Origin of the sequence: Pseudonocardia abyssalis, assembly GCF_019263705.2 — a bacterium.
GTDB lineage: Bacteria > Actinomycetota > Actinomycetes > Mycobacteriales > Pseudonocardiaceae > Pseudonocardia > Pseudonocardia abyssalis.
This window is the reverse complement of the sequence record NZ_JADQDK010000001.1, coordinates 736,737-794,407: the sequence shown is the minus strand read 5'-3', so window position 1 is coordinate 794,407 and position 57,671 is coordinate 736,737. Positions and strand designations below refer to the sequence as shown.

The following is a 57,671-nucleotide window of genomic DNA, read 5'->3' as shown; positions in this document are numbered from 1 at the left end:
CGGTGCGCGGCCGCGGCCACGGCGTCGGCCGCCGCGGCGTCACCGACCAGCACCGCGGCCGCCGCGGCGGTCAGCGCGTCGTCGGCGTCCGGGACGAGCTCCCCGGGCCGGTGCTCGTCCCACCAGGCGACGACGGCCGTGCGGAACACCGTCGAGGCCCCCAGCTCGGCCAGCAGCGCAGGCGCCCCGAGCTTCGCGCGCTTCGCGGGGGTGAACCGGGCCAGACGGCGCAGCGGGACGGGCACCTCCGTGGCCGGCAGCCCGCCGACCGCGGTGGACGCGACGTCGGCGAGCCGGCTCCGCACGGCGTCGGGCAGGCGCGACCAGTCCACGGGGGCTCCCCCGTCGGCTGCTGGCGTCCCGGACATCGCACCAGGTTATCCGCGCCGGGGCCGCCGCACCGCCACCGCAGCGCCGGGACGCCCGGATCGGGACCGGCGGATTCTGTCGGGGGGCCCGGCTAGCGTCCCGCGCCGTGACCGCTCCCCCCGTGTCGCCCGTGCTGCAGCTGTCCTTCGACGAGCTGGGCACCCCCCTGCGCGAGGTCACGTTCGTGGTGCTCGACCTGGAGACCACCGGCGGGTCGGCCAAGCAGCACGCGATCACCGAGATCGGGGCGGTCAAGGTCCGCGGCGGCGAACGGATCGGCGAGCTGTCCACGCTGGTCGACGCGGGGGTCGGCATCCCGCCCGGGATCGTCGCGCTCACCGGGATCACCACGGCGATGATCCAGGACGCACCGTCGGTCGACGCCGTGCTGCCCGCGCTGCTGGAGTTCCTGCGCGGCGCGGTGCTGGTGGCGCACAACGCGCCGTTCGACACCGGCTTCCTGCGCGCCGCCTGCGAGCGCCACGGGCACGCCTGGCCGCGTCCCCCGGTGCTGTGCACCGCGCGCCTGGCCCGCGCGGTGCTCACCCGCGACGAGGCACCGAGCGTGCGGCTGGGGGCGCTGGCGCAGATGTTCGGCACCGTCACCACGCCCAACCACCGCGCCCCCGACGACGCGGCCGCCACCGTCGAGGTGCTCCACCACCTGATGGAGCGCATCGGCAACCTCGGCGTGCAGAGCCTGGAGGAGCTGCTCGCGCTGGCGAAGGACTCCGCGCCGCACCGGCCCACCACCGGGCAGCGGCGCAAGCGCACGCTCGCGCGCGGGGTGCCGTCGGCGCCGGGGGTGTACCTGTTCCGCGGTCCGCGCGACGAGGTGCTCTACGTCGGCACGAGCGGCGACCTGGCCCGCCGCGTCCGCAGCTACTTCACCGCCGGGGAGCGCAGGCGCCGGGTGCGCGACATGGTGGCGCTCGCCGAGCGCGTCGACACGGTCGTCTGCGCCCACGCGCTGGAGGCGTCGGTGCGCGAGCTGCGCCTGATCGCCGCGCACCGGCCGCGCTACAACCGCCGCTCGCGCAACCCGCAGCGCGGCTGGTGGGTGGCCGCCACGGTGGAGCCGTTCCCGCGACTGTCGGTCGCCACCTCGCCGCGCGACGGCGCGCTGGGCCCGTTCACCTCGCGGGGTGCGGCCACCGCCGCGGTGGAGACGCTCCTCGACGCCGTCCCGCTGCGGTCGTGCACGCCGCGGATCGCGTTGCGCCCCACCGGCACGCCGTGCGCCCTGCACGAGATGGGCCGCTGCGCAGCGCCGTGCGCCGGGCTGCAGAGCGCGGCTGAGTACGCCCCCGCCGTCGACGCACTGGCCGATCTGGTCGGCGGCCGCGACGACGCCCCGCTGCGTCGCCTCGCCGACGCCGTCGAGGAGTTGTCGGTCCGCGAGCGGTACGAGGACGCCGCCGTGCGCCGCGACCGGCTCGCCGCGCTGATCCTCGCGCTGGCCCGCACCCAGCGGCTCGCCGCGCTCGCGCAGGTGTCCGAGCTGGTCGGGGCCCGGCCCGACGGGCACGGCGGCTGGGAGGTCGCGGTGCTGCGCCACGGGCGGCTCGCCGCGGCAGGGGTCGCGCCGCGCGGGACGCCCCCGATGCCCGTGATCGACGCCCTGCGCCTGGGCGCCCAGACCATCCTGACCGGCCCCGGGCCGCTGCACGGCGCCCCGCACGAGGAGGTGCGGCTGCTGCACCGCTGGCTCGCCACCGGCGGCACCCGCCTGGTGCACAGCGAGCCCACCTGGTCCGAGCCCGCCCGCGGGGCCCCGTCGTGGACGGCGTGGGCCGAGCGCGCCCGCCCGCTGGAGGTGCCCGACTGACGGCGACTACCGTCCGGGGCACGCCATCGCCGGCCCCCCGACCGCCGACCCCCAGGAGCCCGCCCGTGATCACCGCGATCGTCATGGTGCACACCGCCGCCGACCGCATCCCGGAGACGGCCCAGGCCATCGCCGACCTCGACGGCGTCAGCGAGGTCTACTCCTGCGCGGGCGACGTCGACCTGATCGCGGTCGTGAAGGTCGCCCAGCACGACCAGCTCGCCGACGTCATCGCCGGTCGGCTCAGCAAGATCGACGGGGTGCGGCGCACCGACACCCACATCGCCTTCCGCTCCTACTCCCGCGCCGACACCGAGTCCACGTTCTCCGCCGGCCTGGACTGAGCCTCCCTCGCCCCCGGGCCGACCATGATCACCGTCCCGGAACCGGAGGCGGGCCGGAGCCCGCCGTTCGTTCCGAGACCTCGATCATGGGGCCGGGCGGGCTCAGCGCAGGGACGTCGAGACCCGGGCCCACTCGGCGAGCAGCCGCTCCCCCGCCCCCGAGTCGATCGCCCGCGCCACCCGCGGCAGGGCCGCGCGCAGGTCGTCGACGAGCGACGGGCCGGGGCCGTCGTAGGCCACCAGCGCCGCGGCCGAGTTGAGCAGGACCGCGTCGCGCACCGGACCGGTCCTCCCGGCGAGCAGCTCGCGGAACACCCCGGCGTTGACCGACGCGTCGCCGCCGCGGAGGTCGTCGTGGGTGGCGCGGGCGATGCCGAGGTCGGCGGGGTCGAGGGTCTGCACGCGCACCGAGCCGCCTGCGACGACCCGCACCGTCGAGGTGGTGGCGGTCGTGAGCTCGTCGAGGCCGTCGTCGCCCCGCACGACGAGCGCGGACACCCCGCGCGCGGCGAGGACGTCGGCGATCACCGGGGGCATCGTCGGGAACGCGCACCCGATCAGCGACGCCGCGGGCTGGGCCGGGTTCGTCAGCGGACCGAGCACGTTCATGGCGGTGGGCACGCCGAGCTCGCGGCGGGTGACGGCGGTGTGGCGCATCGCGGGGTGGAACACCGGCGCGAAACAGAACCCGATCCCCACCTGCGCGACGCACTCGGCGACGGCCGCGGCGGGGAGGTCGATCGCGACGCCGAGCGCCTCCAGGACGTCGGCGGTACCGCTGGCCGAGGACGCCGCCCGCCCCCCGTGCTTGACGACGGGGGCACCGGCCGCGGCCACCACCACCGCCGACATCGACGAGATGTTGACCGTGTGCGCCTGGTCACCTCCGGTGCCCACGACGTCGACCGCCCGGACGGGCACGGTGAACCGTCTCGCGTGCGCGAGCATCGTCTCGGCGAGCCCGCCGATCTCGGCCGCGGTCTCGCCCTTCGCGCGCAGCGCGACCAGGAAGCCGGCGAGCTGCGCGGGCGTGGCCTCGGCGGACAGCACGCGGTCCATCACCCACGCGGTGTCGGCCGAGTCGAGGTCCTCACCGCGGATCAACCGGCCCAGCAGGGCGGGCCAGGTCAGCTCAGCCACGGTGCGCGACGGGCAGCTCACCGGCACGGGCCCGACGCAGCACGTCGGCGACCGTCTCGGCGGCGGTGATCGGGTCGAGCGGGTGCACGAGCACCGCGTCGGCCTGCGACCAGGTGGCCAGCCAACGGTCGTCGCGGCGGCGGACCGTGACGATGATCGGCGGGCAGTCGGTGATCTCGTTCTTGAGCTGCCGCGAGACGCCCATGCCGCCGGTCGGCTGGGCCTCCCCGTCGAGGATCGCGAGGTCGATCGAACCGGCGTCGGCGGCGACGAGCACCTCCGAGATGCCGCTCGCCTCCAGGAACGTGACGCGACCGAGATCGGGTGCCGGGCGCCTTCCGACGGCGTTGACGATGGCCTCCCGGACCTCGGGCCGGTGGCTGAGCACCAGCACGGTCAGGGCCTCACGGGCGACGGGGCTGTTCACGCGCGGAACTCTAGACCGCCCCGCGCGGGCAGCGTTCGAGAACCCGTTGGGTCCCCGACAGGCTGTAGAAGTTGGTCTGGGGTCATAATGCCCGAGTGACGACAGCGGCTCCCAACATCAGCGCGCGGATCCACTCGCTGAACCGGCCCAACCTGGTCAGCGTCGGCACGATCGTCTGGCTGTCCAGCGAGCTGATGTTCTTCGCCGGGCTCTTCGCGATCTACTTCACCGCGCGCGCACAGCACGAGGGCGAATGGCCCCCTGCCCCGACCGAACTCAACGTGCCCTACGCGCTGGCGGTGACGATCGTCCTGGTGGCGTCGTCGTTCACCTGCCAGTTCGGGGTCTTCGCCGCCGAGCGGGGTGACGTCTTCGGCCTGCGGCGCTGGTACCTCCTCACCCTGGCGATGGGCGCGTTCTTCGTGCTCGGCCAGGCGTACGAGTACAGCGTTCTGGTGCTCGAGCACGACACCACGCTCGCCTCCAGCGCGTACGGCACCGTCTTCTACATGGCGACGGGGTTCCACGCCCTGCACGTCATCGGCGGCCTGGTCGCCTTCGTGTACCTGCTCATCCGCACGAAGCTGAGCAAGTTCACGCCGCAGCAGGCCACCGCGGCGATCGTCGTGTCGTACTACTGGCACTTCGTCGACGTCGTGTGGGTGGGTCTGTTCGCCGTCATCTACTTCATCCGCTGAGCTCATGCCTGAGACCGAACTACCCGAAGGCGCGCAGATGACCACCACACCGAACACCCGCGGGGCACGCAGCCGGTTCCGCCGCCGCCTCGCGGGCGCGATGGCGCTGGGCATCGGGCTCCTGTCCGCCGGCGCGCTCTACACCGTCGGCGCTCCGGCACCGCAGGTCGCCCACGCCCAGGAGGCCGACGCGGCACTGCTGGCCCAGGGCGAGGAGCTCTACAACAACGCCTGCATCACCTGCCACGGGTCGAACCTGCAGGGCGTCACCGACCGCGGGCCCAGCCTGATCGGTGTCGGCGACGCGGCGTCCTACTTCCAGGTCTCCACCGGGCGCATGCCGCTGGCGCGCCAGGAGGCCCAGGCCATCCGCAAGCCCCCGCGCCCGGAGTTCGACCCGGAGACCGAGCAGGGGCAGGCCAACCTCGACGCCCTCGGCGCGTTCATCCAGGCCAACGGTGGCGGTCCGGTCCGTCCCGAGGCCACCGGCGAGGCGTTGCGCGGCGAGAACTCGGCCCGCGGTGGCGAGCTGTTCCGCCTCAACTGCGCGTCGTGCCACAACTTCACCGGTCGCGGCGGGGCGCTGTCGTCCGGCAAGTTCGCCCCGACGCTCGACCCGGCCACCGAGACCGTCATCTACACGGCGATGCTGTCCGGCCCGCAGAACATGCCCAAGTTCTCCGACCGGCAGCTCACGCCGGAGGAGAAGGCCGACATCATCGCCTACATCAAGTCCGTGTCCGGTGACGTCGCCGACCCCGGCGGCAACGGGCTCGGCGGCATCGGGCCCGTGTCGGAGGGCCTCGTCGCGTTCATCGTCGGCCTCGCGGGGCTGATCGGATTCGCTCTGTGGCTGGGAGCCAAGTCATGACCCTCTCCGAACAGGACCACTCGGGCGGAGTCCGCCGCCCCACGTCGGCCGAGCTCGACGAGATGACGCCGGACCAGCTCGCCACGCTCGCGGCGAACCTCGACGACGTCGAGATCGTCCACAACGCGCGCAAGTTCCCGATCCCGGGCACGCGCGCGGAGAAGCGGGCCGAGCGGGCGGTCGCACTCTGGTTCGGCATCTCGGCACTGTCGGGGCTCGCGTTCCTCGGGGCGTTCATCTTCTGGCCCTTCGAGTACGTGCCGCCGTCGGACCCCGGCTACGACATCTACGTGCTCTACACCCCGGTCATCGGCGGCACCTTCGGCCTCGCCGTGCTGGCGCTGGGCATCGGCGTGATCTCCTACGTGAAGAAGTTCTTCCCCGACGAGGTGTCGGTGCAGCAACGCCACGACGGCATCTCCGACGAGGTCGACCGCCGTACCGTCGTCGCCCAGCTGGCCAAGGCCGGCCAGGACACCGGCATCGGCCGCCGCAAGCTGATCACCCGCGCGGCGGGCGGCGCGGCGGGCGTGTTCGGCCTCGGGTTGGGCATCGCCGCGGTCGCGCCACTGGTCCGCAACCCGTGGGCGGGCGGCGACGAGGCGGCCCTGTGGACCACCGGCTGGCGCGGCGTCGACGGCGAGACCGTCTACCTGCGTCGCGACACCGGCATCCCGGACGAAATCTCCCTGGTCCGCCCGGAGGACCAGGAGCCCGGCTCGATGGAGACGGTGTTCCCGTTCCGCGAGTCGGAGCGCGGCGACGAGGAGGCCCTGCTGCACGCACTGCGCCGCTCGGACAACCCGGTCATGCTCATCCGCCTGCGTCCCGGCACCGAGACGATCAAGCGCGAGGGCCAGGAGGACTGGAACTACGGCGACTTCTACGCCTTCTCCAAGCTCTGCACGCACCTGGGCTGCCCGACCTCGCTGTACGAGACGCAGAGCCAGCGCATCCTGTGCCCGTGCCACCAGAGCCAGTTCCTGGCCACCGAGTACGCGAAGCCGGTGTTCGGTCCGGCCAGCAGGTCACTTCCGCAGTTGAAGATCACAGTGAACGACGAGGGATACTTCGTCGCCACCCGTGACATGGAGCCCGTCGGACCGGCATTCTGGGAGCGGAGATCATGAGCTCGATCACGACGCCGACAACGTCCGGCGGGGGCGCGAACGCCCTGGTCGCCGGGGCCCTGGACGGGACCGACCAGCGCTACCACCCCGCAGCCGGCATGCGGAAGCAGTTCAACAAGGTCTTCCCGACGCACTGGTCGTTCATGCTCGGCGAGGTCGCCCTCTACAGCTTCATCGTGCTGCTGCTCTCGGGCACGTACCTGGCGCTGTTCTACGACCCGTCGATGGCCGAGGTCACCTACAACGGGGTCTTCGACAACCTCCGCGGCGTCCACATGACGCGGGCGTACGAGAGCACCCTGCACATCTCCTTCGAGGTGCGCGGCGGACTGTTCGTCCGGCAGATCCACCACTGGGCGGCGCTGCTGTTCATGGCGGCGATGGTCGCCCACATGTTCCGCACCTACTTCACCGGTGCGTTCCGCAAGCCGCGCGAGGCCAACTGGGTCATCGGCATCCTGCTGATCTTCATCGGCACGTTCGAGGGCTTCACCGGCTACTCGCTGCCCGACGACCTGCTCTCGGGCACCGGCCTCCGCATCGCCTCGGGCATCACGCTCTCGGTGCCGGTCATGGGCACCTGGGTGCACTGGGCGCTGTTCGGCGGAGAGTTCCCGGGCACCGAGATCATCCCGCGGCTCTACATCATCCACGTGCTCCTGCTGCCGGGCGTCCTGCTCGCGCTGATCGCGGTGCACGTCGGCCTGGTCTGGTACCAGAAGCACACCCAGTTCCCCGGGCCCGGCCGCACCGAGAAGAACGTCGTCGGCGTCCGGATCCTCCCGGCCTTCGCGGCCAAGGGCGGAGCGTTCTTCGCGGTGTTCGTCGGTGTCGTCGGCCTGATGGGCGGGCTGTTGCAGATCAACCCGATCTGGAACCTGGGCCCGTACAACCCGTCGCAGATCTCCGCCGGCTCCCAGCCCGACTTCTACATGGGCTGGTCCGACGGGATGGCCCGGCTCTGGCCCGCCTGGGAGATCTACCTGGGCAACTACACGGTCCCCGCGGTGTTCTTCCCGACCGCGGTGTTCCTCCCGATGATCTTCGTGGTCGCCGGGGCGTACCCGTGGATCGAGGCGCGGTTCACCAAGGACACGGCCCTGCACAACCTGCTGCAGCGCCCGCGCGACGTTCCCGTCCGCACCTCGCTCGGCGCGATGGCGATCACGTTCTACATGGTCCTGCTGATCAGCTCGGCCAACGACTGGTTCGCGTTCTTCTTCGACGTGTCGCTCAACGCCACGACGTGGATGGGCCGGATCGGCCTGCTGATCCTGCCGCCCATCGCGTACTGGGTCACCTACCGCATCTGCCTCGGCCTGCAGAAGGGCGACCGCGCGGTCCTCGACCACGGCATCGAGACCGGCATCATCAAGCGGTTGCCCCACGGTGAGTTCATCGAGGTGCACCAGCCCCTCGCCGGGGTCGACGCCCACGGGCACCCGATCCCGCTCGCCTACCAGGGCGCGCCGGTGCCCAAGCGGATGAACCAGCTCGGCATGGGCGGCAAGCCCGTCGCCGGCTCGATGCTCACGCCCGACCCGCGCGAGGAGACGCTCGCGCTGGAGAAGGCGCGTGCCGAGGAGGCCGCGGCCGAGGCGGCCGTGCACGGCGGTCACTCCGGTGACGACGAGCGCGCCGCCCGCACGGGCCACAAGGAGCTCGCGGGCAGCCCCGACGGAGGCCGCCCGAAGGACCCCGAGGACTGACCCGCCGCTCGCACGAACGGAAGGCCCCGCCGGATCTCCGGCGGGGCCTTCCGCGTTCTCACGCCCGGCGCAGCGACCACGCCGCCGACGCCAGCACCACGACGAACAGCACCAGGTAGGCGTCCGGCGTCAGGGAGATCGCACCGGTGGCCGGGATCGGCCCGACCGAGGGCCCGGGCAGCCGCGTGATCACGGCGAGCGTCGCGAGCAGCACCCCGCCCAGTGCGACGGCGGCGGCCCGCTCCCCCGCCACCACGCGCCGCGCCAGCAGCACGACGAGCGGCACCACCCACACCCAGTGGTGCGACCAGGCGAACGGGGCGGCCGCCGCGGACCCCAGCCCGACGAGCGTGCCCGCGGCCAGGTCGACGCCCCGGCGGTGGAGGGCGACCGCGACGGCGAGCGTGAGCATCGCCAGCAGCGCGGCGGGCACCAGGTCGGGCAGGCCGGCCCGGGCCAGGAAGCCGGCGAGGGAGTGGTTGCTGGGCCCGGAGACATCGGAGATCCGCCCCGCGGAGGCGAACGTGCCGCGCAGCCAGTACTCCACCGAGTCGGCGGGGGCCACGAGGAAACCCAGCGCCCCGGCCGCGACGAACGTGCCGATCGCGGTCGCCGCCGCCCGGGTCCGGCCGGTGAGCAGCAGGTACACGACGAACAGGAGCGGCGTGAGCTTCAGCGCGGCGGCCAGCCCGATCCCGACGCCCCGCCAGCGGCTCTCCCGGCACCCGGACAGGTCGCACACCACGAGCGCGAGCAGCACCAGGTTGAGCTGGCCGAGGTAGAAGGTGGTGCGGACCGGGTCGAGCCAGGTCGCCAGGGCCACCACCGCCACGAGCAGCGGCCCGCCCGCGCCGCAGCGCCGCACCACGACGGCGAGCAGCACCAGCCCCAGCACCGTCCACCCGACCGAGAGGACGGGCACCGGCGGCCAGGCCAGCGGCACGAACACGAGCGCGGCGAACGGCGGATAGACGAAGGGCAGGTCGAGCAGGACGCCCCCGCCGTAGAGCGGGCGCCCGGCCGCGACCAGTTCCCCGCCCGCGCGGTAGACCTGCAGGTCGATGAGCAGGGTGTGGGCCTGCGGCCAGATCGCGAGCACCACGGCGTGACCGAGCACGGCCGCTCCCACGACCGCCGCGGCCGGCCGGGTGTTCATGATCCCCACCGTAGGGGGAGGGCGGGTGGCCGCGGCCACACGGACGCGCTAGTGTCCTCCACATGCGTAACGCACTCCTCGCCCTCGACGCGGCCGTACCGCCGCGCGTCGGCTGAGCCAGGTCGCCGGCGCGCAGCTCCTCCCCTCGTTTCCGAGGCCTGGCTCGGGTCCCCCGATCGTCTCGGACCCTGGAGCTCACCATGACCGTTCTGGACCACGCCCCCCGCACCACCTGGACCCCGCGCATCCCGCGCCGCCACGAGATCGTCACGACCGGCGGCATCGAGGGCATCCTGCGCGTCGGTGACGCGCTGCGCGCCGGCGGCTACCCGGTCCGCGACTTCGCCGCCGACGTCCGCGACGGCGTCCCGTACAGCTCCGTCACCTGCACGGTCTCGCTGACCCGGGCCGAGGAGGCGTCGTTCGCCGACCGCCTCTGCACGCTGCGCGGCGTCGTCTCCGTGGAGCCCTGCTAGTCGCTCACGTTCGCCCTCAGGCGGTCGAGCAGCCCCGCCAGCGCGGCGGCGTCGGCCTCGTCGAGGCCGGTGCGCAGGCGCAGGAACGCGGCCTCCCCCTCCCCCGTCAGCTCCCGATGTGCACGCGGCGGTTGCCGGGGTCGCGGCGGCGGGTGAGCAGGCCGTCGCGCTCCGTCGCGTTGAGGTGATGGGTGAGCGTGGTGCCCGCGATGCCGACGGCCGCCGCGATCTCCCGCTGGTTCGCGACGGCGCACGTCTTGAGCGTCAACAGGATCTGCCAGGTGTGCGGGGCGAACGCGCGGGCCACCACCTTGGCCGTCGACGAGAGGTGCAGGCCGATCGGGGTGACGCGGGGAACGGGCACCGTCGGAGCCTGTTCCTGACGATGCTGGTGCACGTCGTGGCGATCGCCGCGACCGGCGGCCCGCCGACCGGCCCGGTGTCGCTGCGCACGCCCGCGACCTTCGCCGAGACGGGCGCGCTGGTCTGCTGGTCGCTCGCGCTGGTGCTGCCCGTGCTGCGGATGCGGCGGGAGCACCTCGTCGGCGGGGCGGCGGTGCTGTTCGCGGTCGGCGAGACCGCGGTCATCGGCGTGCAGGCCTCGCGCGGCGTCCCGAGCCACAACAACTTCACCACGCCGCTCGCGGCCCTGACGCGCGGCGGCGCGGCCGGCACCGCGGGTGTCTTCGTCGTCGGGGTGCTCGTGCTGCTGGTGGCGACGCTGCAGGCCCGGGTCCCCGGCGACGTCCGGCTCGGGATCGCGGCGGGCGCGCTCGTGCTGCACGCCGGGATCGGGATGGTGATCGTGAACGACAGCGGGGTGCTCCAGGAGGATCGGCGCCGGGTTCCCGGACCCGTCGACGGTCGGCCCGGAGCTGCTGCTGATCCGGCGCGGGCGGGGACCTCGTGCTCGCGCCCTTGATCGGCGTGCACGGGCTGGTCCTGCCCGCCGTACCGGCGGTCCTGCCGGCCCGCATCGAGGCGCGGCGCCGGCTGCGGATCGTCGGCACGGCCGTGGCCGCGGTCGGCGTCGCGGTGGCGGTCCTGCTCGCCCACGCGTCCACCGCCCGGCCGCTCGGCGCGCTCCCCCCGCTCGCTCTCGGCGTGCTGGGCCTCTGCGCGGCCGCACTGCTCGGGAGCTGGGCCGTGACGCTGCGCAGCGCCGCCGTCTAGAAGTACTCCGGGCGCACGTCGAGCGTGGTGCGGTCCAGGCTCTCCAGCAGCGCGAACTGCGGGCCCGTGCGGGGCAGCTCGTGGCGCAGGAAGTAGCCGGCCGCGGCGCGCTTGCCGTCGTAGAAGTGGCCCTCGCGGTCGCCGACGGCGAGCAGCTGCTCCAGCCAGATCCAGGCGAGGACGACGTGCCCGACCGCCTCCAGGTACGTCGAGGAGTTCGCCAGCGTGACGGCCGGGTCGCCCGCCCCCCACAGCACGGCGGTGACCTCCGCGGTGCGCGCGGCCGCGGCACCGACGGCGTCGGCCTCGCTCGTCAGACCCGCGGTGCGGGCCCGGTCCACGGTGGCGTCGATCGTGTCGAGCAGCAGCCGCAGGCCCGCGCCGTCGTGCAGCACGACCTTGCGGCCGAGCAGGTCGAGGCCCTGGATGCCGTGCGTGCCCTCGTGGATCATGTTGAGCCGGTTGTCGCGCCAGAACTGCTCCACGGCGTACTCGCGGGTGTATCCGTAGCCGCCGTGCACCTGGATCGCGAGGTCGTTGGCCGCGAGGCACCACTGCGACGGCCAGCTCTTGGCGATCGGGGTGAGCGTGTCGAGGAGCAGGTGCGCGCGGGCGCGGTCCTCGTCGCCGGCCGCGGTCTTCTCGTCGTCGAGCAGGCGGGCGCAGTAGAGGATCAGGGCGACGGCCCCCTCGGCGTAGGCCTTCTGCGCGAGGAGCATCCGGGCGACGTCCGGGTGCTCGATGATCGGCGCGGGCCGCCCGTCGCGGCGACCCTGCACGCGGGTGCGCGCGTACTCGAGGGAGTGCAGGTACCCGGTGTAGCCCAGCGCGGCCGCGTTGCCCCCGACGCCGACGCGCGCCTCGTTCATCATGTGGAACATCAGCGCGAGGCCCCGGCCCTGCTCCCCCACCAGGTAGCCGACGGCACCGGCCTCGCCGCCCGGCGTGTACTTGCCCTCGCCGAAGTTCAGCAGCGTGTTGACGGTGCCGCGGAAGCCCATCTTGTGGTTGACGCCCGCGAGCACCACGTCGTTGCGGTCCCCGTTCTCCAGGACCTTCGGCACGATGAACAGCGAGATGCCCTTCACCCCCGGCGGGCCGCCGGGGATCTTCGCCAGCACCAGGTGGACGATGTTCTCGGACAGGTCGTGGTCGCCGCCGGAGATCCACATCTTGTTGCCGCGCAGGCGGTACGCGCCGTCGTCGCGGGGCTCGGCGCGGGTCGTGATGTCGGCCAGCGACGAGCCCGCCTGCGGTTCCGAGAGGCACATCGTCCCGAAGAAGCGGCCCTCCACCATCGGCCCGACCCACGTCTCGACCTGCTCCGGGGAGCCGTGCGCGAGCAGCAGGTTGGCGTTGGCGATGGTGAGGAACGGGTAGGCCGAGGTGCCGACGTTGGCCGCCTGGAACCACAGGAAGCAGGCCTGCGCGACGGTCTGCGGGAGCTGCATCCCGCCGACCGACTCGTCCATCCCCGCCGACAGGATCCCGGTGCCGGCGAACGCCTCCAGCGCCTTCGCGACCTCGGGGATCATGTGCACGCGCTCGCCGTCGAACTCGGGTTCGGCCAGGTCGGCGGCCCGGTTGTGCGGGGCGAACTGCTCGGTGGCCACCTGCTCGGACAGGTCGAGCACGGCGTCGAACGTCTCGCGGGAGTGCTCGGAGAACCGCCCGCGCGACGTCAGCCCGGCGACGTCGAGCCACTCGTGGAGCAGGAAGTCGAGGTCGCGGCGGGACAGCAGCAGAGAGCGCACGACTCCGAGATTAACCGCGAGTTTGCCGACGGCGCCCGCCGTGTTGTCCATCGCGGCTCGCCCGGGCGTACGCCATCGGCCAACTCGCCGGGCGGGAACGGCAAACTCGGCGGTCAGGGGGTCGTCGTGGCTCCGTGGGCCGCGTCGAGCATCTCCGCCAGCTCCGCGACCTTCACCCGCTCCGCGCCGCGCAGGCCGCCGCGGCGGACCTCCTCGGCGTCGAGGCGCAACCAGGACGTCCAGTCGACGGGGCGGATGCCGTGGGCGGCGAACGCCTCCCGCAGGGCCTCGGGCTCGGGGCGCGCCGGGGGCGGGAGAGTCGGGAGGTCGGCCAACAGCGCCGCGACCGTCTCCTGCGCGTCGCCCTTGTTCGTCCCGATGACGCCGGTCGGGCCACGCTTGATCCAGCCCGTGACGTACGCGCCGGGAACCGCGACGCCGTCGGCGACGACCCGCCCGCCCTCGTTCGGCACGGTGCCGGTGGCCTCGTCGAACGGCAGGCCGGGGATCGGCTCGCCCGCGTAGCCGATCGCGCGCACGACGAGCCCGACGTCGAGGGTCTCCTCCTCACCGGTGCCCACGACCCGCCCGGAGGCGTCGACCGCGGTGCGCTCCACGACGATCCCGGAGACCCGCCCGTCGCCCAGGACGCGGACCGGGGACCGCAGGAACCTCAGGTGGATGCGGCGCTCGGCGTCGCCGACGGGCCGGTCGACCCACTCCGTCAGCATCCCGAGGTTCTGCTTCTGCCGCCGGTCGTCGGGCTCCTCGACGCCCGCCGCGAGCAGCCCGTCGTCGTGCACCACGACCTGCGCGTCGGCGAGGTCGCCGATCTGGCGCAGCTCCGCCGGGGTGAACCGGACGTGCTGCGGGCCGCGGCGGATCAGCACGTGGACGTCGCGGACGGCACTGGACCGCAGCGCGTCGAGCACGGGGCCCGGGATGTCGGTGGCCGCCATCTCCTCCGCCGACTTCGCCAGCACGCGGGCGACGTCGAGCGCCACGTTGCCCGCCCCGACGACGGCGACGCCGGGGTGGTCGAGCTCCGGGTCGAGCCCGGTGAAGTCGGGGTGTCCGCAGTACCAGCTGACGAACTCACCTGACCCGTACGAGCCCGCGAGGTCCTCCCCCGGCACGCCGAGCGCGCGGTCGAGCGAGGACCCGGTGGCGTGCACGATCGCGTGGAAGTGGGTGCGCAGTTCGTCGAGCGGGATGCCGCCGTCGCCGATCCGGACCCCGCCGAGGAACTCCACGTCGGCCGGATCGAAGGGCTTCTGCAGCACCCGGATCACCGACTTCATCTTCACGTGGTCGGGCGCGACGCCGTAGCGGACGAGGCCGTAGGGCGCGGGCAGCCGGTCGAGCACCTCGATGCTCACCGGCTCCCCCGACGTCAGCAGCGCCGCCGCCGCGTAGAGCCCCGACGGGCCGGCCCCGATCACTGCGATGCGGTAGGTCACGACTCCTCCAGTGGCAGGAAGCGCGGCAGCCGTTTCTCGACGAACGACGCCACCCCCTCCCGCAGGTCCGGGCCGCCGATGAAGCGGTCGACGTGGCTGTAGGCGCTGCTCAGCGCCTCGTCGTAGGTGGAGTCGGCGGCCTCGCGCAGCTGGGCGGCGATGACGGCGACGGCGCGCGGGGCACAGTTCAGAGCGAGGTCACGGGCGTAGGCCTGGGCGGCGCCGAGGACGTCGTCGCGCGGGACGACCCGGCTGACCATCCCGAGCCGGTACGCCTCCGCGGCGTCGAACACCCGGGCCGAGAGCAGCAGGTCGGTGGCGTTCTCAGTGCCCACCAGCCGCGTCAGCGTCCAGGCGATCCCGTACTCCGCGACCAGCCCGCGCCGGGCGAACGCGGTGGTGAACCGGGCGGTGTCGGCGGCGAAGCGGACGTGGCAGAACAGGGCCTGCACCAGCCCGACACCCGCGCACGCCCCGTTGATCGCGCCGATCAGCGGCTTCGGGAAGTTCCGCGGGACCTCCACCGACTTGTGCGGCAGCACCGCCCCGTCCTGCGAGAGGCCGTCGAGGCGGCCCATGTCGGCGCCCGGGCAGAACGTGGACCCGGCCCCGGTGACGACGACCGCGCGCACCTCAGGGTCGGCGGCGGCGGCGGTGAGGTGGCCGTAGTAGGCGTCCTCGAGATCCTCGCCCCAGCCGTTGCGTCGCTCGGGATGGTTGAACGTCAGGGTGCGGACGCCGGCGTCGTCGGTGTCGGCCAGCACGGACTCCATTCCCAGACCCTAACGGTCGGGTCCATGCGTTCGGCCGAACGAGTACGAGTGATCGTGGGGCTACTCTCCGGCGTCATGGCGCTCCCCGACGGCACTGTCCTGAGCAAGCGGGTGCTCGTCGAGCTCTCCCACGCCATCGAGCGCTTCGCGCTGGCCGCCGAACCGGGCGCCCCGCTCGTCGTCATCGCGATGTTCCAGCGGCTGTCCTACTTCCGGCGCGAGACCGACGTCTACACCCGGATCGCGGCGCGCAGCTCCGTCACGCTCGTCGGGCTCGTCGAGGACTTCCCGCCCGCGCTGCCGCCCGGCGTCCGGCACGTCCTGCTCGGCGAGGACGAGGACCTGGCCCGCGAGTGGAGCGTCACGGTGCTCAGCCCCAACGGCGGGGCGACGCTCGTCGCCGTCGACCAGGAGCGGATCGAGGCGGGCGCCCACACGCTGGAGGAGGGCCGCCGGTTCCAGGGGTACTGGTCCTTCGTCCGCGCCGACGCCTACCGCGAGATCCTGCGGCTGCGCGCGCGGCTGACCCTGCCGCCGGAGACCGTCGAGGCGATCGACGAGGTACTGCACGCCGTGCTCGCCGCGCCGGAACCGCGGCACCAGGACCGCTGGAACGTGCCGCTGCGCTTCCTCGCCGACCGCGTCGACGCGGGCGTCCGCGAGCGCGCCGATCTGCAGACCCGGCTCGACTCGGCCGTCGGCCACCTCGACGACGTCGCCGAGCGCGACCCCCGCACCGGGCTGCACACCGAGAAGTTCCTGACCCGCTGGACCGCGGGGCTGGGGGCCGGGCTCCCGGTCGGGCTGGTGCTGCTGCGGGTGCCGGGCGTCGCCGCGCTGCGCGGGAAGTACGGGCTGCGGGCCGAGCTCGCCGCGCTGGCGGGCATCGCCGGCAGCCTCCAGGAACTGCTCACACCGACCGACCGCGTGGTGCGGCTGGGCCGGGAGGACTTCCTGGTCGTGCTGCCGTCCTGGCGCGAGGAGGCCGTCCTCGGCCTGTGCGACGAGGTCTGCACGCGCGTGTCGGGCCTGGACCAGCAGTACCCGTTCGTCGCCCTGCCGGCCACGGCCGCCGCGGTCGTCACGCGCGAGCGGCCGCTGCCCGTCGACCGGCTCGTCGCGCAGGTCGAGGGCGGGCGGCGGGTGAGCCTGCTCGCCACGACGTAGTCAGGCGGGGACGCCGCGGAAGGTGCGCCGGTAGTCGACCGGGGCGACCCCGACGACCTTGCGGAAGTGGTGGCGCAGCAGCGCGCCGGTGCCGAACCCGCAGCGGGCCGCCACGTCGTCGACGCCGAGGACTGTGTCCTCCAGCAGGCGCTGCGCGAGCAGGACACGCTGCAGCGTGAGCCAGCGGTGCGGGGTGGTGCCGGTCTCGGCGACGAAGCGGCGGGCGAAGCTGCGCTCCGACATGCGGGCGCGGCGGGCCAGGTCGGACACCGAGTGCTCCTCGTCGAGGTGCTCCAGGGCCCAGTCCAGCACCGGGGCGAGCCCGTCGGCGGTGCACACCGGGATCGGCTGCTCGACGAACTGCCGCTGCCCGCCGTCGCGCTGCGGGGCGACGACCATCCGCCGGGCGATCGTGTTGACGACCGCACTCCCCAGCTCGCGGCGCACGACGTGCAGGCAGGCGTCGATCCCGGCGGCCGTGCCCGCGCTGGTGATCACGTTGCCGTCGTCGACGTAGAGGACGTCGGGGTCGACGATCGCGCGCGGGTAGCGGGCCCGCAGCTCGTCGACGTTCATCCAGTGCGAGGTGCAGCGGCGGTCGTCGAGCAGGCCCGCCTCGCCCAGCACGAACGCCCCCGAGCAGACGCTGAGGATCATCGCGCCGTCCGCGGCCGCGGCGCGGACCGCGTCGAGGACCTCGGGGCTGAAGTCCCGGCCGCGGGTGGCGGAGACCGCGACCAGGTCGGCGCCGCGCAACCCCTCCAGGCCGTGGTCGGGCACCAGCGACGCACCGACCGTCGTGCGGATCGGCTGCCCGGCCACCTCACCGCAGACCCGGAGCTCGATCGGGGGGACGCCCTCGTCGCTGCGGTCGACGCCGAAGACCTCCATCAGCGTGCCGAACTCGAACGGCAGTGCGGGCGGCAGCACGAGCGCGGCGACGGTTCGGAGCATGGCAGGATCTTATCCTTCGTCGTCTTCTCTGCCACTGTTGGCATCATCTTGTCGAGCGGATACTTACTGCCATGACCACCGCACTCGTCGTACTCGTCCTCATCGGCCTCGTCGTGTGGCTCTCCGCGGCCCGGCCCTCGCTACCCCTCCTCACCTCCTACGACCGCGACCGCCAGCTCGCCGAGCTGCGCGCCATGGGCTGCTCGCGGGCCGACGTCCACCTGTGACACCCGTCAGGTCCCGGCACTGATCAGGGGCACTGCCGCCGCGCCGCGGGGCGCGGGACAGTACGTCCATGACCGAGGTTCTGGAGATCGACGGCGTGGCGCACCGCTACGGCGCGCACGTCGCGCTGGACGGGGTCGACCTCGCCGTCCGGGCCGGGGAGTGCGTCGCGCTCCTCGGCCCCAACGGCGCGGGGAAGACCACCCTGATCGGGCTCGCGACCGGGTTGCTCGCCCGGCAGCGGGGGCGCGTCGCGGTGTGCGGGGGCGACCCCCGGCGCGCCGCGACCCGCCGGCGACTCGGGGTCGTGCAGCAGTCGATGGGCTTCCCGGGCACCGAGACCGTCGGCGAGCTCGTGCGCGGGGCCGCGGTCCGCGCCGGGCGTCCGGCGGGTGCAGCGGCCCCCGTCCTCGCCGAGATCGGGATCGGTGACCTGGCCGCGCGGCGCGCGCCGAAGCTGTCCGGCGGGCAGCTCCAGCGGGTCGGGCTCGCGATGGCACTGGTCGGCGACCCGGCGCTGCTGCTGCTCGACGAGCCCACCGTCGGCCTCGACGTCGCCGCGCGGCGCGCGTTCTGGAAGATCCTCACGGGTCGCCGGGACGCGGGCGTCGGCATGGTGCTGACCACCCACGTCGTCGAGGAGGCCGCCGCGTTCGCCGACCGCGTCGTGGTGCTGCACCGCGGCCGGGTCGTCGCCGCCGATACCCCCGACGCCCTGACCTCACGGCTCCCGGACCGCACCGTCACCGCCCGCACCTCCCTCGACGACCCGGCGCTGCGGGCGCTGCCCGGGGTGCGGACGGTCCGGCGCGACGGCGACCGCGTGCACGTCGGCACGGCCGCACCCGAGGACCTGCTGCGCGAGTGGCTGGCGCTCGACCGCGGGCTGTCCGACCTGCGCGTCGAGGGGGCGGGGCTGGAGCAGGCACTGGTCGCCCTGACCGGTGACGACATGGCCGGCGAGGGGGTGTCGGCGTGATCATCTCGGTCCTGCGCTCCGAGACCGGCGAGGGGCTGCGCGCGATCCTGCGCGAGCCGACCGCGCTGTTGTTCTCCGTCCTCATGCCCGTCGGCTTCTACGCCCTGTTCACCTCGATCTTCGGCGACCAGCAGCAGGCGAACGGCCTGCCCTTCGCCGCCACCTCGCTGGCCACCTACGGCGCGTTCGGCGTGGTGTCGGTGATGCTGCTCAACCCCGGGATCGGCGTCGCGGAGGACCGCACCCGCGGCTGGCTGCGCGTCAAGATGGTGTCGGCGACGCCGATCGGCGTCAGCCTCGCCGCCCGGCTGCTCGCCGCGCTCCCCTACGCCGTCGGGGTGCTGGTGGCGATGACGGTGGCGTCCGCGTTGATCACCGGCACGATGGTCGATCCGGTGACGTGGCTGCGGCTCGTCGCCGTCCTGGTCGTCGGGGGGATGCCGTTCGCGCTGCTCGGGATGGCGGTCGGGTTCGTGACGTCGTCGAACGCGGCCGCGGCGATCCTCAACGCGGTGCTGTTCCCGATGGTGCTCGCGTCGGGGCTGTGGATCCCGCTCGAGGTCATGCCCGGGTTCATCCAGGCGGTCGCGCCGTTCCTGCCGACCTACCACCTCGCGCAGCTCGCGATGGCGCAGATCACCGGCGCCCCGGCGTCCGGGCACCTGCTCGCGGTGCTCGCGACCACCGTCGTCGCCGCCCTGGTCGCCGGGGTCGCCTACCGTAACCTGCGGGTGTGAAGCGGGAGTGGGGCTCGATCTGGTACCTGCTGTTCCTCGGGTACCTCTTCCTGCAGCCGGCCTTCGACCCCGAGGCGGGCGTCTCCTCCTGGGCCGTCGCGGGCGGGTCGGCGCTGCTCTACGTCCTGTTCACCCTCTACGCCTCGCCGGCCGGACACTGGTCCCCCGCGCTCGTCGCGGGGCTCGGGGTGCTGGTCGTTCCGGTCAACGTGGGCGGCACGGTGTTCTTCGTCTACGCCGCGGCGTACGCGGGGATGCTGCTCCCCCGCCGGGCCGCCACGCTCTGGCTCGGCGGACTCACCGCGCTCGTCGGGGCGTCCGCGCTGGTGTCGAGCGCGCCCGCGCCGTACCTGTTCCTCAGCATCGCGCCGCCACTGGTGTCGCTGTGGATCGTCGGGCTGGGCACGATGGAGGAGGCCGACCAGCGACGGGCCACCGCCGAGCTGCGCGTCGACAACGCCCGGATCGAGCACCTCGCCACGCTGTCGGAGCGCGAGCGGATCTCCCGCGACCTGCACGACCTCCTCGGCCAGACCCTGACCGGAATCGTCGTGCGCGCCCAGCTCGCGCAGCGCCTCCCCGGCGCCGACGCGACCGCCGAGATGGCCGTCGTCGAGACGATGGCGCGCGACGCGCTCACCGAGGTGCGGGCCACGGTGTCGGGCTGGCGCCAGGTGTCGGTCGACGACGAGATCACCGTCGCCCGCGACGCGCTCGCCGCGGCGGGCGTCGAGCTCGTCGTCACCCGCGACGACGACCTCGTGCTCGTCCCGTCGGCGGAGAGCGCGCTGGCGCTGGCGCTGCGCGAGGCCGTCACGAACGTCGTGCGGCACGCGGACGCGCGGCGGTGCACGGTCGCACTGCGCTCGGTCGACGGGCGGGTGGAGCTGGAGGTCGCCGACGACGGCGTCGGCGGCGGGACGCGGGACGGCAACGGGCTCAGCGGGATGCGGGAGCGGATCGCGGCGCTGGGCGGCACGGTGCAGCGGCCGGCCCGCGCCGGCACCGCGCTCGTCGTCGCGCTGCCGGCGGTGGTGGCCCGGTGATCCGGCTGGTGCTGGCGGAGGACCAGGCGATGGTGCTCGGGGCGTTCGCGCGGCTGCTGTCGCTGGAGGACGACCTGGAGGTCGTCGCCACAGCTGTCGACGGCACGGAGGCGCTCGCCGCCGTCCGCGCGCACGACCCGGACGTGCTGGTCACCGACGTGGAGATGCCGGGCGCGACCGGTCTGGAGGTCGCGGCGCAGCTGCAGGGCGGCCGCACCCGGCTGGTGATCGTCACGACGTTCGCGCGCTCGGGCTACCTGCGCCGGGCGATGGATGCCGGGGTCGCGGGGTACGTGCTCAAGGACGCCCCGATCGACCGCCTCGTCGACACGATCCGCCGCGTCCACGCGGGCGAGCGCGTGATCGACCCGGCCCTGGCCGTCGCGGCCTGGGACGCGGCCGACCCGATGACCGACCGCGAGCGCGACGTCCTGCGCCTGGCCGCCGACGGCCTGCCCAACGGCGAGATCGCCACCACCCTGTTCCTGGCGGAGGGCACCGTCCGCAACTACCTGTCCACCGCGATCACGAAGCTCGGGGTGCGCAACCGGATCGAGGCGGCCCGGGTGGCGCGGGACCGCGGCTGGCTCTGACGCCACCCACCCCCGAGTCCCCCTTTCTCCGCCCGCGGGTCGCCGGCTACGGACGGGCCAGGCCGAGGTGGTCGCGCAGGGTCGGGCCGGCGTACTCCGTGCGGTAGCTGCCGAGGTCCTGCAGCTCCGGCACCACCTTCTCGACGAACTCGTCGAGCCCGCCGGGGGTCAGGTGCGGGATGAGGATGAAGCCGTCGGAGGCGTCGGCCTGGACGTAGTCGTCCATCTGCCGCGCCACCTCCTTCGGCGTGCCGACGAACGACTGGTGCGCCGTCGTCTCGATGATCAGCTCGCGGATGGACAGGCCGCCCTTCGCCTCGGCGAGCTCGCGCCAGCGCTGCGCCACGGCGAGCGGGTCCTTCTCGTGGCGCACGCGACCGCGGGTGATCTGCGCGCCGGGGTCCGGGTCGACGTCGGGCAGCGGGCCGTCGGGATCGTAGGCCGAGAGGTCGCGGCCCCACACCTGCTCCAGGAACGCGATCGCGGTCTGCGGGCTGACCTGCGCGGTCCGGATCCGGTGCCCGTTCTCCTGCGCCTCCGCCTCGGTGTCGCCGAGGGCGAACGTGGTGGCGGGCAGGATCGTGATCTCCTCGGGCCGGCGCCCGTACGCACCCATCCGGCCCTTGAGGTCGGCGTAGAACGCCTGCCCGTCCTCGACGCTGCCGTGCCGGGAGAAGATCGCGTCGGCGGTCTTCGCGCCGAACTCGCGGCCCTGGTCGGAGTCGCCGGACTGGATCAGCACGGGGTGGCCCTGCGGCGTCGGCGGGATCGGGAAGTCCCCCACGATGTCGAACTGGGCGCTGTGGTGGTCGATCGGGCGGCCGTCGGCGAGCCACAGCTCGCGCGCGGCGTCGAGCATCTGCTGGGCGCGGTCGTAGCGCTGCGCGGGCTCGAGGAAGCCGCCGCGGCGGAAGTTCTCGCCGGTGAACGCGTCGGAGGACGTCACCAGGTTCCAGGCCGCACGCCCGCCGGAGAGGTGGTCGAGCGACGCGAACTGCTTGGCCAGCTCCCACGGCTCGTTGAACGTCGTGTTGATCGTGCCGCCGAGCCCGAGGTGGGTGGTGACGGCCGCGATCGCGTTGAGCACGGTGAACGTGTCCGGGCGGCCGACGACGTCGAGGTCGTGGATCCGGCCCTGGTGCTCGCGCAGGCGCAGGCCCTCGGCGAGGAAGAGGAAGTCGAAGAGCCCGCGCTCGGCGTTCTGCGCGAAGGCGACGAAGGACGCGAAGTCGGTCTGGCTGCCCGACTCCGGGTCGCTCCAGACCGTCGTGTTGTTGACGCCCGGGAAGTGCGCGGCGAGGTGGATCTGCTTCTTCGGCACGTCAGGCTCCGGTGAGGACGTTGGCGGGGCGGGGCAGACCGAAGCGCTCCCGCAGGGTCGCGGCCGGGTCGGCCGGGGTGCGCAGGCCCGCGGCGAGCAGCCGCGGCGCGACCTCGTCGGCGAGCACGCGCAGGCCGCCGGGCAGCGTCAGGGGGATCGCGGTGACGCCGTCGACGGCGCCCTCGGCGAGCACGTCCACGAACGCCTCGGGCGAGCCGACGACCCGCAGCGTCTCCTCCGCCAGCTCGCCCAGCTCGTCGAACCGGCGGCGGGCGGCGTTCTCGTCGGCGGCCAGCAGGATCTCGACGTCGAGCAGGACGGCGACGGCGTCGGGGTCGCGGCCCGCATCGGTGACGGCGGCGCGGATCCGCTCGCGGGCGGCGTGCGCGGCGGACAGGTCGGGCGCGGTGATCCGGACGACGTCGGCCCAGCGGGCGGCGACGGCGAGCGAGTCCGGCTCCGCGCGCAGGACGATCAGCGGGTGCGCCTGCGGGCTGCGCGGCGTGATCGACGGGCCCTTGACGGAGAAGAACTCCCCGCTGAAGTCGACGTAGTGCAGCTTGTCGCGGTCGACGTAGCGGCCGGTCGCGACGTCGCGGATCACGGCGTCGTCCTCCCAGGAGTCCCACAGCGCCACGACGACCTCGATCGTCTCGGCGGCCTCGCGCCACAGCTCGGCGGGCTCTGCGGCGGGCTTGCGCCCGAACTGCGCCGCCTCCCCCGCCGTCCGCGAGACCGCGGGCTCCCAGCCGGCACGACCGGACGAGACGAGGTCGAGCGTGGCGATCGCCTTGGAGGTGTGGAACGGCTCGGTGTGCGTGGTCGTCACGGTCGGGACCAGGCCGATCCCGGGCACCACGGGGGCGACGCGGGCGGCGATCGCGACGGCGTCGAGACCGCTCCCGGCGCCGAACGAGTCGGGGAGCGCGACGAAGTCGGCTCCCGACTGGGCGGCGAGCTGGGCGACCGCGATGTGGTGCGCCGGGGTCAGCAGCGCCTCGCGGGGCACCCCCGCCTGCCGCCACGCCTCGGGGTGCCGGCCGAAGCCGGACACCTCCACCGCCAGGTGTGCCGTCCGCATGCGCTCTCCCTCGTCGACGAATGGTCTCCCTCCGGGCAACGGGGCCCGCCCAGGGCGCATTCCCCCCGACTCGGGGTCGGAGCAACAGCGACTCGCGGGCGCGGGAACAGCGACTCGCGGGCGCGGGAACAGCGACTCGCGGGCGCGGGAAGGGGGACCCGCGGGCGCGGGAACAGCGACTCGCGGGCGCGGGAAGGGGGGACCCGCGGGGTCAGGGGGTGAGGGCTACTCCTAGGCGGGTCACCAGGTCCTCGGTCCCCACCGCGTCCGGGCCCGCCAGGTAGGTCTCCGTGACCGGGCCGAGCGGCACGTGCCCGCGCTCCCGGACGTGCTCGAGCAGGGCCGTGTAGGCCATCGGCAGCTCCGGGTACGGCCCGACGTGCAGCGTCGTGGCCCACGGCCCGGCCGGCAGCACGACGTGCGCCCCCTCCGCGGTGGGCCCGGGCAGACCGACCAGCGTCTCGAACTCGTCGGTCAGGTCCAGCGGGAACACCGCCACCAGCGGCGCACGCGAGGTCGTCAGCGCGCAGGCCCCGCGCCAGAGCGCACCGGTGTCGTCGTCGATCGACGCGGCCCGGACGACCCCCGAGACCCCCGAGACGATCTGCCGCTCCCGCTCGCCGATCGCCACGTCGTACCGGACGCGCTCGGGGCGGCGCAGCAGGCCGTCGAGGTTGCGCAGGACCTCCTCGCGCCGGGCGAGCTCCTCGCGCAGCTTCTCCCGCTCCCGGCCCAGCACGGTGCTCACCGCGTCGGTGTCCGGGGCGGCGAGCACCTCCCGGACCACGGGCAGCGGCACGTCCATGCCGCGCAGCACCACGATCGTGGTGGCCGTGCGCACCTGGTCGGCGCGGTAGTAGCGGTAGGCGGAGTGCGGGTCGACGTGCGCCGGGGCGAGCAGCCCCTCGGCGTCGTAGTGCCGGACGGCCTTGACGGTGAGCCGGGCCAGGCGCGCGAACGCCCCGATCGGCATCAGGCCGTCCACACCGGCACCCGGAGGATCGTGCGGTTGCGCGACGGCTCGGTCACCGTCGGGTCGGTCAGGTACACCTCGGTGTGCGCCCCCGCCGGGCGCAGCCCGCGCCCGGCGACGAAGCCGTAGAGCGCGGCGAGCGAGGGCGCCTCGTCCTCGTACCGGCCGGCGTGCACGAGCTGCGCCGCCCGGTGCCCACCCTGGACCCGCAGCGCGACCGGCGCCACGTGGTCCAGGGCCGCCACCGTCCGGGCCGTGCAGCCCTCCGGCGCCGGGACGGCGAGGGTCCAGTGCCAGCCGGCGGGCTCGTCGAGGTGGAAGCGCAGCGGGTCGCCGTCCTGCGCGTAGGTGCCCTCCAGCGGCACCCCCATCGGCGCTCCGAGGGCGGCCCGGGCGCGGAACAGGGCCCGCACGGCCGCGGCGAACGGGAGCCCCTCGGCGCCCCCGCGGCCGTCGACGACGAGCAGCGTGCGGGCGGGGACGGTGGTCAGGGTGAGGTCGCTCGCCGAGACGGTGGGGAGCGTCGGGGTCGTGTCCATGAGGAGGAGCGTGGTATCTCCCGCACGGGGAGGGTCAAGTACGGGGATCACCGGAAGACGACCGTCCGGTTGCCGTGCACCAGCACCCGGTCCTCCAGGTGCCAACGCAGCCCGCGGGCGAGCACGAGCCGCTCTATGTCGCGGCCGCGACGGACCATCTCCGGTGCGGTGTCGGAGTGGTCGACGCGGATCACGTCCTGCTCGATGATCGGTCCGGCGTCGAGGTGCTCGGTGACGTAGTGGCACGTCGCCCCGATGAGCTTGACGCCCCGCGCGTGCGCCTGGTGGTAGGGCATCGCGCCGATGAACGACGGCAGGAAGCTGTGGTGGATGTTGATCGCCCGGCCCTCCCACTCCGCGCACAGGTCGGCGGGGATGATCTGCATGAACCGGGCCAGCACGATCGCGTCCGGATCGTGGTCGGCGACGAGGCCGCGCAGCTGCGCGAACGCGCGGTCCTTCTCCTCCTGCGGCCCACCCGCCTTCGGGAACACGACGTGGTGGAACTCCGCGCCGTGCGCCCGCGCGACCGGCCCGAGCGAGGCGTGGTTGCCGATGACGGCGGCGAGCCGCACCGGCAGCTCGCCGCTGGAGAAGCGGCCCAGCAGGTCGTGCAGGCAGTGCGTCTCGCGGCTGACCAGCAGGACCACGCTCTTGCGGTCGGTGGAGTCGGTGACGGTCCAGCCCGCGTCGGCGCCGATCCGCTGCGCGACCGGGGCGAACCGTCTGCGCAGCTCCGCGGCCCCGAACGGCAGCGACGACGCGCGCACGACCTGACGGGTGAAGAACCAGCCCGTCTCCGGGTCGGAGTGGTAGGCCGCCTCGGCGATCCAGCCGCCCATCTCACCGATCGCGCCCGCGATCCGCGCGACGACGCCGACCTCGTCGCGGCAGCCCAGCGTCAGTACGAGCCGCCGCTCGTCGACGGGGGCGCCGCGGCCGCCCGGCGAGTCCCCCGGCCCCGCCACCCGCAGTGCCGCGCGGTGGCGGACCGGGACCGGGCGCGGCTGCGACCCGTCCAACGCGTGTTCCTCGTGCATCTCGACGCCTCTCCTGGCAGGTGCGGGCAGGTCAGGAGGGCCGGTCAGGACGACAGGCCCGTGTAGGTGCTGTAGCCGAACGGGGCGAGCAGGACCGGCACGTGGCGGACGGTCCACGGTGACGTCGGGCCGACGGCGATCGTGATGTCGGCCTGCGACGACAGCAGCCCCTGGGCGGCGAAGTACCGCCGGGCGTCGATGACCAGGCGCAGGTCGCGGTCGTGCCCGTCCGCCCCGCCCCAGTCGTCGATCCGGCCCGACTCGTCGGTCGACGCGGAGGCCACGGCCGTCCAGACGGAGCCGTCGGAGCACTCCAGCCCGACCCGGACGTCGCTGGCGGGTCGACCGTGGGTGAGGTCCACGACCTCCACTGTCAGTGGCACCCGTCCTCCTTTCCCGTGCGCCGGGCTCGTCCCGGACCCGGAGGGTGGCGCCGGGGGCGATCCATCGGCTATCCATCGGCTATCCGGACCAGCGCGACGCCGACTCCCGGCTGGGCCGTTCGAGGTAACCGACGCGCCGGTGCATCGCGCTCGGTCCACCACAGGCCAAGATCAGATGAACTTGCCCTCTCGATGAGGTGATGGCGGGCACCCGATGGTTGAATCGGGATCCGGTCCTCGGGAGGCAGTCGCGTGGAGTTTCGAGTCCTCGGGCCGCTCGAAGTCTTGCGCGGCGGCGGCACGGTCGATCTCGGAGGTCCGCGGCAGCAGATCGTCCTGGCGATGCTGCTGCTCGAGTCGCCGCACGTGGTGTCCGTCGACCGCCTGGTCGACGCCGTGTGGCCGGACTCCCCGCCCGCCACGGCGCGCAGCCAGATCCAGATCTGCGTGTCGAGCCTGCGGCAGCGCCTGGGGTCCGACGCCCGGACCGAGGTGATCACCACCCGGCGCCCCGGGTACCTGCTCGACGCCGGGTCCGCCGAGTTCGACCGGCAGCTCTTCGCCACCGAGGTGGCGTTGGCCAGGGACCACGTCCAGCACGACCGGCTGGGCGACGCTGCGGACCTGTTCCGCACGGCGCTGGCCCGCTGGCGGGGGTCCGCGCTCCCGGGGATCGAGAGCCTCGCCGTCCGCGACGCCGCCACGCACCTGGAGGAGGAGCGGGCCCGGGTCGTCGAGGAGTTCGCCGACGCCCAGCTGCGGATGGGCAACCACCGCGACCTCGTCGCCGTCCTCACGAAGGAGATCGACCGCTATCCGCTGCGTGAGGAGCTGCGCGGGCAGCTGATGCTCGCCCTCTACGGGGCCGGGCGCCAGGCCGACGCGCTGCGCGAGTTCCGCCGCGCGCGGCAGCTGTCGATCGACGAGCTGGGCATCGAGCCCGCCGAGCCGCTGCGGCGCCTCGAGCAGGCGATCCTGCGCGAGGACGACTCGATCGTCGTCGCGCGCAACGGGCGCCGCGCCGAGGCCCCGCCGCCGCCGGCGAGCTCGGCCCCGCGGATGCTGCCGGCGGAGGTCGCCGACTTCACCGGCCGCACCCGGGCCATCGCCGAGGTGCTGGGGAAGATCTCCGCGGAGCGCGACACGCCCGCCGCGCCCGCGGTCGTGGTCCTCACCGGGCAGGGCGGGATCGGCAAGTCCGCCCTCGCGCTGCACCTCGCGCACCGCCTCGCCGACCGCTTCCCCGACGGCCAGCTCTACGCGAGCCTGCACGGCGCCTCCCGGCCGGTGGCCCCCGCGGAGGTGATCGCCCGGTTCCTGCGCGCGCTGGGGGTGCCCGGCAGCACCATCCCCGACGACCTCGACGAGCGCGCGGAGCTGTACCGCAGCCGCCTGTCGGGCCGCTCCGTCGTGATCGTGCTCGACGACGTCGGCCAGGAGGCGCAGGTCGTCCCGCTGCTGCCGCCCGACCGGGGCAGTGCCGTCCTGCTCACCAGCCGCAGGCGGCTCACCGCGCTCCCCGGCGCCGAGCGGGTCCAGCTGGAGTCGTTCACCACCGAGAGCGCGGTCGCCCTGCTGGACCGGGTGATCGGCGGGACGCGCATCTCCGACGACCGCGAGGCGGCCGTCGAGCTGGTACGGCTGTGCGGGCACCTGCCGCTCGCCGTCCGGATCGCCGCGGCGCGCCTGGCCGCCCGCCCGCACTGGTCGCTGCGCACGATGGTCGACCGCCTGTCCGACGAGACGATCCAGCTCGACGAGCTGCGACACGGCGACATGGCGGTGCGCGCGAGCCTGCTGCTCACCTATGAGGCCCTCGAACCGGAGGCCTGCCGCCTGCTGCGGCTGCTCGCGATGATCGACACCCCGCACGTCGGGGCGTGGGCCTGTGCGGCCCTGCTCGACGTCGACCACCGCACCGCGGAGGACCAGCTCGACGAGCTCGTCGAGCTGCACCTCGTCGACATCGAGATCGACCCGGACGGCGACGTCGGCGGCACCCGTTACCACCTGCACGACCTGGTCCGGCTCTTCGCGCGGGAGCGCGCCGTCGCCGAGGACCCCGCGACGGACCGCGCCGCGGCCGTCGCCCGGTACCTCGGGGCGATGCTCGGCCTCGCCGAGGAGGCCCACCGCCGGGAGTACGGCGGCGACTTCCTCATCGTCCACGGCGACGCGCACCGCCACCCGCTGGGCGAACGGCTCCGCACCTCGCTCATGGCCCAGCCCCTGCTGTGGCTCGCCCGTGAGCGCCAGGCGCTGGTGGCCGCGGTGGCCCAGGCCTCGGCGGCCGGTCTCGGGTCGCTGTGCTGGGACCTGGCGATCAGCTCCGTCGTGCTGTTCGAGGCCCACGCCCTGTTCGACGACTGGCGGGCCACCCACGACCTCGGGCTGGCCGCCGCCCGCCGCGACCGCGACCGCCTCGGCGAGGCCGTGATGACCTACTCGCTGGGGTCGCTGCACATGTTCGAGCAGCGCTTCGCCGAGGCCGAGGAGTGCCTCGACGCCGCGCTCGCCACGTTCACCGAGCTCGGCAACGACGAGGGGATGGCGATGGTCATCCGCAACCAGGCCTTCGTCGACCGGGTCACGGCGCACTACTCCCGGGCCCGCACCCGCAACGAGCAGGCGCTGGAGATCTTCCGGACGACCGGTGACCGCGCGGGCGAGGCCTACGTGCTGAGCAACCTCGCCCAGGTCGACCTGGACATCGGGCACGAGGACGACGCCCAGACCCGCCTGCAGGCGGCGGCGGAGATCTGCCGGACGATCCCGAACCGCCGGGTCGGGGCGCAGGTGATGCACCGGCTCGGGGAGATCCAGCTGCAGCAGGGGGCGGGCGACCTCGCCCTGGAGTCGTTCTCGGCGGTGCTGGAGTTCGCGGGCGACGTCGGCGACCGCACCGCCGAGGCGTACGGCCTGCTGGGTCTGGGTCAGGCGCACATCGCCCGTGCGGAGATCGGTGCGGCGCGCACCGCACTGGTCGCGGCCGAGCGCATGGCGCGCGAGCTGGCCGAGCTGCGCATCCGCGTGCGGGCACTGCTGTCGCTCAGCGCCGTCGCGCTGGCCGGCGGGGACGTGCCGGCGGCCCGGGAACGGGCCGAGGAGGCGCTCGACGCCTCCGGGGAGATCGATCTCCCGGTGCTGACGGCGGGCTGCCTGACGGCCCTCGGTGACGCCGACGCCGCGGAGGGCCGGCACGAGAGCGCGGTGCAGCAGTGGACCGCGGCTCTGGAGCACCTGAGGAGCACCGCTCCGGCCTTCACCGGCCGGTTGACGCTGGACCTCGAGCAGCGGCTCGCGGGTCCCGCAGCGACCTGAGATCGGTCACGCTGCGTCACGTCACGGCGGCTCAGCCCCAGGCGGTGTTGCCGTTGGTGGTGGAACCGCCGTCCAGGGGGCCGCGGGGCTTGAGCGGCTCCCCCAGCCCGCCGAGCACGAGGCCGGCGGCAGCGGCGAGCAGGACGATGGAGCGGGCGATCCGTCGCATGACGTGTCCCTTCGGAGTACTGCGGTGGGTGTCGGCTTTCTCATCTCTCTCCCTGACGTTGGTAAAGCTATGACCAAGTCACATCGGTCCTCTATCGCTTCTCTATCGATCCTCGAGCCGGGTTCCCGGCGGCCCACAGACGCCGACAGCCCGACCGGGAGGACCGGTCGGGCTGCGGGATCGGGGGACGAGGGAAGGGGTCAGCAGGCGTCGAGGCGGGACTCCAGGTAGTCGCCGAGGCGCTGGGAGCGCACCCGGATCACGTGACCGCGGCTGAACTCCACGGCCCCGCACTCCTGGAAGCGGCGCAGGAAGAAGCCGATCCGCGAACGGGTCGTGCCGACCATGCCGGCGAGCTCCTCCTGCGTGATCCGCTGGGCGATGCGCACCGCGTCGTGCTCGGCGTCGCGCTCGGGCTTCCCGAGGCGTTCGGCCAGGTCGAGAAGGGTGACGCCGAGGCGGTGCTCGCTGTCGTCACCCACCAGGTGGCTGATCGCCCGCTGTTGCTCGGCGAGCCGCTCCCCCAGGTGCCGGATCAGGTGCCGGTGCACGGCGGGCGAGCCCATGAGCCGCAGCAGGTGGCTGACCGCGACCCGCTGGACCACGCTCGGGGACATCGCGATCGCCGTCTCGGTGCGCTCCCCGCCCAGGATCGCGAGCTCGCCGAGCACCTCACCGGGGCTGTGGATCCGCAGCAGGCACCGGCGCCCGGACCGGGAGTACATCACCGTCTTGGCCCGGCCGGCCGTGAGCAGGTAGACCGACTCGTCGGGGTGCGGGCCGCCGCCGTAGATCGACGTCCCGGCGTCGAAGCGGACCTGGGTCGAGGGCACCGTCCGGTCGGCGATGAGCCCGGCCAGCTGCCCGCCGAACCCGCTCACCACCGACGCGTTCGGGGCCGGGGCCGGCCGGGACGGGGCCGGTCCCGGCCGGATCCCCCGGACCGTCATCGTGGTCGACAGCGGCTCGCTCAACGCGTCCTCCATGTGGCGAAGGGGGGCGCTCGTGGGCGAGCGCTTCCGGGTGGTGGTCGGCGAGGGGGCGCGAGCCCGGTCGCTGTCCGTGACCAGAAAGCTAGGAGTTCAGCCTATCGAGTCCCTATCCGACGACTGAACCCGCGCGCCTGCGCACCGCGGTGCACGTGACCCGTGCCCGCCGCGCACGGTGCCGCGGCGGGGTGGGCGCGGGCGCCGACCGCGCGGCGAGCAGCGTCCCCAGCACCGCCACGACGGCCGCGAGCTCCTCGTCGCTCGGGTGGCCGGCGACGATCCTGATGTCCGGTACGGGCGTCATCGGGGCTCCCATCAGATCGGCGGGTTCCCGTGCTTGCGGCACGAGACGGGGGCCTGCTTGGTGCGCAGCACGGCCAGGGATCGGGCGAGGACCGTGCGCGTCTCCCGCGGGTCGATGACGTCGTCGACGAGGCCGCGCTCGGCGGCGTAGTAGGGGTGCACGAGCTCGCTGCGGTACTCGGCCGTGCGCGCCGCCCGCGCCGCCACCGGGTCCTCGGCGGCCAGGATCTCGCGGCGGAAGATCACGTTGGCTGCGCCCTCCGCCCCCATCACGGCGATCTCGTTGGTGGGCCAGGCGAAGGACAGGTCGCAGCCGATCGAGCGCGAGTCCATCACGATGTACGCCCCGCCGTAGGCCTTGCGCAGGATCACCTGCACCCGCGGGACCGTCGCCGCGCAGTAGGCGTAGAGCAGCTTGGCGCCGTGCCGGATGATCCCGCCGTGCTCCTGGTCGCTGCCGGGCAGGAACCCCGGCACGTCGACGAGCGTGACCAGCGGGATGTTGAACGCGTCGCAGGTCTGGACGAAGCGGGCCGCCTTCTCCGACGCCGGGATGTCGAGCACGCCGGCGAGCACCTTGGGCTGGTTCGCGACGATACCGACGACGTGCCCGTCGATCCGGGCGAGCGCGCAGACGACGTTGGCGGCCCAGCTGTCGTGCAGCTCCAGGAACTCCCCGTCGTCGACGACCTCGGCGATGACGTCGCAGACGTCGTAGAGCTTGGCCGGGTCGGCCGGGACGAGCTCGAGCAGCCGGTCGCAGCTGCGCTCGACGTCGTCGGCGCAGCCGGTGACCGGCGGCGCCTCGTCGCTGTGCGAGGGCAGCATCGACACCAGGTAGCGGACGTCGGCGAGGCAGGTGACCTCGTCGTCGTAGACGAAGGTGGCGACGCCGGTGCCGCCGTGGACGTCCGCGCCGCCGAGCGCGTCGTGGCTGATCTGCTCGCCGGTGACGGCCTGCACGACGTCCGGGCCGGTGATGAACATCTGCGAGATGTCGCGGACCATGAAGACGAAGTCGGTGAGCGCCGGTGAGTACGCGGCCCCGCCCGCGCACGGGCCGAGCATCACGCTGATCTGCGGGATCGTGCCCGACGCGTGCACGTTGCGGCGGAAGATGCCGCCGTAGCCCGCCAGCGCCGTGACGCCCTCCTGGATCCGGGCCCCGGCGCCGTCGTTGAGGCTGATCAGCGGGGCGCCCGCCGTCTCGGCGAGGTCCATCACCTTGTGGATCTTCTGCGCGTGCGCCTCGCCGAGCGAACCGCCGAAGATCCGGAAGTCGTGGGCGTAGGCGAAGACGGCGCGGCCGTCGATCGTGCCCCAGCCGGTGACGACGCCGTCGGTCGGCGGCCGCCGGTCCTCCATCCCGAACCCGGTCGCGCGGTGGCGGCGCATCGACTCCAGCTCCACGAACGAGCCCTCGTCGAACAGCAGGTCCAGGCGCTCCCGCACGGTCAGCTTGCGCCGCGTCCGCTGCGCCTCGGTCGCCTTCTCCCCCGGCCCCGCCAGCACCTCGGCCCGCCGCCGGGCCAGGTCCAGGACCCGGTCCTGCATGGTCGGCGGCAACGGTTGCAGCAGTGCGGGTCGATCCTCGGTCGCCGTCATAACCAGCCACTTCCCCTCGGTCCGAGATACGTGTCGATCCGGGCGAAGGTAACGACAGCCGGCGGCCCTTCCCGCGCAATTCTGAGCAGCCGTGCGACTTCTCCCCGAACGCTCAGATCTGAGCAGCGACGGCCCCGGCGACTGCGTACCAAGAAGCTCTCACCCAGGGTTTCCAGCAGAGGAGAACGTTCATGTACGACGCCATCGTTGTGGGGGCGCGCTGCGCCGGATCGCCGCTCGCCATGCTTCTCGCCCGGCAGGGTCACCGCGTGCTGGTGGTCGACCGCGCGTCGTTCCCGAGCGACACGGTCTCGACGCACTACATGCACCAGGCGGGCGTCGCGCGGCTGCAGAGCTGGGGCCTGCTCGACGAGCTGGTCGCCGCGGGCACCCCCGCGGCGCGGCGCATGAGCTACTCGCACCGCGGGGTCGCGTTCAGCGGGTTCGCCGACCCGATCGACGGCGTCGACGCGGTCTACTGCCCGCGCCGGATCGTGCTCGACGAGATCCTCGTGAACGCCGCGCGCCGGGCGGGCGCCGAGGTGCTCGAGTCGTTCACCGTGTCCGACCTGATCTGGGCCGACGGTGCGGTCGCCGGCGTCCGCGGGCGCGTCGGCGACGGGCCGGAGACGGAGTTCCGCGCGCCGATCGTGATCGGGGCCGACGGGGCCCACTCGACGGTGGCCAAGCGCGTCGAGGCCCCGCTCTACAACGTCCGCCCGGCTGCGGGCGCCGCCTACTACTCCTACTTCGAGGGCGTCGACAGCGCCGGCCTCCAGCACCACACCGGGACGAACGGGCGCTGGGCGGGGGCATGGCCGACGAACGGCGGCACGCTGGTCAGCGTCATGGCGACGAAGGCGCAGATCAAGGAGTTCCGCCAGGACGTGCCCGGCAACTTCCAGTCCACCGTCGACGCGATCCTGCCCGCGATCGGCGGGCAGCTGCGCGACGCGACCCGCACCGACCCGTTCATCGCGATGCGCTACCCCGACAACTTCTACCGCCAGGCGTTCGGCCCGGGCTGGGCGCTGGTCGGCGACGCCGGCTACCACAAGGACCCGCTCACCGGCTGGGGCATGAGCGACTCCTTCATCCACGCCGAGCAGCTCGCCGAGCGCGTGCACGAGGGCCTGGCCGGACTGCGGCCGATGGACGAGGCGCTGGCCGAGTTCGCCAAGACCCGCGACGAGGAGACCGCGGTGATGTACGACTACACGACCACCGTCGCCGAGCTGGGCGAGCTCCCGCCGTTCTTCCAGGCGGTACTCGAAGCCGTCGCCGCGACCGACGCGTGGACCACCACGATGCTCGGCTGGATCGCCGGCGGTGTCGACGACGACGCGATCTTCTCCGCCGAGGGGCTCCAGGCCCTCTACGACGACGCCGGTCTCCCCGAGGACCGCCGCGTCTACGACCCGACCGCCTGAGCTCCCCTTTCCACTCCTTTCCCACCGTTCTAGGAGAACGCGATGTCCAGCCCGTCCAGCATGTTCGACCGCATCGGCGACCAGGATCCGGAACGGCCCTACTTCGAGACGGGCGGAACCGGTCGGTCGCACGAGTTCTACACCGGTGAGGAGCAGCACCGCCGCGAGATGGCGCAGATCTACGGCCGCCGCTGGCTGCCCGTGGACCACGTCTCCCGATTGTCGGAGAAGGGGTCGTACACGACCCTCGACATCGGGACGGGATCCGTTCTCCTGATGCACGGCGACGAGGGGATCCGCGGTTACCACAACTACTGCCGGCACCGCGGGTACAAGCTGGTGGAGGAGCCGCAGGGCAAGCGGCAGAGCGTGGTCTGCCTCTACCACTGCTGGGTCTACGACCGCAACGGCGGACTGAAGAGCAACAACGGCACGTACTTCGACCACTTCTTCGACCGGGAGGAGAACGGGCTCATCACGATCCGGACCGAGATCCGGTTCGGCATCGTGTTCGTCGCCTTCTCCGAGGACGCCCCCGACCTCGACGAGTCCCTCGGCGAGTTCGGGGCGTTCGCGGAGGCCTACGAGCTGGCCGACCTCGAGGTCGTCCAGTGGAAGGACTACCCGGTCGCGTCGAACTGGAAGCTGGTGGCGCACAACGTCAACGAGAGCCTGCACTTCCCGACGGCGCACAAGGACCTGCACCGTGTCACCGACTTCGACGACGCGGGCACCTACGAGCTGACCGGTGACATCGTCGGCGCCTGGCAGGTCATCCGGGACAAGTACAACTCCGTGTCGATGACCGGCACGAGCGCCCGGTCCCCGATCCCGAGCGTGCCGGAGGGCGACCTCCAGAAGATCAACTGGATCACGATCATGCCGAACCTGCTGTTCGGCTTCACCGCCGACTACGTGATGGCGCAGTGGGTGTGGCCCGAGGGGCCGGGCACCTGCACGGTGCGGCACTTCTGGCTGTTCCACCCGTCGGAGACGAGGAAGGAGGACTTCTCGCACGAGGCCGTGTTCGCGCTGTGGGACAAGGCCAACTACGAGGACTGGGAGCTGTGCGAGCGCACACACCGCGGCCTGTCGAACCCGATGTGGTCACCGGGTCAGCTCTCGCTCGACGAGGAGGTCGTCGCCCAGATCGACGCCTGGGTGGCGCGCGAGACCGCCCCGGCCGAGCGGGAGCAGGGGGCCCGGCCGTGAGCGCGAGCTGCTACCTCATCGGCGGGACCCGGGTGCTGACGCAGTGCGGCGCCCGGCTCCTCGCCGCGGGGGCCGACGTCCGCGGGGTGTTCACCGACGACCCCGCCGCCCTCGCCTGGGCCGCCGAGCACGACATCGCGGCCCTCGACCCGCGCGGCGACCTGGCCGCCGCCCTGTCCGACGCCCCGTTCGACCTGCTGTTCAGCATGGTCAACTTCCGCATCCTCACCCCGGAGGTGCTCGCGCTGCCGCAGGTGGCGGCGGTCAACTTCCACGACGGCCCGCTGCCCGCCTACTCCGGCAGCCACGTCCCCGCCTGGGCGATCCACGCCGGCGAGCGCCGCCACGCCGCGACCTGGCACGTGATGGCCGCGGCCGTCGACGCCGGCGCGGTGCTGGCCGAGCGCTGGTTCCCGATCCGGCCGCACTCCACCGGGCTGTCCCTGACCTACGAGACCGCCGAGGCCGGCATCGCGCTGTTCGGCGAGCTCGCCGACCGGTTCGCCGCGGGCGAGCTGCCCGACCCGGTCGACACCTCCGGCCGCGAGCGGCGCTTCTTCCTGCAGGCCGACCGGATGGCGGGCGGCGGGCTGGTGCACGCCGGCTGCTCGGCCGCCGAGGCCGAGCGCACCGCGAAGGCGATGGACTTCGGCTCGTTCCCCAACCCGCTGGGCCTGCCCGCGCTCGTCACGCCGCTGGGGGCGGTGTTCGCCCGGCAGATGCGCATCGTCGGGCGCTCCGGCGGGCGACCGGACACGATCGTCGCGTCCGTCACGGGGGGCTCGATCACGCTGTCGGCCCCCGACGACGACCTCGTCGTCGGGGAGTTCCTGGCCGCCGACGGCAGCGCGCTGTCCGGTCGCGCCGCCGCCCAGCGCCTCGGGCTGACGGCCGGGGCGAAGCTCCCCGCCGCGTCGCCGGAGCAGCTCGCGGCGATCACCGGCGCGGTCGCCCCGCTGCGCCGCCACGAGCCGTGGTGGCGCCGACGCCTCGCCGACGTCGTGTCGCTGCCCGTCCCCGCGCGGGACTTCTCCGCCGCCGACTCGTACTACGGCCGGTTCGAGCTGGCCTACCGCCCGTCGTCGCCGGAGGAGACCCGGACCGTCGTCCAGGCGTTCCTCGCGGTCGTCGCGCGGCGGACCGGCGCGCGGGCGTTCGACGTCGCCTGGTCGACCTCGGAGATGCTCGCCCGGCACCACGCCGCGCACGGTCTCGCCGCGTTGCGGGTGCCGGTGCGCTTCGACGCCACCGACCCGCGGGCGCTCACCGACGCCGTCGCGCAGGCGGGGGCGAAGCTCGGCTTCGCCGCCGACCTGGAGATCCGCAGCGGCCTCGCCCCCCGCCCGCTCGGCACCGACGGCCCCACCTTCACCCGCGCCGTGGTGCTGGAGCGCGCACCGGGCGAGGAGGCGTCGATCGACCCCGACACCGAGGTCGCGCTGGTCTGCGTGCCCGGCGAGGCGCCGATGGTGTGCGTCCGGGCGACCTGGATGGACTCCGACGCCGCGCTGGAGTTCGCCGACGAGGTCGAGGAGACGGCGCTGCGCGCGCTGCTGCACGGGGACGGGATCGCCGTCGCGGGGATCCCGGTGGACGAGCCCGTCCCCGCCGGAGCGACGACCGCCACCGTGCTGGAGCAGTTCACGGCCGCCGCGACCCTGCGTCCGGCGGCCCCGGCCGTCCGGTGCGGCGAGCGCACCCTGACCTACGCCGAGCTCGACGCGTGGGCCGATGCCGTCGCCGCGCACCTCTACGACACCGGTGTCGGCGCCGGGTCCGTCGTCGGGATCATGACCGACCGCGGCCCCGAGCTGCTGCCCGCGATGCTGGGCGTCCTGCGCACCGGCGCCGCCTTCCTCCCGCTCGACCCGACCTATCCGCGCGAGCGCCTCGCCCGCTACGTCGAGGTCGCGCGCGCCGAGCTCGTCCTCACCGACGCCCGCACGTTGGAGCTGGGCCGCGCGCTCGGCCCGGCCGTCGCGGTGCCGCGCAACGACGGCTCGGCGATGGCGTGCCCGCCGGTGCCGACCGTCGACGATCTCGCGTACGTGCTGTTCACCAGCGGCTCGACCGGCGAGCCCAAGGGCGTCGAGATCGAGCACGGCGCGCTGGGCAACTTCCTCGGCGGCATCGGCCCGGTGCTCGGCGTCTCCGCGGGCGACCGGGTGCTCGCCCACACCACGTCCGCCTTCGACATCTCGCTGCTGGAGCTGCTGCTGCCGCTGACCGTCGGCGGCTGCGTCGTGCTCGCGTCGCGGGAGGTGGCGCGCGACCCGCAGCGCCTCGCCGAGCTCACCACCGGCACCGACTTCGCCCAGGCGACGCCGAGCATGTGGCGGCTCCTGCTGGAGACCGGCTGGACGCCGCACCCCGGCCTGACCGTGCTGTCCGGCGGCGAGGCGCTGCCGCCGCAGGTGGCGCAGCGACTCGTCGGGCCGGCCGCCGCGCTGTGGAACCTCTACGGGCCCACCGAGGCGACGATCTGGGTGTCGTGCCACCGGGTGCGCGAGGTCGGTGGCTTCCTGCCGCTGGGCGAGCCGCTGCCCGGGCTCGCCCTGCACGTGCTCGACGAGGAGCTGCGTCCCGTCGCGCCCGGCGGGACCGGCGACCTGTTCGTCTCCGGCGTCGGCCTGGCCCGCGGGTACGCCCACCGCCCCGCCCGCACCGCGGAGGTGTTCGGGAACCACCCGCGCACCGGGGTGCGTCAGTACCGCACCGGCGACCAGGTCCGGCTGCACGACGACGGCGCGCTGGAGTGGCTCGGCCGCGCCGACGCCCAGGTCAAGGTGCGGGGCAACCGCATCGAGCCCGCCGAGATCGAGCGGGCGCTGGAGGGCCGGGCCGACGTCACCGCGGCCGTCGTCGTCGCCGTGGCGTTCGAGGGGCGCGGGGAACCGCAGCTCACCGCGTACCTCGTGGCGGACGGGACGCCGGCGAAGACCGACCTCGACGCGACCGTCCGGCTGACCCTGCCCGAGTACATGGTGCCGACGGTCTACGTGCCGATCGACGCCCTGCCGCTCACCGGCAACGGGAAGACCGACCGCGCGCGGCTGCCGGTGCCGACGCGGGAGACGATCATCCGGAGCGGGGCGGCGGCCGTGGCTGCCGTTCCCGCCGCGCCGATCGCCGCCGCGCCGACTCCAACCGCACCCGCCCCTGCCACGCCCACGGCCCCCGTGTCCGTCCCGACCGCGGCCCCGTCGGCCGTCGCGGCCGTCGCCGGGCCGTCCGTGACCGCCGGGCCGCCGGCCGAGCGCCCCGGCGCCGCGCTGGCGCGGATCCTGGGCGAGGTGCTCGGCGTCGACCCGCTCGGCGACGAGGACAACTTCTTCGACCTCGGCGGCGACTCCGCCAACGTGACGATCGCGGCCACCGCGCTCGGTCGGGAGCTGGGCGTCGAGGTGAGCCCGACGGCGATCTTCGCCACCGGCACCCCCGCGAAGCTGGTGGGGCTGCTGGGCCTGGACGCCGAGTCCGGGGCCGGGCCCGAACCGGCCCCGGTTCCCGAGCCGGCCGCGCCGCAGGAGCGCTCCGGTGACGCCGTCGCGATCATCGGGATGGCCTGCCGCTTCCCCGGTGCCGCGACGCCCGACGAGTTCTGGGCCAACCTGGCCGCCGGCCGCACCCACGTCGGCGACGCGCCGGCCGGGCACCGCGGCTGGGCCGGGCTCTGGACCGAGGGCGACGAGGTGCCCTCCGGCTGGGTCGACGGCGTCGAGCTGTTCGACGCGGCCCGGTTCGGCATCTCCGAGCGCGAGGCCCGCCGCCTGGACCCCCTGCAGCGGATGCTGCTGGAGGTCACCGACGAGGCGCTGGAGAGCTGCGGGCACGACAGCCGCACGCTGGGACGCAACACCGGCGTCTTCGTCGGCACGATCGCCAGCGACTTCCCGGAGATCGTCGCGGCGAGCATCGGCCACGCCGACCCGCACACCGCGACCGGCACCGCGATCTCCATGCTGGCCAACCGCCTCTCCCACACCTTCGACTGGACCGGTCCCAGCTCGACCGTCGACACGGCGTGCTCGTCGTCGATGGTGGCGCTGCAGCAGGCCGCGCTGCAGCTGCGCGCGGGCGAGATCGACGCCGCCGTGGTCGGCGCGGCGAACCTGATCCTGACACCGTCGAAGACGCGGTCGTTCAAGCGCAACGGGATGCTGTCCCCGCGCGGGGTCTGCCGGGCCTTCGACGACGGCGCCGACGGCTACGTCCGCGGCGAGGGCGCGGGCGCGCTCGTGCTCAAGCGCCTCGCCGACGCCGAGCGCGACGGCGACCCGGTGCTCGCGGTCGTCCGCGGCGTCGCCGTCAACCACACCGGGGCGAGCTCCGGGTTCCTCACCGCGCCCAGCGCGACCGCGCAGACCGAGGTGATCCGCCGGGCGCTGACCGCGGCGGGCGTGCCCGAGGGCGGCCTCGGCTACATCGAGGCGCACGGCACCGGCACCCAGCTCGGCGACCTCATCGAGCTGGAGGCCCTGCACGCGGTGCTCGGCGGGGCGGCGCGGGCGTCGGTGGCGGTCGGGTCGGTCAAGACCAACGTCGGGCACCTGGAGCCCGCGGCCGGGATGGCCGGGCTGATCAAGACGGTGCTGGCGCTGCAGGCGGGGTCCGTCCCCGCGTCGGCGAACCTGGAGGTGCCGAACTCGCGGTTCCGGTTCGAGGAGTCGGCGCTGTTCGTGCCGGACCGGACGGTGCCGTGGGCCGGTCCGCGGGTCGCGGGCGTGAGCAGCTTCGGGTTCGGCGGCGTCAACGGGCACGTGGTGCTCGCGGGCGCCCCGGGCGTCCCGGACGGCGTCGAGGGGCCGGGGCTGCTGACGCTCTCGGCGGGCTCGGCGGAGTCGCTGCACGTGCTCGTCGAGCGACTCGTCCTGCTGCTGCGCTCACCGCACTGCCCACCGCTGGCCCCGCTGTGCGCCGCGAGCAGGCGCCGGGCCCCCGCCGCGCACCGGTTCGCGTGCGTGGTGGAGAGCCTGGAGCAGCTCGAGGACAAGCTGATGCTGTTCCTGGCGGGTGCGCGCACGAGCCGCTCGTCCTACGCGGGTACCGCGGCCCCCGGCACCCGCCGGACCGCGCCGCTGCCCGTGGCGGGCGACCGCGCCGCGCTCGACCTGCTGGCCCGGCGCTTCGCCGACGGCGAGGACCTGGCCCCCGACGGCGCACGGGCGGGAGTGCGGTTCCCGACCGCGCCGCACGAGCCGACCCGGTTGTGGCTGGAGCCCGCGGCCCCCGCGGCGTGGACCGCGCCGGGTGAGCCCGACGGGACGGGCGGGCTGGTGTGGAGCCGGCTCACCGAGGCCGACGAGCACGTCGTCCTCGGCGAGGAGACGCTGCCCGGCGCCGCCTACCCGGGCAAGGTCGCGGCGCTGCTCGGCCGGACCGCGTTCGGGCTCGAGGACATCACGTTCCGCGCGATCGTGCGGCCCCCGACCCGGCTGACCGGCCGCGTCGACGGTGCGGCGGTCGTCTTCCGCGACGGCTCCGGCGCCATGACCTGCGACGCCGAGCTCGGCTCCCCCGCCGATCCCCGGCCCGACCTGGTGCCGCCCGGCCTCGCCGGGTTCACCGCCGTCGACCTCGACCGGACCTACCGCTCCTTCGAGCGCGACGGCCTGCGCTACGGCCCCGGCTTCCGCTGCGTGCGGGAGCTGCACACCGCGCCCGGACAGGCCGTCGGGACGCTGGAGGGCGGGACCGACACCGAGCCCGTCGACGCCCGGCTGCTCGACGGCGCGTTCCAGGTGGCGCTCGCCGCCTGCGGCGCGCAGGGGCTGTACGTGCCCTTCGCGGTGGCGCAGCTGTCGGTGCTCGGCCCGATCCCCCGCCGCGCCCGGGTGTACGCCCGGCGCGAGGGCGGCGGCGGTGACCTGGTCACCGCGAGCCTGGTCGTGCTCGACGGCGACCGCCCCGTCGTCCAGGTGCACCGCATGACCTGGAAGCGGATCACCGCGGCCCGCACGGCGGACGGCCCGGCCGCAGCGGCCGGGCCGACCGGCGCCACCCCGGCGACGGCCGGCACTCCCGTGCAGCCGGGCGGGGCGAACGGCACTCTCGTCCAACCGGGCGGATCGAACGGCACTCTCGTGACGGGCGTGGGACCGGGGGGCCCGGCCGGGACAGCGGCCCTCGTCCCGCCGGCGCGGCGGGGGCCGAACCTCGTCGAGGCCGTCACCCACTGGGTGGCGGAGAGCCTGGAGGTCGACGCCGACGACCTCGAGCCCGACGTGCCGCTGCAGGAGCAGGGGCTCGACTCCATGCTCGCCGTCTCGCTCGCCCAGGACCTCCGGGCCCGCCTCGGCGTGGAGATCCCGGTGACGCTGGTGCTGGAGGTCGGCACGATCGAGGCGCTGGTCGAGGAGCTGCGCACGGAGTACGGCGTGACCGGGGCGCCGAGTGAGCCGAGTGAGCAGGAGCCTGCGCCCGAGGTGGTGGCGGCGCCGGAGCCGGCCGCCCCCGTCCGCTCGTTACAGGTCGCGGCCGAGCCCGCTCCCGTCACCGACCGCCACGACATCGCGATCGTCGGCATGGACGGGGTGTTCCCCGGCGCAGCCGACGCGGACGCCCTGTGGGACGTCCTGATCGGAGAGCGCGACTGCCTGCGCGAGGTCCCGGCCGAGCGCTGGAACCTCGACGAGTACTACTCCGACGACGCGACGCCGGGCACGGTCTACCTGCGTCGCGCCGGGTTCGTCGACGACCTCACCGCCTTCGACGCCCCGTTCTTCCGCATCGCCCCCAACGAGGCGAAGTGGATCGACCCCCAGCAGCGCCACCTCGTGCAGTCGGCGTGGCGGGCGATGGAGGACGCGGGCCTCTCGGGCCGCACCGAGGGCCGGGCGGTGGGCGTCTACGTCGGCGCCAGCTACCAGCACTACCGCGACCAGGTCGTCGGTGACGTCGTGCAGACCGCGGCCGGGCTCGGCAACCACAACGCGATCCTCGCCAACCGCGTCAGCTACTTCCTCGACCTGCACGGGCCGAGCATGACGATCGACACGCTCTGCTCGTCGTCGCTGGTCGCCCTGCACACCGCCGTCCGCAGCCTGCGCGACGGCGAGTGCGAGGCGGCCGTCGTGGCCGGGGTGCACATGGCGATGTCACCGCAGTACTTCCAGCTCGGCTCGCGGCTGCGGTCGTTCTCGCCGACCGGGTCGTCGCGGGCGTTCGACAACGACGCCGACGGGTTCGTGCCCGGCGAGGGCGTCGTCACGATGATCCTCAAGCCCCTCGTCGACGCCCGGCGCGACGGCGACCGGGTGCACGCGGTGATCAAGGGCACCGCGGTCAACCACGGCGGGCGCACCAACGGCCTGACCGTGCCCAACAGCACCGCCCAGCACGACGTCGTCACCGCGGCCCTGCGCGACGCGGGCGTCGAGCCGGACACCATCGCGATGCTGGAGGCGCACGGCACCGGGACACCGCTGGGCGACCCCATCGAGGTCGACGGCCTCACCCGCGCCTGGCGCCGGCACACCGACCGCACCCAGTTCTGCGCGATCGGCTCGCTCAAGACCAACATCGGGCACCTGGAGCCCGCCGCCGGACTGGCCGGCCTGACCAAGATCCTGCTCGCGCTGCGGCACGAGACGATCCCGCCGACCCTGCACGTCGACCGCCCCAACGACCACATCCGCTTCGAGGAGACCCCGTTCTACCCGGCGACCGGCCCGGTCCCGTGGCTGCGCGGCGGGGCCCCGCGCCGGGCCGCGCTGTCCGCGTTCGGGATGGGCGGCGTCAACGCGCACGTCGTCATCGAGGAGGCTCCGGCCCGCGAGACCGTCGCCGAGATCGAGGGCGAGAGCCACGTCCTGCGGCTCACCGCGCCGACCGAGGACGGCGTCCGCGCACTGGCCGGGCGCTACGCCGAGCACGTCACCGGGCACCCGGGGACGGGCCTGGGCGACCTCACCTACACCGCCAACACCGGCCGGACGCCGCACCGCTTCCGGACCGCTGTGGTGGCCGGGACCCGTGACGAGCTCGTCGCGGCGCTGGGCGCGGTCGCGTCCGGCACGACCCCGGTCGTCAAGCACAGCCACCGCCCCGCTCCCCCGGTGACGTTCCTGTTCACCGGCCAGGGCTCGCAGTACGCGGGCATGGGGCGCGCGCTGTACGCGACCGAGCCGGTGTTCCGGGACGCGATCGACGAGTGCGCGCAGCACCTCCCGGGGCTCACCGACCTGCTGCACGGCGAGCGCTCGGCGGAGCTGACCCGCACCGACCACGCCCAGGCCGGCATCGTCGCCACGCAGGTGGCGCTGGTGCGGCTGCTCGCGGCGTGGGGGGTGCGGCCCGACCACGTCGCCGGGCACAGCGTCGGCGAGCTGACGGCGGCCTGGGCGGCGGGCGTGCTCACGCTGCCCGACCTGCTGCGGCTGGTCGCGCAGCGCGGCGCGGCGATGAACGCGCAGCCCTCGACCGGGTCGATGGCGGTCGTGCACGCCGACGCCGACGCCACCGCGGCGGCACTGGCGGGCTTCGGTGACCTGGAGATCGCGGCGCACAACTCGCCGACGAACACGACGGTCAGCGGGCCCGCGGAGTCGCTCGCGCGGTTCCGGGCGGCGTGCGCGCACCCCGTCACGCCGCTGACGGTCAGCCACGCGTTCCACTCCGCGGCGATGGCGGGGGCGGTCGAGCCGTTCGCCGAGGCCCTCGCCGCCACGACGCTGCGGGCCCCGGTGATCCCGTTCGCGTCCACGCTCACCGGCGCGCTGCACACGCCGGAGTCGGCCGCGGACCCCCGGTCCTACGCCGAGGCGATCCGGCGACCGGTGCTGTTCGCGCCGGCCGTCCGCGCGCTGCACGAGGTGGCGGGCGACGGTCACACCTGGTGGGAGATCGGTCCGCACCCCGTGCTGGCCCCGCTCACCGGGCAGCTCCTGGCCGGGGTATCGCGCACCGCCCCGACCTGCCGCACCACGCTGCACCGCACCGGCGGCGCCGCGCACCTGCACCAGAACCTCGTGGCCCACCACAACGGCGGGGCCACCCAGGTCGACCTGGCCGGGCACCACGCCGGCAAGCCGCACCGCACGGTGTCGGCGCCGACGTACCCGTTCGACCGCCGCCCGCTCTCGGCGCTGCCCTCTCCCACCACCGACGACGAGGCCGGGCACCCGTTCTTCGATCGTCTGTTCTCCCGAAGCGAGGAATCGTGACGAACCGGGTCGAGCACTACGAGAAGACCTTCGCCGCCGACGAGGTGTTCCTCGCCCAGCACCGCTCGGGGGGCGCCGGGATCCTGCCGGCGTCGGTCCAGCTGGAGCTGGCGCTGGTGGCGGTGAGCGGGCGGGCGTCGTTCGCGCCGGTCGAGCTGACCGACGTCGCGTTCGTCCGGCCGGTCGCGGTCCCCGACGGGGACAGCGCGACGGTGGGCCTGGACGTCGCCGGGGCCCGGTTCGAGCTCGGCACCGGGGGCCGGGTGGTGTCCTCGGGCACCGGGCGGACCCTCGACGTCGAGGTCCCCACGGCCCCGCCCGCGGTGGAGGGCACCGCGTTCCCCGTCGACCGCCTCTACGCGGAGTGGGACGCGAACGGCCTGCACTACGGCCCGGCGTTCCGCACCGTCACGGCGCTGACCGTGGCCGACGGCGCCGCCGAGGCCACCGTCGCGGCCGACGACGGACCGCGCTGGTTCGGCCACCCCCTGCTGCTCGACGCCGTGCTGCAGGTCGTCAGCGTCGCGCTGCAGGACCTCGCCTCCGGGAACCCCCCGCGGCCGATGCTGCCGATCGGGATGGCCCGGATCGCGCTGCACGGTCGCTGCGCGGACGGGGTGACCGTGCGCGTGCGGCGCACCGCGGTGGAGGGCGCGTACTCCGTCGCCGACGCGGTGCTGCTCGACGCGGACGGCGTCGTCGTCGCCGAGCTGACGGGGGTGCGGATGCGCTCGCTGCCCGGTGCGGCCCGGGTGTCGCCGCTCGTCAGCGGCTCGTCGCCCGGCGCGGCCGCGGTGTCGTCGCCCGGCGCGGCCGCGGTGTCGTCGCTGATCAGCCGGATCCGGTGGACGGCGGCCCCCGCCGCCGCGACCGTCCCGACCGGCACGTGGGTGGTGCTGCACGAGGGCACGCTCGCCCCGGTCGTGCGGACCCTGCGCGAGGGCGGCGCGCACGTCGTCGAGGTGGGGCGGCGGTCCGATCACGCCGCCCTGTGGAACGAGCTGACCTCCGACGGTGCGACGAAGCTCGCGGGCGTCGTGCACGCGTTCGGCGCCGGCCCGGCCCGCGACGAGGCCGACGAGTTCGACGCCGGCCTGTTCGACGTCCTCGGAGCGCTCGTCGCGCTGGCGAAGCGGCAGCGCTCCGGCGCGCGGTTCGTCGTGGTGACCCGCGACGGGCAGGCGGTCCTCGACGGCGACCGCCCGACGCCCGCGCGCGCCGCGCTGTGGGGCCTGCTGCGCACGGCCGCGATCGAGTACCCCGGCCTGAAGCCCCGGATCGTCGACGTGGACGCCGCATCGCTCGGTTCGCTCGCCGCCTGCCTCGGCGACGGGCCGGTCGAGGTCGCGCTGCGTGACGGCGTCCGGTACGAGCCGGTGCGCGAGTTCGTCACCGAGCCCGCGCCCGGACCGCACCCGGTCCGCCGTGGCGGGCACTACCTGGTCCTCGGCGGGCACGGCGGCCTCGGGCTCGCCGTCGCCGAGCGGCTCGCGGACGCGGGCGCCGGGTCGGTCGCGCTGGTCAGCCGGTCGGGCGGGCGGGACGTCGACCCGGCCGCGGTCGCCGCGATCACCGCGCACGGCTGCGCGGTCGACCACCGCGCCGCCGACGTCAACACCCCCGGCGGGCTGCGCGAGGTCGTCGCCGCGATCCGCGCGGAGCGAGGGGCACTGCACGGCGTCCTGCACGCCGCGGGCACGCTCCGCGACGGCCTGCTGCGCACCGCGACCCGCGAGGACGTCGCCGCGGTGCTGGCCCCGAAGGTCGACGGGGTGCGCGAGCTCGCCGCCGCCGTGGAGGGGCTGGAGCTGGACTTCGCGGTGCTGTTCGGGTCGGTGTCGGGCACGTTCGGCAACCTCGGCCAGGGCGGGTACGCCGCCGCCAACGCCTACCTCGACGCCGTCGCGCACGCCGCCGGTGCACCGTGGGTCAGCATCGACTGGGGCCTGTGGGGCGAGATCGGCATGGGCGTCGCGGTGGCGGAGCAGTTGCGCCGCCGGGGGGTCCGTCCGCTGGGCACCGCGGAGGCGCTGGACGCGATGATCACGGTGCTGCGCACCGGGGAACGGCAGCTCGTGGTCGCGTACCCGGACGCGAAGCCGGGCGAGGTGCCGGCGGCGCCCGCTCCGGCCGTATCGGACCTCCCCGCCGCGTCGGTCGCCCCCGCCGCGCCCGTCACCGCTGTGCCCGTCACCGCCGCTGTGCCCGTCACCGCCGCTGTGCCCGTCACCGCCGCTGTGCCCGTCACCGCCGCTGTGCCGCTCACCCCGACCGCGCCCGCCACGGCGGATGCGGTCACCGCGGCCGCGGACGACGAGGCCGTCCGCGCCGCCCTGACGGCGTTCCTGGTCACCCGCCTGGGCGTGCGGAAGATCGACGGCGACGCACCGCTCACCGACTTCGGCGTCGACTCGATCATGAGCGTGGAGCTGGCCGAGGAGCTGACCCGTCTGTGGGGCACCGACCTGCCCGCCACCCTGTTCCTGGAGTACGCCGACGTCGACGAGCTGACCGAGGCGCTCGTCCGCCGCTACGGAGCCGCTCCCCCGGCACCGGCGGTCCCGGTTCCCGCCGCCGCCGTCACCGCCCCCGCCGTCGCCGCCGTCATCGCGGTGCCCGAGGCCCCGCAGGCCGACCAGCGTCCGGCCTTCGCCGGGTCCGGCGCGACGGCCCTCGCCTCGGACGAGCCACCCGTCCCGACTCCGGCGCTACCTGTCGTCGCACCCGCCGCGACGGCGCGGGGTGGCGCGGCCCCGGTCGGTGCCGCCCCGGGCGGTGCGGCAGGCCGCGCCAGCACGGTCCGCGACGACCGGTCGGGCGCGATCGCCGTCGTCGCCGTCTCCGGCGACCTCCCCGGCGCCGAGGACCTCGCCGGCTTCTGGGCGATGCTCCGCGCGGGCGGGCACGCGTTCACCGACGTGCCGGCCGAGCGCTGGGACGTCGACGCCCACGTGCAGGAGCGGTCCGTCGACATGACGGGCACCTACTGCCGCAGCGGCGCGTTCGTCGACCAGGTCGACCGGCTCGACCCCCGCTTCTTCGGCCTGTCCGTCCGCGAGGTGCAGGACATGGACCCGCAGCAGAAGCTGCTGCTGGAGCACTCCTGGTCGGTGCTGCAGGAGGGCGGGTTGGCCGGACGCCGCGACGTCGGGGTCTGGGTCGGGGCGACCTACACCCACCACCGCGACGCCACCGGCCTCGACACCGTCGGCCCGCACACCGCGCTCGGCTCGATGAACGCCGTGCTCGCCAACCGGATCTCCTACACCCTCGACCTCACCGGGCCGTCCCAGACCGTGGACACCCTGTGCTCGTCGTCGCTGGTCGCGGTCGCGCAGGCGATGGCGGCGCTGCGGGCCGGGCAGTGCGGTGCCGCGATCGTCGCCGCCTGCCACGTCGGCCTGACGCCCTGGTACTACCGCAGCCTGAGCCAGCTCGGCGCGCTGTCGTCGACGCGGCCCCGCCCCTTCGACGCCCGCGCCGACGGCTTCGTGCCCGGCGAGGGTGCCGTCGCGGTGCTGCTCAAACCCCTGGCCGACGCCGAGCACGACGGCGACCGCATCTGGGGCGTCCTCCGCGGCGCCGCGGTCAACCACGGTGGCCGCGGCAGCGCACTGCCGGTGCCCCGCAGCGAGGCGCAGGTCGCGGTCGTGCGGGCCGCTCTCGCCGACGCGGGCCTCGCGCCGTCGGACGTCTCGCTGGTCGAGACCCACGGCACCGCCACGCGCCTCGGCGACCCGATCGAGGTCGCCGCGCTCACCGAGGTCTTCGGCGGCGACCCGGCGCGCACCGGGCCCGTGCGGCTCGGGTCGGTCAAGGCCAACATCGGGCACCTGGAGCCGGCGAGCGGGCTGGCCGGGCTGGTCAAGGTGCTGCTGTGCCTGGAGCACGGCGAGATCCCCGGCCTCGCGGGCTACGGGGAGCCGAGTGCGCACGTCGACCTGTCGTCGGGTGCGCTCACCGTGCCCGTCGAGCCGGTCCCGTGGCGCTCGGACGGCCCGCGGCGCGCCGGGATCAGCGCGTTCGGGATGGGCGGAACCAACGCCCACGTCGTCGTCGAGGAGCACCTCGCGACCGGTCCCGGACCCTCCGGCGACACCGCCGACGAGGGCGAGCACGTGCTGCTGCTCTCCGCGCACACCGCCGAGGCACTGGCCCGGCGCGTGGCCGACGTCGGCGCGCTCGTCGGCAGCGGGGTGGACGTGCGGGCGCTCTGCGCGTCGGCCGCGACCGGGCGCCAGCACCTCGCCCACCGCGTCGCCGTGCTGGGTGCGGATGCCGCCGAGCTGGCGGTCGGGCTGCGGCACGCCGTCGCCGGGGCCGTCGTCCGCGGCGAGCAGGTGGTGGACGCCGACGGGCTCGCGGCCCGCTTCGTCGCCGGGGAGAAGGTGCTGCCCCGCAACGGGTTCCGCTCCCCCGGCGGGCGGCTGACGCTGCCGCCGTACCCCTTCCGGGCGCCGGCCGTCCCCGATACCGACGCGGCCCGGCGGACCGTGATCGGCGCGCACGTCGTGCTGGGGCAGGAGACCGTCCCCGCCGCCCTGTTGATGGCCCTGGCGCTGGCGGTGGAGCCGGTGCTCGAAGACGTCGCGTTCACCGCCCGGGGCGCGGGCGATGCGCCCGTGACGATCGACCGGTCGGGCCGGACCGCCGCGTTCCGGCACCGCGACCGCGTGATCGGGCACCTGACGCTCGGTGGTCCGGCCCCCGAGGCCCCGCCGGTCGTATCGGCCGACGAGCTGGCCCGTGCCTGCCCCCGCGAGCTCGACCCGGACGGCCTCTACGCCTGGTTCAGCACCCGCGACATGGAGTACGCCGCGCCGCTGCGCCCCGTCACCGGGATCCGGTTCGGCGCCGACGCCGTCGTCGCGGGCCTGACCCTGACCGGTGACCGGACCGTCCGCGCCGTCGCCGCGCTGGACGCCGCCCTGCAGACGATGGCGGTGCTGACACTCGCCGACCCGGCCGCTCCGGGCTCGACGCTGCTGCCGGTCGCGGTGGCGCGGGTCGTCGCGTTCGGCGATCCCGCCGACGCCGCGCTGGTGCACCTGACCGCCGACCCGCCGGCCTCCGACGGCGCCCGCCGCGGCCGGATGTCGCTGCTCGGCGCCGACGGCCGCGTCCTGCTGACCCTCGACGGCGTGCAGTTCCGACCGGTACCCCCCTCGCACCCCCGCGAGTCCCCCGATTCCCGCCCCCGAGTCCCCGCCCCGGTCCGGGTCCTGGCCGAGTCAGCCGTGGTGGACCTGGTCCGCACCGTGCTGCGCGACCCGTCGATCACCGCGACCAGCCCGCTCGCCGCGGCCGGACTCGACTCGATGCTGGCCACGCTGGTCGCCGCGGAGATCAACAAGGTTCACGGCGTCGCGATCACCCCGATGGACGTGCTCGACGCCCGCGACTGCCGCGCCCTGCTGCCGACGGTGGTGGAGCAGCTGGCCGAGGAGCTGCCCGTCGACGACGCCGAGGCCGCCCTCGCGCAGGCCGTCGAGGAGGCGGTGGCCCCGGCCCTCACCGACGGTGGCCGCGACCGCGACATGGCCGTCATCGGCTTCTCCTGCGCCCTGCCCGGAGCCGCCGACGCCGACGGGCTGTGGTCGCTGCTGTGCGAGGGCGGCAGCGGCGTGGGCCCGGCGCCGGAGTTCCGGTGGGACGGCACCCCGCCGGTGGGCGGGTTCCTGCACGACATCGAGGAGTTCGACGCCCGGTTCTTCGACTTCTTCCCCAAGCAGGCCGAGGTGCTCGACCCCCAGGCCCGCTGGCTGCTGCGCACCGCATGGGAGGCGCTGGAGTCGGCCGGGATCGCGCCGACCGCGGCGCCGCGACGCACCGGCGTGTTCGTCGGGGCGAGCTACCAGCACTACCGGGAGTACAACGTCGAGCGCGAGCTCGACGCCCACAGCGGCCTGGGCAACCACAACGCGTTCCTGGCCAACCGGATCAGCTACTTCCTCGACCTCCGCGGCCCGAGCATGACGATCGACACGCTCTGCTCGTCGTCGCTGGTCGCGCTGCACACCGCCGTCCGCAGCCTGCGCGACGGCGAGTGCGACACGGCGATCGTGTCCGGGGTCCGCCTCGCGGTGTCGCCGCTGCACTACACGGCGATGCGCAACCTGCGGGCGCTGTCGCCGTCGGGTGCGTCGCGGGCGTTCGACAACGGCGCCGACGGGTTCGTGCCCGGCGAGGGCGTGATCACGCTGGTCCTCAAGCCGCTGCGGGCCGCGCGGGCCGACCACGACCGGATCCACGCGGTGATCAAGGGCACCGCGGTCAACCACGGCGGGCGCACCAACGGCCTGACCGTGCCCAACAGCACCGCCCAGCACGACGTCATCACCGACGCCCTGCGCGACGCCGACGTGCACCCCGACAGCATCTCGATGCTGGAGGCGCACGGCACCGGGACACCGCTCGGCGACCCCATCGAGGTCGACGGCCTCACCCGCGCCTGGCGCCGGCACACCGACCGCACCCAGTACTGCGCGATCGGGTCGGTGAAGACCAACATCGGGCACCTGGAGCCGGCCGCGGGTCTCGCGGGGCTCGCGAAGGTGCTCCTGGCCCTGCGTCACGACACCATCCCGCCGACCCTGCACGTCGACCGCCCCAACGACCACATCCGCTTCGAGGAGACCCCGTTCTACCCGGCCGCGGCGCCGATCCCCTGGCGCCGCAACGGTTCCCCGCGCCGGGCCGCGGTCTCCGCGTTCGGGATGGGCGGGGTCAACGCGCACGTCATCGTCGAGGAACCACCGGTACCCGCCCCGCGCCCGCCGCTGCACGGGCACGACCACGTGCTGCGGGTCAGCGCGGCCACCGAGGCCGGGGTCCGCGCGCTCGCGCTGGCCTACTCGGTGCGCCTCAGCGGGTCCTCCGGGCCGACCGAGACCGCCGACCTGGTGCACACCGCCAACGTCGGACGGGCGGTGCTGGAGTTCCAGACCGCGGTGCACGGCCGGACCGCCGACGCGCTGGCCGCCGAGCTGCGGGCCGTCGTCGACGGGATCGTGCCGGTGGTGCGGATCGACCGCGAACTGGTGGCCGACCCGCACACGAACGTGGTCGCGTCCGTCCGCGACGGCTTCGCGCACGTCGACTGGGCGGCGCTCTCGGCCCCCGGCGCCCGCACGACCGACCTCCCCACCCACCCCTTCGCTCGCGACCGGCACTGGAACCACCAGTCCCCGAACCCCGCGAGTCCCCCGTTCTCCGACCCCGAGGCCTTCGAGGACTCAGGGGTGGAAAGGGAGGGACTCGCGGGCAGCGACTCGGGGGCGCAGGACCAGCGACTCGCGGAGGGGGTGACGCCCGTCCCCGCGAGTCGCCACGTCTCCGCCCCCGAGTCGCTGCTTCCCGCGACCGCTCTGCGGGTCGTGTGGGAGCCGGCCGCTCCCCCCGCCGCGACGCCGGTCGTCGGGGCGGTCCGGGTGCTCGCCCGGTCGGCCGCGTCGCAGGAGCGGGTCAGCTCCGCTCTGCGGGCCGCGGGCGTCGCCGTCGCCGCGGACGGGACGGGCGGGTTCGTCGCCGTCCCCGACCTCGACCGGCCGCACGACGCCGGACCGTCGCTCGAGGAGTTCTGGACGCGGCTGCGCGACCTCGCGTCGACGCTGCCGGCCGGGGCCGCGGTGGTCTGGGCCGAGCACCGCTCGGTCGCCGTCGACGACACCGAGCGCACCGTGCTCGACCCGTCGGCGGCCGCCCGCACCGCCGCCGTCCGCGCGGCCGGCGCCGAGGGGAAGCTGCGCGTCAGCACGCTCGACCTCGACCCCACCGACGCGGCCGACGTGCGCGCCCACCAGCTCGTCGCCGAGCTGCGGGCGCCCGACGGGGCCACCGCGTACCGCCGCGGTCAGCGGCTGCGGTCGCGGACCGTCCCGCTCCCGGCCGCCATCGCCCCGACGCTCGACGGAGACGGCTTCCACCTGGTCACGGGCGGGCTCGGGGCCGTCGGACGCGAACTGGTCGCCCAGCTCGCCGCGTCCGGGGCCCGGGCGATCGGCATCGTCGGACGCTCACCCGCAGGCGACCTGCCGACGGGCCTGGCGGCCGAGCTGGCCTACCTGCCCGCCGACGTCACCGACCCCGCCGCGCTCGCCGCGGCCGTCGGGGAGTTCGGACGGCGCTGGGGCCGGCTGCGCGGGATCGTGCACTGCTCGGGCGGGGTGAACCCGTTCGGCGCGGTCCGCCGCCGCAGCGTCGACGACGCGCGCCGGGTCCTGGACCCGAAGGTCGCCGGCTCCGAGAACGTGGTGCGGCTCGCGCAGGCCCACGGCGCGCAGAGCGTCGTGCTGGTGTCCTCGATCGCGGGTGCGCTGACCGAGGCCGGGCCGGGGGTCGTCGACTACGCGATGGCCAACGCCCACCAGCTCGCACTCGCCCAGCGGGAGCACGGGCCGGTCACCGCGGTGACCGCGCACGCCTGGCCGAACTGGAGCGGTACCGGAATGGCGGCCGACGCCGGGTTCGCCGCCGCGCACTCCCTGACCCCGGCCGCGGCCCGCACCGCCTTCGCCGCCCACCTCGTCACGGGCGGGGCGGTGATCCTCCCGGGCGGGGCGACACCCGCCGCGGCCGTCGCCGCGCCGGCCGTCCCCGCGACGGCCCAGCCCGCAGCGGCTGCTCCGGCGCCGGCCGTCCCGGCACCGGGCGTCCCCACCTCGGCCCTCGCATCCGCGGCCGCCGCACCCGCGGCCGCCGTCCCCGGACCGCCCGTACCCCTCGCGACCGTCCCGGCGGGGACCGTTCTCCCACCGGCCACCCCTGCGGCGGCCGACCCGGCAACCGCCGGGCCGGCCGGCACCCGGCCCGACCTCGACACCGTCACCCGCGGCGTCCGCCATGCCTTCCTCGACGTCCTCGGTGAGGACCCCGGTGACGCCGAGATGGCCCGACTCGGCCTGGACTCGGTGACCATCGCCGAGCTCACCGCGGCCGTCGAACGGCGGGTCGGGCGCAGCACCGATCCGTCGGTGCTCATGCGGGCCCGCACGGTCGGCGACATCGCGACCGCGCTCGCCGGCATCCCGGCCCCCCGCGCCGCCGAACCGGTGCCCGCGCCGGCGTCGTCGCTCAGCTCGCTGCTCATGACCCTCATCGACCCCACCACCGACGGGAGCCACTGACGTGAACGAGGAACAGATCGCGGTGATCGGCCTCGCCGTGCGGCTGCCGGGGGCCGAGGACGCCACCGACCTGCGCTGGATGCTGGGCCGCCACGGCGTCGAGGTCGACGAGGTGCCCGTCAGCCGCTGGGCGAAGGACCTCTACCTCGGCGAGCAGGGCCACCAGGGCACGCACCACCGCGGCGCGTTCCTGCAGGACCCGTTCTCCTTCGACCACGACGCCTTCGGCCTGTCCGCCGAGGACGCGGTGCACCTCGACCCGCAGCAGCGCACGATGCTCGAGGTCGGCGGGCGGGCACTGGAGGACTCGGGCTACCTCGGGGTCCGCAGGCGGCTGCGCGCGGGGGTGTTCGTCGGGGCGCGGATGAACTCCTACGGCTTCGACCAGGGCCGCGGCCTCTCGCCGGACTGGATGATCGGCACCGCGACCGGGCCGGTCACGGGCCGCCCGGTGCCCGCCGCGCTGTGGGGGCGCTCGCAGAACTTCATGGCGGCGTGGCTCTCGGACCGCTTCGACCTGTCCGGGCCGAGCCTGGTCGTCGACACCGCGTGCTCCTCGTCGCTGACGTCGGTGTGGCTCGCCTGCCAGAGCCTCGCCGCGGGCAGTTGCGACCTCGCCGTCGTCGGCGGGGTCGACCTGCTGCTCGACCCGCTGACGTTCGTGCTCCTGTCCCGCACCGGCGCCCTGTCGCCGGACGGCCTGTGCCGGACGTTCGACGAGCGCGCCAACGGCTACGTTCCCGGCGAGGGCGCGGTCGCGGTCGTGCTCAAGCCGATGACGGCCGCGCTGGCCGACGGCGACCACGTGCTGGGGGCGATCGCGGGCGTCGGCGTCAACAACGACGGCGCGACGATGGGCGTCACCACGCCGAACCTGGAGGCCCAGGTCGAGCTGCTGAGCGAGGTCTACTCGCGCCTGGACCCGCGGACCGTGCAGCTCGTCGAGGCCCACGGCACCGGCACGGCGATCGGCGACCCGATCGAGGTCCGCGCGCTGACCGAGGTGTTCGGGCGCCACCAGGTGCCGCAGGGGTCGGTCGCGCTGGGCTCGCTCAAGCGCCGGATCGGGCACCTGCACTCCGCGTCGGGGCTCGCCGGCCTGGCCAAGATCCTGCTCGGGCTGCACGACGGCGTGCTCGCGGGCACGCCGGTCGAGGCGCCCAACGCCCGGCTGCGGCTCGACTCCTCGCCGTTCCACCTGCCGCCCGCGGCGCAGGCGTGGCCGCAGGCGCCGGTGCGCCGGGCCGCGGTCAGCGCGTTCGGGTTCGGCGGCACCAACGCGCACGTCGTCGCCGAGGCGGTGGACGCCGCGCCACCCGCCCCGGGCCCCCGGGCCGTCGAGGTGCTGGCGCTGTCGGCGGGCTCGGACTACGCCCTGCGCGAGCTGGTGGCGCAGTGGATCGAGTTCCTGCCGACGGTCGGCGGGCACCTGGCCGACGTCTGCGCCACCAGCCGCGTCGCCCGCCCGCACCGCACGGCGCGGGTCGCGGTCGTCGGGGCCGACGCGGACGAGCTCGCCGCGGCACTGCGCCGCTGGCTGCTGAGCACCGCGCCGCCCACCGCGCTCCACTCCGTCGCGGTCCGCCCGTCGGCCGCCCCCGCCCCACCGGCCTGGCTCGGCGCGCTGCGCGACGCGTACGCGCCGGTGGCCGAGGTCGTCGGGCAGTTCGAGGCGGCGGTCGCGCGGCCGCTGGAGTCGTTCTCCGGACGGCTGGTCGAGGTGTGCGCCGGGGTCGCGCTGGCGGTCGCGCTGCGCGCCGTCGGGGTGCCCGAGGCCGCGGTCGACCTGCCCCCGGGCTGGGGTCCGGTCGCCGACTTCGCCCACGGCCGCTGCTCGCTGGAGCAGGCGCTGGGGCCGGTGCTCGCCGTCCCGTCCGCGCCGGCCGGGGGGCTGTGCACGGAGCTGACGGAGGACGTCGAGTCGATGCTCGCCGCCGTCGTCGCCGCGGCGTACAGCGGCGGCCGCGACGTCGACTGGGCCGCCCACCAGGGCGACACCCCGTTCCGGCGCCGTCCGCTGCCCGTCGCCCAGGCCCGCGGACGCGCCCTGGACCTGCGCGAACCCCTGCGCTCCCCCGAGCCCGGCGGGCCGGTGTCGCTCGACTCGGGATCCGTCGCCGAGGGCTACGTCTTCAGCCGGCTGTTCGGGGCGGGCGAGGTGCCGATCGCGCAGCACGCCGTCTACCGGACGCTGATGCTGCCCGGCGTCGCCTGGTTCGACGTCCTGCGGCAGGGCGCCCACGCGGCGGGCGACGCCTTCACCGGCGTCGACGACCTGCTGTTCCACCGCCCGCTCATCCCCACCACCGCCACCCGCGTGGTCGGCCGCGTCGACGCCGACGGCAGCTTCGTCGTCACCGATCCCGACGGCACGGCGCCCTACGTCAGCGGTCGCTTCGCCCGCGGCCCCGTCACACCGACGGAGAACCTGCCGCTCGCCGACCTGCTCGCGCGGTGCGGCCGCACCCACGCGGGCTCCGGGATCTACCGCTGGCTGCGCCGCATCGGCTACCACCACGGCCGCTACTACCGCAACATCTCCTGGGTCGCGAGCCTGCCCGGCGGCGGCACACTCGCCCGGATCGAGGGGGCGCGGCAGCGCGAGATGAACCCGGCCGACGTGGAGCTGTTCCCCGGCCTGCTCGACAGCGTCACGATCGCGGCGATCGACCCCGACGACCCCGTCTTCGGGGCGGCGGACGCGTCGGCGTTCATCCCGCTGTCGGTCGACGGGATCCGCGTGCTCGGCCCGCTCGACGGCGCCGCCTACGTCCGCACCGAGGTCGCGTTCTGGAACGAGCACGCGTGCCGGGTGACGCAGGTCGTCACCGACGACACCGGCACCCCGCTGCTGGTGCTGCGCGACATCTCCTCGAAGCGGGTGCCCGCGCACGCCTTCGGTGCGGCAGCCGCGGCCGACAACAGCCCTGCCCCCGCGGCCGACTCCACCTCTGCCCCCGCCGCCGGGAACGGCCCGGAGCCGGCAGCCTCGCCGACCCCGGCAGCACCCACCCCCGCGAGCACCGATCCCCGCCACGAGATTCCCCTCGGAGCGGTTTCCGACCCGGCCGACCACGCTCACGTGGATCTCGTCGCGCAGGCGCGACTCGGGGGCGGAGAATCCGCGACTCGCGGGGGTGGTGGTGAGGTCGCGGCCCGGTCGCCGCTCGGCGTCGCACTGGCCTGGTTCCTGCGCGAGTCCGGCACTCCGGCGGAGCACGCCGACACCGAGTTCCTCTCGGCCGGGTTCGACTCGGTCGGGCTGGTGGAGCTCTCCGACCGGCTCGGCCGCGACCACGGCCTGTCGCTCTACCCGACGGTCTTCTTCGAGTACCCGACGCCGCGGCAGTTCGCGGAGTTCGTCGTGCAGGAGGCCCCGGAGCTGGTCGCCGCCCAGACCCGCGCGGCCGCCGAACCGCCCGCGGCCGCCGTGCCGCCGGCCGCGAACCCGCCGGCACCCGTCCCGTCAGCGCCGATCGCGGCAGCGGCCATCCCTGCACCCATCTCGGCAGCGCCCAGCCCCGCCGTGCCGATCCCGGCGGCCGTCCCTGCGGCGCCCATCTCGACAGCTCCCATCCCGGCAGCTTCCGTCCTGGCGGCCTCCGCCCCAGCCGCACCGGAGCCCGCCACGACCCCCGCCGGCTCCACCCCCCGCCCCGACCGCGACGTCGCCGTCGTCGGCCTCGCCATCCGCGTCCCCACCGCCGACGACCTCGACGGCATGTGGTCGCTGCTGGCCGAGGGCCGCGACACCGTCGGCCCGCTCCCCGACGGCCGCTGGGCCGAGGGGACCGCGCGGGCGTCGTTCCTGGAGCAGGTCGACGAGTTCGATCCCGCCCCGTTCCGCATCTCCCCGCGCGAGGCCCCGCTGATCGACCCGCAGGCCCGGATCGTCTACGAGACGATCTGGCAGGCACTCGAGGACGGCGGGCGGATCGGGGAGCGCGCCGAGGGCAGCCGCACCGGCCTGTGGATCGCCTACAGCCACGACCACTACCACGAGGAGC

The 57,671-nt window shown here is 74.7% G+C and carries 39 protein-coding genes and 1 pseudogene (2 of these 40 cut by a window edge); 21 read left to right on the top strand and 19 right to left on the bottom strand.

The annotated features are described in order from the left end of the window. Nucleotides 1–332 carry the beginning of an NYN domain-containing protein gene (locus I4I81_RS03775; protein ID WP_226363732.1) on the bottom strand. Its footprint begins 946 nt before the window's first position, so 332 of the gene's 1,278 nt are visible here — the first part of the coding sequence; its start codon is at nt 330–332; its stop codon lies beyond the left edge, outside the window. Between the two features lie 143 nt (nt 333–475). On the opposite strand from I4I81_RS03775, the gene I4I81_RS03770 reads away from it, so the two are divergent. Both I4I81_RS03770 and I4I81_RS03765 read left to right on the top strand, forming a co-directional pair. Beyond that, complete coding sequence (locus I4I81_RS03770) at nt 476–2,197, top strand: DEDD exonuclease domain-containing protein (protein WP_226363731.1); 1,722 nt, start codon at nt 476–478, stop codon at nt 2,195–2,197. A 65-nt stretch (nt 2,198–2,262) separates the two neighbouring features. Then, nucleotides 2,263–2,541 (top strand): Lrp/AsnC family transcriptional regulator, encoded by a 279-nt coding sequence (locus I4I81_RS03765; protein WP_218615807.1) that lies wholly within the window; start codon nt 2,263–2,265, stop codon nt 2,539–2,541. 102 nt (nt 2,542–2,643) lie between these two features. Here the strand turns inward: I4I81_RS03765 and trpD are convergent, their stop codons facing one another. Together trpD and I4I81_RS03755 are read right to left on the bottom strand one after the other, a co-directional pair. Then, complete coding sequence (trpD, locus tag I4I81_RS03760; protein ID WP_218602557.1) at nt 2,644–3,681, bottom strand: anthranilate phosphoribosyltransferase; 1,038 nt, start codon at nt 3,679–3,681, stop codon at nt 2,644–2,646. Continuing rightward, on the bottom strand, nt 3,674–4,108 hold the full coding sequence (locus I4I81_RS03755) for a hypothetical protein (protein ID WP_226363730.1): 435 nt from the start codon (nt 4,106–4,108) through the stop codon (nt 3,674–3,676). Before I4I81_RS03755 ends, trpD begins: the two co-directional genes overlap by 8 nt. Nucleotides 4,109–4,203: 95 nt before the next feature. On the opposite strand from I4I81_RS03755, the gene ctaE reads away from it, so the two are divergent. The 4 genes from ctaE to qcrB are packed head-to-tail and all read left to right on the top strand — an operon-like array spanning nt 4,204 to nt 8,516. Continuing rightward, complete coding sequence (ctaE, locus tag I4I81_RS03750) at nt 4,204–4,806, top strand: aa3-type cytochrome oxidase subunit III (protein ID WP_185718593.1); 603 nt, start codon at nt 4,204–4,206, stop codon at nt 4,804–4,806. Nucleotides 4,807–4,843: 37 nt separating this feature from the next. Next, nucleotides 4,844–5,677 (top strand): cytochrome bc1 complex diheme cytochrome c subunit, encoded by an 834-nt coding sequence (qcrC, locus tag I4I81_RS03745; protein WP_218602558.1) that lies wholly within the window; start codon nt 4,844–4,846, stop codon nt 5,675–5,677. Next, the gene (qcrA, locus tag I4I81_RS03740; RefSeq protein ID WP_218602559.1) at nt 5,674–6,807 is read left to right on the top strand and encodes a cytochrome bc1 complex Rieske iron-sulfur subunit; all 1,134 of its coding nucleotides are present in this window, start codon (nt 5,674–5,676) and stop codon (nt 6,805–6,807) included. The genes qcrC and qcrA overlap by 4 nt, the downstream gene beginning before the upstream one ends. Further along, nucleotides 6,804–8,516 (top strand): cytochrome bc1 complex cytochrome b subunit, encoded by a 1,713-nt coding sequence (gene qcrB, locus I4I81_RS03735; protein ID WP_218602560.1) that lies wholly within the window; start codon nt 6,804–6,806, stop codon nt 8,514–8,516. The genes qcrA and qcrB overlap by 4 nt, the downstream gene beginning before the upstream one ends. Nucleotides 8,517–8,574: 58 nt before the next feature. Here the strand turns inward: qcrB and I4I81_RS03730 are convergent, their stop codons facing one another. After that, nucleotides 8,575–9,672, bottom strand: a complete 1,098-nt coding sequence (locus I4I81_RS03730) for a glycosyltransferase 87 family protein (protein ID WP_218602561.1) — start codon at nt 9,670–9,672, stop codon at nt 8,575–8,577. Nucleotides 9,673–9,872: 200 nt separating this feature from the next. Between I4I81_RS03730 and I4I81_RS03725 the strand changes: the two genes are divergently transcribed. After that, nucleotides 9,873–10,148 carry a hypothetical protein gene (locus tag I4I81_RS03725; protein ID WP_218602562.1) on the top strand — a complete coding sequence of 92 codons (276 nt, stop codon included), beginning with the start codon at nt 9,873–9,875 and terminating at the stop codon, nt 10,146–10,148. On the opposite strand, the pseudogene I4I81_RS03720 reads toward I4I81_RS03725, so the two are convergent. Next, nucleotides 10,145–10,512: pseudogene (locus I4I81_RS03720) on the bottom strand (MarR family winged helix-turn-helix transcriptional regulator). The gene I4I81_RS03725 and the pseudogene I4I81_RS03720 sit on opposite strands and share 4 nt — an antisense overlap. Before the next feature lie 21 nt (nt 10,513–10,533). Here I4I81_RS03720 and I4I81_RS03715 point away from each other — a divergent pair. Then, on the top strand, nt 10,534–11,070 hold the full coding sequence (locus I4I81_RS03715) for a hypothetical protein (protein WP_218602563.1): 537 nt from the start codon (nt 10,534–10,536) through the stop codon (nt 11,068–11,070). Beyond that, on the top strand, nt 11,055–11,321 hold the full coding sequence (locus I4I81_RS03710; protein ID WP_218602564.1) for a hypothetical protein: 267 nt from the start codon (nt 11,055–11,057) through the stop codon (nt 11,319–11,321). The genes I4I81_RS03715 and I4I81_RS03710 overlap by 16 nt, the downstream gene beginning before the upstream one ends. On the opposite strand, the gene I4I81_RS03705 is transcribed toward I4I81_RS03710, so the two are convergent. The 3 genes from I4I81_RS03705 to I4I81_RS03695 form a co-directional block, all read right to left on the bottom strand. Further along, the gene (locus I4I81_RS03705; protein ID WP_226363729.1) at nt 11,318–13,075 is read right to left on the bottom strand and encodes an acyl-CoA dehydrogenase; all 1,758 of its coding nucleotides are present in this window, start codon (nt 13,073–13,075) and stop codon (nt 11,318–11,320) included. The two genes, I4I81_RS03710 and I4I81_RS03705, sit on opposite strands and share 4 nt — an antisense overlap. A gap of 113 nt (nt 13,076–13,188) precedes the next feature. Then, on the bottom strand, nt 13,189–14,535 hold the full coding sequence (locus I4I81_RS03700; protein WP_226363728.1) for an FAD-dependent oxidoreductase: 1,347 nt from the start codon (nt 14,533–14,535) through the stop codon (nt 13,189–13,191). Next, a complete protein-coding gene (locus I4I81_RS03695; protein ID WP_218602566.1) occupies nt 14,532–15,308 on the bottom strand; it encodes an enoyl-CoA hydratase-related protein in 777 nt (258 codons plus the stop codon). The genes I4I81_RS03700 and I4I81_RS03695 overlap by 4 nt, the downstream gene beginning before the upstream one ends. A gap of 75 nt (nt 15,309–15,383) precedes the next feature. On the opposite strand from I4I81_RS03695, the gene I4I81_RS03690 reads away from it, so the two are divergent. Beyond that, complete coding sequence (locus I4I81_RS03690; protein WP_218602567.1) at nt 15,384–16,475, top strand: sensor domain-containing diguanylate cyclase; 1,092 nt, start codon at nt 15,384–15,386, stop codon at nt 16,473–16,475. Here I4I81_RS03690 and I4I81_RS03685 read toward each other — a convergent pair whose 3' ends face one another. Further along, the gene (locus I4I81_RS03685) at nt 16,476–17,429 is read right to left on the bottom strand and encodes a GlxA family transcriptional regulator (RefSeq protein WP_218602568.1); all 954 of its coding nucleotides are present in this window, start codon (nt 17,427–17,429) and stop codon (nt 16,476–16,478) included. A gap of 71 nt (nt 17,430–17,500) precedes the next feature. Here I4I81_RS03685 and I4I81_RS03680 point away from each other — a divergent pair, with 71 nt between their 5' ends. The 5 genes from I4I81_RS03680 (at nt 17,501) to I4I81_RS03660 (ending at nt 21,009) form a co-directional block, all read left to right on the top strand. Continuing rightward, nucleotides 17,501–17,656 carry a hypothetical protein gene (locus I4I81_RS03680; protein ID WP_218602569.1) on the top strand — a complete coding sequence of 52 codons (156 nt, stop codon included), beginning with the start codon at nt 17,501–17,503 and terminating at the stop codon, nt 17,654–17,656. A 68-nt stretch (nt 17,657–17,724) separates the two neighbouring features. Next, complete coding sequence (locus tag I4I81_RS03675; RefSeq protein ID WP_218602570.1) at nt 17,725–18,633, top strand: ABC transporter ATP-binding protein; 909 nt, start codon at nt 17,725–17,727, stop codon at nt 18,631–18,633. Next, nucleotides 18,630–19,370 carry an ABC transporter permease gene (locus I4I81_RS03670; RefSeq protein WP_226363727.1) on the top strand — a complete coding sequence of 247 codons (741 nt, stop codon included), beginning with the start codon at nt 18,630–18,632 and terminating at the stop codon, nt 19,368–19,370. The genes I4I81_RS03675 and I4I81_RS03670 overlap by 4 nt, the downstream gene beginning before the upstream one ends. After that, nucleotides 19,367–20,416, top strand: a complete 1,050-nt coding sequence (locus I4I81_RS03665) for a sensor histidine kinase (protein WP_218602571.1) — start codon at nt 19,367–19,369, stop codon at nt 20,414–20,416. The genes I4I81_RS03670 and I4I81_RS03665 overlap by 4 nt, the downstream gene beginning before the upstream one ends. Continuing rightward, nucleotides 20,413–21,009 (top strand): response regulator transcription factor, encoded by a 597-nt coding sequence (locus tag I4I81_RS03660; RefSeq protein WP_218615806.1) that lies wholly within the window; start codon nt 20,413–20,415, stop codon nt 21,007–21,009. Before I4I81_RS03665 ends, I4I81_RS03660 begins: the two co-directional genes overlap by 4 nt. A gap of 46 nt (nt 21,010–21,055) precedes the next feature. Here the strand turns inward: I4I81_RS03660 and I4I81_RS03655 are convergent, their stop codons facing one another. The 6 genes from I4I81_RS03655 to I4I81_RS03630 all read right to left on the bottom strand — a co-directional run bounded on the left by I4I81_RS03655 (nt 21,056) and on the right by I4I81_RS03630 (nt 26,346). Next, on the bottom strand, nt 21,056–22,330 hold the full coding sequence (locus I4I81_RS03655; protein WP_218615805.1) for an LLM class flavin-dependent oxidoreductase: 1,275 nt from the start codon (nt 22,328–22,330) through the stop codon (nt 21,056–21,058). A 1-nt stretch (nt 22,331) separates the two neighbouring features. Then, on the bottom strand, nt 22,332–23,411 hold the full coding sequence (locus I4I81_RS03650; protein WP_218606275.1) for an LLM class flavin-dependent oxidoreductase: 1,080 nt from the start codon (nt 23,409–23,411) through the stop codon (nt 22,332–22,334). A gap of 211 nt (nt 23,412–23,622) precedes the next feature. Next, nucleotides 23,623–24,396, bottom strand: a complete 774-nt coding sequence (locus I4I81_RS03645; RefSeq protein WP_218615804.1) for a MerR family transcriptional regulator — start codon at nt 24,394–24,396, stop codon at nt 23,623–23,625. After that, nucleotides 24,384–24,923 (bottom strand): GyrI-like domain-containing protein, encoded by a 540-nt coding sequence (locus I4I81_RS03640; protein WP_218603160.1) that lies wholly within the window; start codon nt 24,921–24,923, stop codon nt 24,384–24,386. The genes I4I81_RS03645 and I4I81_RS03640 overlap by 13 nt, the downstream gene beginning before the upstream one ends. A gap of 47 nt (nt 24,924–24,970) precedes the next feature. After that, a complete protein-coding gene (gene purU / locus I4I81_RS03635) occupies nt 24,971–25,963 on the bottom strand; it encodes a formyltetrahydrofolate deformylase (RefSeq protein ID WP_218603159.1) in 993 nt (330 codons plus the stop codon). A 44-nt stretch (nt 25,964–26,007) separates the two neighbouring features. Continuing rightward, nucleotides 26,008–26,346, bottom strand: coding sequence for a hydroxyisourate hydrolase (locus I4I81_RS03630; RefSeq protein ID WP_218603158.1), 339 nt, complete (start codon nt 26,344–26,346; stop codon nt 26,008–26,010). A 252-nt stretch (nt 26,347–26,598) separates the two neighbouring features. On the opposite strand from I4I81_RS03630, the gene I4I81_RS03625 reads away from it, so the two are divergent. After that, complete coding sequence (locus I4I81_RS03625; RefSeq protein ID WP_226363726.1) at nt 26,599–29,667, top strand: AfsR/SARP family transcriptional regulator; 3,069 nt, start codon at nt 26,599–26,601, stop codon at nt 29,665–29,667. 31 nt (nt 29,668–29,698) lie between these two features. On the opposite strand, the gene I4I81_RS03620 is transcribed toward I4I81_RS03625, so the two are convergent. From I4I81_RS03620 to I4I81_RS03605, 4 genes are all read right to left on the bottom strand, one after another. After that, nucleotides 29,699–29,836, bottom strand: coding sequence for a hypothetical protein (locus I4I81_RS03620; RefSeq protein ID WP_218603156.1), 138 nt, complete (start codon nt 29,834–29,836; stop codon nt 29,699–29,701). A gap of 200 nt (nt 29,837–30,036) precedes the next feature. Further along, entirely contained in the window at nt 30,037–30,822 is a 786-nt protein-coding gene (locus I4I81_RS03615; protein WP_218603155.1) for a Crp/Fnr family transcriptional regulator, read from the bottom strand. Nucleotides 30,823–30,934: 112 nt separating this feature from the next. Continuing rightward, a complete protein-coding gene (locus I4I81_RS03610; RefSeq protein WP_218603154.1) occupies nt 30,935–31,129 on the bottom strand; it encodes an acyl-CoA carboxylase subunit epsilon in 195 nt (64 codons plus the stop codon). An 11-nt stretch (nt 31,130–31,140) separates the two neighbouring features. Beyond that, nucleotides 31,141–32,733 (bottom strand): acyl-CoA carboxylase subunit beta, encoded by a 1,593-nt coding sequence (locus I4I81_RS03605; protein WP_218603153.1) that lies wholly within the window; start codon nt 32,731–32,733, stop codon nt 31,141–31,143. A gap of 191 nt (nt 32,734–32,924) precedes the next feature. Here I4I81_RS03605 and I4I81_RS03600 point away from each other — a divergent pair, with 191 nt between their 5' ends. The 5 genes in view from I4I81_RS03600 to I4I81_RS03580 are tightly spaced (at most 42 nt apart) and all read left to right on the top strand, a layout consistent with a single transcriptional unit that may run on beyond the window. Continuing rightward, nucleotides 32,925–34,163 (top strand): NAD(P)/FAD-dependent oxidoreductase, encoded by a 1,239-nt coding sequence (locus tag I4I81_RS03600; protein ID WP_218603152.1) that lies wholly within the window; start codon nt 32,925–32,927, stop codon nt 34,161–34,163. Nucleotides 34,164–34,205: 42 nt separating this feature from the next. After that, complete coding sequence (locus I4I81_RS03595; RefSeq protein WP_218603151.1) at nt 34,206–35,375, top strand: aromatic ring-hydroxylating oxygenase subunit alpha; 1,170 nt, start codon at nt 34,206–34,208, stop codon at nt 35,373–35,375. Then, nucleotides 35,372–44,539, top strand: coding sequence for a polyketide synthase (locus I4I81_RS03590; RefSeq protein WP_218615803.1), 9,168 nt, complete (start codon nt 35,372–35,374; stop codon nt 44,537–44,539). The genes I4I81_RS03595 and I4I81_RS03590 overlap by 4 nt, the downstream gene beginning before the upstream one ends. After that, nucleotides 44,536–53,664 (top strand): SDR family NAD(P)-dependent oxidoreductase, encoded by a 9,129-nt coding sequence (locus I4I81_RS03585; protein ID WP_218615802.1) that lies wholly within the window; start codon nt 44,536–44,538, stop codon nt 53,662–53,664. The genes I4I81_RS03590 and I4I81_RS03585 overlap by 4 nt, the downstream gene beginning before the upstream one ends. A 1-nt stretch (nt 53,665) precedes the next feature. Beyond that, nucleotides 53,666–57,671: the 5' portion of a type I polyketide synthase gene (locus I4I81_RS03580; protein WP_218615801.1), read on the top strand. Its footprint extends 2,300 nt past the window's final position; only the first 4,006 of its 6,306 coding nucleotides appear in the window; its start codon is at nt 53,666–53,668; the stop codon falls past the right edge of the window.

Excerpts from the sequence above, each read along its gene's own strand:
- I4I81_RS03595 (WP_218603151.1), top strand. The coding sequence starts at position 34,206 with ATGTCCAGCCCGTCCAGCATGTTCGACCGCATCGGCGACCAGGATCCG.
- I4I81_RS03650 (WP_218606275.1), bottom strand. The coding sequence starts at position 23,411 with ATGCGGACGGCACACCTGGCGGTGGAGGTGTCCGGCTTCGGCCGGCAC.
- I4I81_RS03680 (WP_218602569.1), top strand. The coding sequence starts at position 17,501 with ATGACCACCGCACTCGTCGTACTCGTCCTCATCGGCCTCGTCGTGTGG.
- purU (WP_218603159.1), bottom strand. The coding sequence starts at position 25,963 with ATGCACGAGGAACACGCGTTGGACGGGTCGCAGCCGCGCCCGGTCCCG.
- I4I81_RS03610 (WP_218603154.1), bottom strand. The coding sequence starts at position 31,129 with ATGACGCCCGTACCGGACATCAGGATCGTCGCCGGCCACCCGAGCGAC.
- I4I81_RS03725 (WP_218602562.1), top strand. The coding sequence starts at position 9,873 with ATGACCGTTCTGGACCACGCCCCCCGCACCACCTGGACCCCGCGCATC.
- I4I81_RS03620 (WP_218603156.1), bottom strand. The coding sequence starts at position 29,836 with ATGCGACGGATCGCCCGCTCCATCGTCCTGCTCGCCGCTGCCGCCGGC.
- I4I81_RS03615 (WP_218603155.1), bottom strand. The coding sequence starts at position 30,822 with ATGGAGGACGCGTTGAGCGAGCCGCTGTCGACCACGATGACGGTCCGG.
- I4I81_RS03695 (WP_218602566.1), bottom strand. The coding sequence starts at position 15,308 with ATGGAGTCCGTGCTGGCCGACACCGACGACGCCGGCGTCCGCACCCTG.
- I4I81_RS03600 (WP_218603152.1), top strand. The coding sequence starts at position 32,925 with ATGTACGACGCCATCGTTGTGGGGGCGCGCTGCGCCGGATCGCCGCTC.
- I4I81_RS03730 (WP_218602561.1), bottom strand. The coding sequence starts at position 9,672 with ATGAACACCCGGCCGGCCGCGGCGGTCGTGGGAGCGGCCGTGCTCGGT.
- qcrB (WP_218602560.1), top strand. The coding sequence starts at position 6,804 with ATGAGCTCGATCACGACGCCGACAACGTCCGGCGGGGGCGCGAACGCC.
- I4I81_RS03685 (WP_218602568.1), bottom strand. The coding sequence starts at position 17,429 with ATGCTCCGAACCGTCGCCGCGCTCGTGCTGCCGCCCGCACTGCCGTTC.
- I4I81_RS03605 (WP_218603153.1), bottom strand. The coding sequence starts at position 32,733 with ATGACGGCGACCGAGGATCGACCCGCACTGCTGCAACCGTTGCCGCCG.
- I4I81_RS03640 (WP_218603160.1), bottom strand. The coding sequence starts at position 24,923 with ATGGACACGACCCCGACGCTCCCCACCGTCTCGGCGAGCGACCTCACC.
- I4I81_RS03715 (WP_218602563.1), top strand. The coding sequence starts at position 10,534 with ATGCTGGTGCACGTCGTGGCGATCGCCGCGACCGGCGGCCCGCCGACC.
- qcrA (WP_218602559.1), top strand. The coding sequence starts at position 5,674 with ATGACCCTCTCCGAACAGGACCACTCGGGCGGAGTCCGCCGCCCCACG.
- I4I81_RS03690 (WP_218602567.1), top strand. The coding sequence starts at position 15,384 with ATGGCGCTCCCCGACGGCACTGTCCTGAGCAAGCGGGTGCTCGTCGAG.
- qcrC (WP_218602558.1), top strand. The coding sequence starts at position 4,844 with ATGACCACCACACCGAACACCCGCGGGGCACGCAGCCGGTTCCGCCGC.
- I4I81_RS03675 (WP_218602570.1), top strand. The coding sequence starts at position 17,725 with ATGACCGAGGTTCTGGAGATCGACGGCGTGGCGCACCGCTACGGCGCG.